Annotated in this window: 46 protein-coding genes (1 of these 46 only partly in view); 16 read left to right on the top strand and 30 right to left on the bottom strand. The window is 63.5% G+C overall.

The features are described from left to right. The 3 genes from Q362_RS0107840 to Q362_RS22165 all read right to left on the bottom strand — a co-directional run. Positions 1-316 carry the beginning of a hypothetical protein gene (locus tag Q362_RS0107840; protein WP_028318233.1) on the bottom strand. Its footprint begins 488 nt before the window's first position, so 316 of the gene's 804 nt are visible here — the first part of the coding sequence; it begins with the start codon at positions 314-316; its stop codon lies off the left edge, out of view. Positions 317-438: 122 nt separating this feature from the next. Beyond that, positions 439-1,344, bottom strand: coding sequence for an alkaline phosphatase family protein (locus Q362_RS0107845; protein ID WP_028318234.1), 906 nt, complete (start codon positions 1,342-1,344; stop codon positions 439-441). Between the two features lie 165 nt (positions 1,345-1,509). Further along, a complete protein-coding gene (locus Q362_RS22165; protein ID WP_051553883.1) occupies positions 1,510-4,032 on the bottom strand; it encodes a hybrid sensor histidine kinase/response regulator in 2,523 nt (840 codons plus the stop codon). A 280-nt stretch (positions 4,033-4,312) separates the two neighbouring features. Between Q362_RS22165 and Q362_RS19725 the strand changes: the two genes are divergently transcribed. Genes Q362_RS19725 through Q362_RS0107865 form a run of 3 tightly spaced genes read left to right on the top strand, consistent with a single transcriptional unit; the run spans position 4,313 to position 7,060 of the window. Beyond that, complete coding sequence (locus Q362_RS19725) at positions 4,313-5,089, top strand: DUF1045 domain-containing protein (RefSeq protein ID WP_051553885.1); 777 nt, start codon at positions 4,313-4,315, stop codon at positions 5,087-5,089. Next, positions 5,031-6,368 carry a PhoH family protein gene (locus Q362_RS0107860; RefSeq protein ID WP_028318235.1) on the top strand — a complete coding sequence of 446 codons (1,338 nt, stop codon included), beginning with the start codon at positions 5,031-5,033 and terminating at the stop codon, positions 6,366-6,368. The genes Q362_RS19725 and Q362_RS0107860 overlap by 59 nt, the downstream gene beginning before the upstream one ends. After that, on the top strand, positions 6,365-7,060 hold the full coding sequence (locus tag Q362_RS0107865; RefSeq protein ID WP_028318236.1) for a hypothetical protein: 696 nt from the start codon (positions 6,365-6,367) through the stop codon (positions 7,058-7,060). Before Q362_RS0107860 ends, Q362_RS0107865 begins: the two co-directional genes overlap by 4 nt. Here Q362_RS0107865 and Q362_RS0107870 read toward each other — a convergent pair. Beyond that, positions 7,050-8,084, bottom strand: coding sequence for a glycosyltransferase family 4 protein (locus tag Q362_RS0107870; RefSeq protein WP_028318237.1), 1,035 nt, complete (start codon positions 8,082-8,084; stop codon positions 7,050-7,052). The two genes, Q362_RS0107865 and Q362_RS0107870, sit on opposite strands and share 11 nt — an antisense overlap. Continuing rightward, positions 8,041-8,856 (bottom strand): UDP-2,3-diacylglucosamine diphosphatase, encoded by an 816-nt coding sequence (locus Q362_RS19730; protein WP_084312441.1) that lies wholly within the window; start codon positions 8,854-8,856, stop codon positions 8,041-8,043. The genes Q362_RS0107870 and Q362_RS19730 overlap by 44 nt, the downstream gene beginning before the upstream one ends. A 451-nt stretch (positions 8,857-9,307) precedes the next feature. On the opposite strand from Q362_RS19730, the gene Q362_RS0107880 reads away from it, so the two are divergent. Both Q362_RS0107880 and Q362_RS0107885 read left to right on the top strand, forming a co-directional pair. Then, positions 9,308-11,386 (top strand): TonB-dependent receptor, encoded by a 2,079-nt coding sequence (locus Q362_RS0107880; RefSeq protein WP_028318238.1) that lies wholly within the window; start codon positions 9,308-9,310, stop codon positions 11,384-11,386. Positions 11,387-11,391: 5 nt separating this feature from the next. After that, entirely contained in the window at positions 11,392-12,417 is a 1,026-nt protein-coding gene (locus Q362_RS0107885; RefSeq protein WP_169737382.1) for an ABC transporter substrate-binding protein, read from the top strand. A gap of 29 nt (positions 12,418-12,446) precedes the next feature. Here the strand turns inward: Q362_RS0107885 and Q362_RS0107890 are convergent, their stop codons facing one another. The 3 genes from Q362_RS0107890 to Q362_RS19740 are packed head-to-tail and all read right to left on the bottom strand — an operon-like array spanning position 12,447 to position 17,000. Further along, positions 12,447-13,499, bottom strand: coding sequence for a prolipoprotein diacylglyceryl transferase family protein (locus tag Q362_RS0107890; RefSeq protein ID WP_028318240.1), 1,053 nt, complete (start codon positions 13,497-13,499; stop codon positions 12,447-12,449). Then, complete coding sequence (locus tag Q362_RS19735) at positions 13,496-14,629, bottom strand: phosphatidylserine decarboxylase (RefSeq protein ID WP_084312443.1); 1,134 nt, start codon at positions 14,627-14,629, stop codon at positions 13,496-13,498. The genes Q362_RS0107890 and Q362_RS19735 overlap by 4 nt, the downstream gene beginning before the upstream one ends. 13 nt (positions 14,630-14,642) lie before the next feature. Further along, positions 14,643-17,000, bottom strand: coding sequence for a hypothetical protein (locus Q362_RS19740; RefSeq protein ID WP_169737383.1), 2,358 nt, complete (start codon positions 16,998-17,000; stop codon positions 14,643-14,645). A 284-nt stretch (positions 17,001-17,284) separates the two neighbouring features. Here Q362_RS19740 and Q362_RS0107905 point away from each other — a divergent pair, with 284 nt between their 5' ends. Next, complete coding sequence (locus tag Q362_RS0107905) at positions 17,285-19,258, top strand: SWIM zinc finger family protein (RefSeq protein ID WP_028318241.1); 1,974 nt, start codon at positions 17,285-17,287, stop codon at positions 19,256-19,258. A 51-nt stretch (positions 19,259-19,309) separates the two neighbouring features. Here Q362_RS0107905 and ilvY read toward each other — a convergent pair whose 3' ends face one another. Beyond that, positions 19,310-20,203, bottom strand: coding sequence for an HTH-type transcriptional activator IlvY (gene ilvY, locus Q362_RS19745; RefSeq protein WP_035216048.1), 894 nt, complete (start codon positions 20,201-20,203; stop codon positions 19,310-19,312). 297 nt (positions 20,204-20,500) lie between these two features. Here ilvY and ilvC point away from each other — a divergent pair, with 297 nt between their 5' ends. Continuing rightward, entirely contained in the window at positions 20,501-21,976 is a 1,476-nt protein-coding gene (gene ilvC / locus Q362_RS0107915) for a ketol-acid reductoisomerase (RefSeq protein ID WP_028318242.1), read from the top strand. Between the two features lie 176 nt (positions 21,977-22,152). Here the strand turns inward: ilvC and bamE are convergent, their stop codons facing one another. The 7 genes from bamE to Q362_RS0107955 form a co-directional block, all read right to left on the bottom strand. Then, entirely contained in the window at positions 22,153-22,485 is a 333-nt protein-coding gene (gene bamE / locus Q362_RS0107920; RefSeq protein ID WP_028318243.1) for an outer membrane protein assembly factor BamE domain-containing protein, read from the bottom strand. A gap of 45 nt (positions 22,486-22,530) precedes the next feature. After that, positions 22,531-22,956 (bottom strand): response regulator, encoded by a 426-nt coding sequence (locus Q362_RS0107925; RefSeq protein ID WP_035216050.1) that lies wholly within the window; start codon positions 22,954-22,956, stop codon positions 22,531-22,533. Further along, the gene (locus tag Q362_RS19750; protein WP_051553888.1) at positions 22,949-25,489 is read right to left on the bottom strand and encodes a PEP/pyruvate-binding domain-containing protein; all 2,541 of its coding nucleotides are present in this window, start codon (positions 25,487-25,489) and stop codon (positions 22,949-22,951) included. Before Q362_RS19750 ends, Q362_RS0107925 begins: the two co-directional genes overlap by 8 nt. Positions 25,490-25,563: 74 nt before the next feature. Further along, entirely contained in the window at positions 25,564-26,265 is a 702-nt protein-coding gene (locus tag Q362_RS0107935; RefSeq protein ID WP_028318245.1) for a hypothetical protein, read from the bottom strand. Between the two features lie 2 nt (positions 26,266-26,267). Beyond that, entirely contained in the window at positions 26,268-27,548 is a 1,281-nt protein-coding gene (locus tag Q362_RS0107940; protein ID WP_028318246.1) for a sulfite exporter TauE/SafE family protein, read from the bottom strand. A 63-nt stretch (positions 27,549-27,611) separates the two neighbouring features. Continuing rightward, positions 27,612-28,040, bottom strand: a complete 429-nt coding sequence (locus Q362_RS0107945; protein WP_028318247.1) for a response regulator — start codon at positions 28,038-28,040, stop codon at positions 27,612-27,614. Between the two features lie 278 nt (positions 28,041-28,318). Next, positions 28,319-28,849: a hypothetical protein gene (locus tag Q362_RS0107955; protein WP_028318248.1), complete on the bottom strand. Its 531-nt coding sequence runs from the start codon at positions 28,847-28,849 to the stop codon at positions 28,319-28,321. Positions 28,850-29,560: 711 nt separating this feature from the next. Here Q362_RS0107955 and Q362_RS0107960 point away from each other — a divergent pair. The 7 genes from Q362_RS0107960 (at position 29,561) to Q362_RS19765 (ending at position 37,086) form a co-directional block, all read left to right on the top strand. Next, positions 29,561-30,151: a TetR/AcrR family transcriptional regulator gene (locus Q362_RS0107960; RefSeq protein WP_028318249.1), complete on the top strand. Its 591-nt coding sequence runs from the start codon at positions 29,561-29,563 to the stop codon at positions 30,149-30,151. A gap of 58 nt (positions 30,152-30,209) precedes the next feature. Further along, complete coding sequence (locus tag Q362_RS0107965; protein ID WP_028318250.1) at positions 30,210-32,348, top strand: SulP family inorganic anion transporter; 2,139 nt, start codon at positions 30,210-30,212, stop codon at positions 32,346-32,348. 12 nt (positions 32,349-32,360) lie between these two features. Next, the gene (locus tag Q362_RS0107970; RefSeq protein ID WP_028318251.1) at positions 32,361-33,584 is read left to right on the top strand and encodes a response regulator; all 1,224 of its coding nucleotides are present in this window, start codon (positions 32,361-32,363) and stop codon (positions 33,582-33,584) included. A 176-nt stretch (positions 33,585-33,760) separates the two neighbouring features. Further along, complete coding sequence (locus tag Q362_RS19755) at positions 33,761-35,554, top strand: sensor histidine kinase (RefSeq protein WP_035216053.1); 1,794 nt, start codon at positions 33,761-33,763, stop codon at positions 35,552-35,554. Continuing rightward, positions 35,535-35,909 carry a response regulator gene (locus tag Q362_RS0107980; protein WP_028318252.1) on the top strand — a complete coding sequence of 125 codons (375 nt, stop codon included), beginning with the start codon at positions 35,535-35,537 and terminating at the stop codon, positions 35,907-35,909. The genes Q362_RS19755 and Q362_RS0107980 overlap by 20 nt, the downstream gene beginning before the upstream one ends. Then, on the top strand, positions 35,906-36,568 hold the full coding sequence (locus Q362_RS19760; RefSeq protein WP_051553893.1) for a sensor histidine kinase: 663 nt from the start codon (positions 35,906-35,908) through the stop codon (positions 36,566-36,568). Before Q362_RS0107980 ends, Q362_RS19760 begins: the two co-directional genes overlap by 4 nt. Before the next feature lie 44 nt (positions 36,569-36,612). Then, positions 36,613-37,086, top strand: coding sequence for a response regulator (locus tag Q362_RS19765; protein WP_084312447.1), 474 nt, complete (start codon positions 36,613-36,615; stop codon positions 37,084-37,086). Positions 37,087-37,148: 62 nt separating this feature from the next. On the opposite strand, the gene Q362_RS19770 is transcribed toward Q362_RS19765, so the two are convergent. From Q362_RS19770 to Q362_RS0108060, 13 genes are all read right to left on the bottom strand, one after another. Beyond that, positions 37,149-38,789: a sensor histidine kinase gene (locus tag Q362_RS19770; RefSeq protein ID WP_051553894.1), complete on the bottom strand. Its 1,641-nt coding sequence runs from the start codon at positions 38,787-38,789 to the stop codon at positions 37,149-37,151. 256 nt (positions 38,790-39,045) lie between these two features. Next, on the bottom strand, positions 39,046-41,661 hold the full coding sequence (locus Q362_RS0108005) for a PEP/pyruvate-binding domain-containing protein (RefSeq protein WP_028318253.1): 2,616 nt from the start codon (positions 41,659-41,661) through the stop codon (positions 39,046-39,048). Between the two features lie 201 nt (positions 41,662-41,862). Further along, on the bottom strand, positions 41,863-42,243 hold the full coding sequence (locus Q362_RS0108010; protein WP_028318254.1) for a hypothetical protein: 381 nt from the start codon (positions 42,241-42,243) through the stop codon (positions 41,863-41,865). Between the two features lie 70 nt (positions 42,244-42,313). Next, a complete protein-coding gene (locus Q362_RS0108015) occupies positions 42,314-44,926 on the bottom strand; it encodes a PEP/pyruvate-binding domain-containing protein (protein WP_028318255.1) in 2,613 nt (870 codons plus the stop codon). A gap of 46 nt (positions 44,927-44,972) precedes the next feature. After that, entirely contained in the window at positions 44,973-45,389 is a 417-nt protein-coding gene (locus Q362_RS0108020; RefSeq protein ID WP_028318256.1) for a response regulator, read from the bottom strand. A 9-nt stretch (positions 45,390-45,398) separates the two neighbouring features. After that, positions 45,399-47,189 carry a sensor histidine kinase gene (locus Q362_RS0108025; protein ID WP_028318257.1) on the bottom strand — a complete coding sequence of 597 codons (1,791 nt, stop codon included), beginning with the start codon at positions 47,187-47,189 and terminating at the stop codon, positions 45,399-45,401. Positions 47,190-47,308: 119 nt separating this feature from the next. Continuing rightward, a complete protein-coding gene (locus tag Q362_RS0108030; protein WP_028318258.1) occupies positions 47,309-47,692 on the bottom strand; it encodes a response regulator in 384 nt (127 codons plus the stop codon). Positions 47,693-47,701: 9 nt separating this feature from the next. Then, positions 47,702-49,393 carry a sensor histidine kinase gene (locus Q362_RS0108035; protein ID WP_028318259.1) on the bottom strand — a complete coding sequence of 564 codons (1,692 nt, stop codon included), beginning with the start codon at positions 49,391-49,393 and terminating at the stop codon, positions 47,702-47,704. 162 nt (positions 49,394-49,555) lie between these two features. Further along, on the bottom strand, positions 49,556-50,377 hold the full coding sequence (locus Q362_RS0108040) for a hypothetical protein (protein WP_028318260.1): 822 nt from the start codon (positions 50,375-50,377) through the stop codon (positions 49,556-49,558). Then, a complete protein-coding gene (locus Q362_RS0108045; protein ID WP_028318261.1) occupies positions 50,374-50,595 on the bottom strand; it encodes a hypothetical protein in 222 nt (73 codons plus the stop codon). Before Q362_RS0108045 ends, Q362_RS0108040 begins: the two co-directional genes overlap by 4 nt. 64 nt (positions 50,596-50,659) lie before the next feature. Further along, positions 50,660-51,277, bottom strand: coding sequence for a DUF4881 domain-containing protein (locus Q362_RS0108050; protein ID WP_028318262.1), 618 nt, complete (start codon positions 51,275-51,277; stop codon positions 50,660-50,662). Between the two features lie 29 nt (positions 51,278-51,306). Beyond that, positions 51,307-52,362 (bottom strand): sulfite exporter TauE/SafE family protein, encoded by a 1,056-nt coding sequence (locus tag Q362_RS0108055; protein ID WP_028318263.1) that lies wholly within the window; start codon positions 52,360-52,362, stop codon positions 51,307-51,309. Between the two features lie 24 nt (positions 52,363-52,386). After that, positions 52,387-52,683: a DVU0150 family protein gene (locus Q362_RS0108060; RefSeq protein WP_028318264.1), complete on the bottom strand. Its 297-nt coding sequence runs from the start codon at positions 52,681-52,683 to the stop codon at positions 52,387-52,389. Between the two features lie 337 nt (positions 52,684-53,020). On the opposite strand from Q362_RS0108060, the gene Q362_RS0108065 reads away from it, so the two are divergent. After that, on the top strand, positions 53,021-55,570 hold the full coding sequence (locus tag Q362_RS0108065) for a sigma 54-interacting transcriptional regulator (RefSeq protein ID WP_028318265.1): 2,550 nt from the start codon (positions 53,021-53,023) through the stop codon (positions 55,568-55,570). Between the two features lie 262 nt (positions 55,571-55,832). On the opposite strand, the gene Q362_RS23500 is transcribed toward Q362_RS0108065, so the two are convergent. After that, positions 55,833-57,158 carry a rhodanese-like domain-containing protein gene (locus tag Q362_RS23500; RefSeq protein ID WP_169737384.1) on the bottom strand — a complete coding sequence of 442 codons (1,326 nt, stop codon included), beginning with the start codon at positions 57,156-57,158 and terminating at the stop codon, positions 55,833-55,835. A gap of 167 nt (positions 57,159-57,325) precedes the next feature. On the opposite strand from Q362_RS23500, the gene Q362_RS24045 reads away from it, so the two are divergent. Beyond that, positions 57,326-57,541 (top strand): hypothetical protein, encoded by a 216-nt coding sequence (locus Q362_RS24045; RefSeq protein ID WP_028318267.1) that lies wholly within the window; start codon positions 57,326-57,328, stop codon positions 57,539-57,541. The last annotated feature ends 130 nt before the right edge of the window (positions 57,542-57,671 follow it).

Here is a 57,671-nt window from a genome sequence, read left to right on the forward strand (position 1 = left end):
CCTCCTCGCCGATGGTGAAACTGCCGCTGTTGAGGACCCACGTCGTGTTGCCGGTGAAAATGGCCAGGCCGCCGGCCGTCTGGCCGGCATCGGGTACGGGGCGCAGTCCGGGCCGGCCGACGGCGAAGCAGCTGCAGGTCAGGCCCAGGGAGGTCGGCAGCCAGCGGCTGCATGCCGCCCGGCCGTCCGGGGCGAGGGGCACGGACTGGCAGCAGAGCAGGTCGATGCCGTCCGCATCGCGGGAGGGGACGAGGGTGGAAAAGGTCTCGGGCAAGGGGCCGAGGTGCGTTGCGTCCAGGGTCATGAGGTTGATCATGGGGAGCGTCTCCGGGAAAGTGATGGCCGACCGGCGGGTGTCGATTCCGTTCGGGAGCCGATAAGGCCGTAAATCGATGCCCTTTTCTAGCAGGGCTGTGTTGGCGTTTGGTCAGCGCGGCATCAGGGTTTGGTCAGGATCGCCCTTCGGCCGTGTTCTCCGGTGCGGCCGTTGCCGGGGATCGCCGTCATCCGTCCGTTTCTCGGGCGGGCGGGCGTCCGCGGTTCCGGCCGGATGGGCAGGAAGGCGTCGGCCGCAACCCGGCCCTGCCAGTCGGGATGGGGCGCCAGGCCGAGGAGGGCGGCCATGGTCGGGGCCAGGTCGAGGAGCGACACCGGGCGGTCGATCCGGTGCCCCTGGCGGAGGCCGGGACCGGAGAGGAGCAGCGGCAGGCCGGCTTCGGCCGTTTCGGCGCTTGGCCGCTCCGGGGCGCCGCATCCCAGCACCAGGAACGCATAGTCCCGGTGCAGGCCGACCACGGCCAGATGTTCCCGGAGCAGGCCCAGGGCGCGGTCGGCCTGTTCGACGCTCTCCAGGCAGGCGTTCGAGCCGGGGCCGAAGTGGGTGGCGGCGATGCCGGTCCCTTCCAGATGGACCAGGCAGAAGTCCGGTTGTTCCCGCTGGAGGTGGATGGCCGCGTGCTCGGCCAGTTCGTGGTCGACGTTGCGGATCGATTGCGAGTTGATCAGCAGTCCGGTCTGGAGGCTGCCGGACGGGAAGAGCAGGCGCAGGCGGTCGTTGGAGTAGAAGGCGGCGCTGGTCTGGTGGCGGTAGCGGAGCAGGCTGATCAGGGAAAGCGCATGGGGCGAAACCGCGGCGGCGCCGGAGTTGGCCAGCACGCCGTGCTCTTCCGGCGGCAGCGAGGTGAGCAGGCTGACCAGGGTGGGCAGGGTCAGGCCGGGGCGCACCGGCCGGAGATGCCGGCACAGCACTCCTTCCCGGGCCAGGGCGTCGAAACAGGGGACATGGGCGCAGGCCAGGGTTTCGGCGCGGAGGCCGTCGACGATCACGCAGAGCAGCTTGGACATGGGCACTCCCTGATGGCGGTGGGGCCGCGCCGGATGTGATCCGGAAATGCGGCCGGGGATGTGCCTGTGTCTCTACCCGCGCGCCGTTATGGCACGGTTAGGGGGCGATGACGATTCGGTCAGGAAAAATGAACATGAGGAAAGAGCGGGGCGGACGGGCGGCGGTCAGGGCGCGGTCGGCTGCCGGCCGGCGTCGAGCACCTGGCGGAGCAGCGCCGAGAGTTCCTTCTGGGGCAGGGGCTTGAGGGCAAAGCCCTTGATCCCCATGGCCATGGCCGTGTCCCTGGACACGAGGCTGCTGTAGCCGGTGCAGAGGATGACGGGCAGCTCCGGCCGGATCGCCAGCATCTGCCGGGCCATTTCCATGCCGGTCAGGCCCGGCATGGTCTGATCGGCGACCACGGCGTCGAACCAGTCGGGGCGGTTGCGGAAGGCGGTCAGGGCCTCGGTGCCGCTCGTGCGCACGGTGACCTCGTAGCCGAGCCGTTCCAGCATGGTCTTGCCCAGTTCGGCCAAAAGCGGTTCGTCGTCGACGAACAGGATGCGCTCCCGGCCGGGCAGCACCTGGCCGGTCGTCCCCTTCGGGCCGGCCCCGGTCTCCCGGTCGAGAGCCGGCAGGGCGACCCGGAAGCGGGTGCCTTCGCCGGGCACGCTGTCGCAGGCGATCAGTCCCCGGTAGGAGGTGACGATGCCGTGGATGATGGCCAGCCCCATGCCGGTGCCCTTGCCCATCTCCTTGGTGGTGAAATAGGGTTCGAAAATCTTGTCCCGGATGTCCGGGGGGATGCCGGTGCCGGTATCGGCGACCGTCAGTTCGACGAAGGGGCCGGGCTGGAGTTCGAAACGGCCGGACACCTCGTCCGGGCCGATGTCCCGGTCGGCCAGGACGATCGACAGGGTGCCGCCGGTCGTTTCCATGGCGTGGAAGGCGTTGGTGCAGAGATTCATCACGATCTGCTGGACCTGGACCGGGTCAGCGTGGATGCTGCGGGTGGTCTCGTCGATCCGGGTCTTGATGGCAATGGTCGCGGGCAGGCTGGGGCGGAGGAGCTTCACCGTCTCCCGGACGATGACCGCCGGGGCGAGCGTCGTCCGCTCGCTGGCGGTCTGGCGGCTGAAGGCGAGAATCTGCCTGACCAGGGCCGTCGCCCGGTCGCTCGCCTTGAGCACGTTGGCCAGGTCGCGGGCGACCACCGAATCCGGCGGGCAGGCATCCAGGGCCATTTCGGTGTAGCCGACGATCGTGCCGAGGATGTTGTTGAAATCATGGGCGATGCCGCCCGCCAGCGTGCCGATGGCCTCCATCTTTTGCGCCTGGACGAGCTGGATGTGCAGCCGCTGCCGGTCCGCCTCGGAACGCCGCAGCTCGGTGATGTCGCGGCCGACGGACTGCACTTCGGCGCAGCGGCCGTCGCCGTCGAAGAGGGGCACGTCCATCCAGTGGATGTGGCGGGTCGAACCGTCCTTGAGGCGGGCAACGCTTTCCCGCGAAAGGGGCGCGGGCGCAGCCGTCAGCCGGGCGTGGGCGGCCAGGATGGCGGGCCGTTCGGTGACCGGAACCAGGTCGATCCAGCGGCGGCCGATCAGGGATTCCTCCCCGTTGGCGGCGCACATGGCCACGTATGTGCTGTTGGTGAAGGTCAGGGTGGTGTCGGGCAGCCAGCGGCAGACGGCGTCGTGCTGGCTCTCGACGATGGCCTGATAGTGCTGCTCGCTGGCGCGCAACCGCTGTTCGCTGGCCCGCAGCCGGTTGAGAAACAGCCCCATCGCCGCCAGGCCCATCCCGGTCAGGGCCGAGGTGAGGGCGGCCATCCGCCACCATGCCGCGAACTGCTCGCCGGTGGCCCGCCCCACCAGTACATAGAAGGGATAGGGCGCGAGGCTGTGGAAGGCGAAGGTGCGGTCGACGCCGTCGGTGGCGCCGACGTAGCGGACCACGCCCCGGCGGATGCCGTCCTCGATCTGCCGCTGGGGCGGGATGTCCCTGGCCGGGTTGTTGAGCATCTTCGCCACCGCGGGCCAGCGTACCACCAGCCGGCTGGTGTCGCTGCGCCGGATGCTGACCATGCCCGCCTTGCCCACATCCATGCGGGCGAACAGATCCTCGAAAAATCCCAGGTCCACGGGGGTGACGACCAGGCCGCGGAAGGTGCCGTCGTCGGCCAGCACCGCCTGCGAGGCGATCATGGTCAGGGGCGCGGTGGGCAGGGTTTCGGAAAACTGCACTTCCTTTTGGGGGGATTGCCTGCTCTGCCGAAAATAGGGCTGATCGGCGATGCTGGCCGCGGCCGCGGCCGGATCGTTGCTGAACACCAGGCGGCCGTCGGCATCGTAATAGTGGTGGCCCCGGATTTCGGGAAACGACCGGCACAGGGCCCGCAAGTGGCCGTGGGCGTGCCGGATGGCCTCTTCGGAGAGCCGCTCGGCCAGCACTTCGGGGAGGAGATTCAGGCGCACCAGATCGGAGGTGGCGCCGATGCGCCGCAGGGCCGCCTCCAGTTGGCTGGCGAGGACGTGCGCCTCGTTGGCCGAACTCATGGCGATGGTGCGTTCCGTCTGGCGGTAGCTGACAACGAGGAAGAAGCCGAGGAGCACAGCGGTCAGGGCGGCCAGGAGCAGGAAGCAGAGGCTGTAGGCGTGCCTGCGGACGGCAATACGGAGCCGGCTGGCAAGCGGATGGGCTGTCATCGGAAAAAGCCCTCGCGGTTTTCGGACGGGGCCGTTCGGCGGGGAGCCGCGGCTGGAGGCTGTCCGATTGTTTTTTTCAAAAAAACACAGGCCAGGGGCAGGGTCAAGGAAAAGCTGCGGCCGGTCCGATCGGACGTCCGTCCGGTTCGTTTGCGGTGTCCTGCCGGGGTTCCTGACCGAATCGTAACCGTTTTGTAACCGGGGACCAACAACTGGGCGGTACGGTGCAGATGCGGTGATGGTCCTGCCATCGGTCACTCCACCAACGCCTTATCGGTTTATGCGCTACGCCATTTGTTTCGCCCCCTCCCCGATCTCCCCCCTCTGGCACCAGGGCTGCCGGTGGCTCGGCCGGGATGCCGGCAGCGGCCACAGTGTGCCGCGCCTCTGTTTTCGCGGCCTCGATCCCGCCTTCCTGGCCGAGTTGACCCGAAAACCCGCCCGCTACGGCTTCCAGGCCACCCTGGTGGCGCCGTTTCGGTTACGGCCGCCCCTGACCGAGGCCGATCTGCTGGCCGCCCTGGCCGATCTCGCCAGCCGCCAGCCGCCCGTTGTCCTGCCGCCCCTGGCCGTCGGCCAACAGGATTTCTGTTTCTGTCTGCGGCCCGTCCGCCACTCGGCGGCCGTGCAGACCCTGGCCGCCCGGTGCACCAGGGCCTTCGACCGGTTCCGCGCCCCCTTGCAGCCGATCGAGTTGGCCCGGAGCAAGGCGGCCCAGCTCAGCGGCCAGGAAAAGCGGAATCTGGAACTGTGGGGCTCGCCCTACGTGTTCGAGCAGTTCCGCTTTCATTTCACCCTCACCGGCCGCATGAGCGAGGGCCGGAACAGGGAGCGGGTGCACGGCGCCCTGGTCGAGATCTTCGACCCGCTCCTCGACGCCCCCCTGTCCGTCGACTCCCTCTGTCTCTTCGTCGAGCCGGCCTTCGGGCAGCCCCTGCGCTGCCTGGGCCGGTTTTCCCTTTCCCCGCCAGCCGCCGACGCTGCGGCACGGATCAGCCATGACCAGCAGCTCCTCCGCCAAGACCTTCATCCTGGATACGAATGTCATTCTGCATGATTCATCCTGCATCACCCATTTCCAGGAGCACGACATCGTCATTCCCATCACCGTTCTCGAGGAACTCGACCAGTTCAAGAAAGGCAACCAGACGCTGAACTACCACGCCCGCGAGTTCGTCCGCGCCCTGGATGCCATGAGCGCGGGCAAGCTGCTCAACGGCGGCGTCCCGATCGGGCCGGACAAGGGCCGGGTGTCGATCAGGCTCGAACAGGCCCTGCACGAGGACCTGCGCCTCCACTTCCCGAACGCGGCCAAGCCGGACCACCAGATCCTCAACATCGGCTACCACCTGGCCAAGGGCGATCCGGCGCGCCGGTACGTCCTGGTGAGCAAGGACGTCAACCTGCGGATGAAGGCCAGGGCGATCGGCCTGCCGGCCGAGGATTACACCACCGACCATGTCAAGGACCTCGGCGGCCTCTACACCGGCTGCCGCCGCCTGGACGGCGCGGACGGCGAGGTGATCGAGCGCCTGCACCGCGGCGACCAGGGCGTGCCGGCGGAAGCGCTGCCGCTCGACCCCGAACCGCTGGCCAACGAATACCTGATCGTCCGCAACGGCCGCCAGTCGGCCCTGGCCGTCTTCCGCGCCGGCGACGGCCACATTGCCAGGGTCCGGCGGGCGACGGTCTGCGGCATCACGCCGCGCAACGCCGAACAGAGCTTCGCCGTGCACGCCCTGTGCAATCCGCAGGTGCCGCTGGTCACCGTCTCCGGCAAGGCGGGCACCGGCAAGACCCTGCTCGCCCTGGCCGCGGCCCTGGAGCAGCGGGCCGGATACCGCCAGATCATGCTGGCCCGGCCGATCGTGCCGCTGTCCAACAAGGACATCGGCTACCTGCCCGGCGACATCCAGTCCAAGATCAGCCCCTACATGCAGCCGCTCTACGACAACCTGGCGGTGATCCGCGGCCAGTTCTCCGAGCAGAGCGAGACGGGCCAGATGCTCTCCCGCCTGCTCGACGACAAGAAGCTGATCATCGAGCCGCTGGCCTACATCCGGGGCCGCAGCCTGGTGCGGATGTACATGATCGTCGACGAGGCCCAGAACCTGACCCCGCACGAGGTCAAGACCATCATCACCCGGGCCGGCGGAGGCACCAAGGTGGTGTTCACCGGCGACATCCACCAGATCGACCACCCCTATCTCGACAGCCAATCCAACGGCCTGAGCACCCTGATCGAAAAGATGCAGGGACAGCCGCTCTACGCCCACGTCAACCTCGAAAAGGGCGAGCGCTCGGAACTCGCCATGCTGGCCAGCGAACTGCTATGAATCCGCCCCGATTGCTTGCCGACCATTCCCCCCTGCGCGCCCTGGCGCCCCTCTGCCTGGCCCTGCTGCTCATGGCCATGGCCGGCCCGGTCCCGCAGGTCCTCCGCTATCACGAACAGACCGGCGACGAGAGCAGCATCTTTTCCTGGCGGGCGGACCGGACGGACAACGGCGCCACCGTCACCGTGACCCAGCACCAGGGTGCCGAGGTGTTCAGCAGCGTCAACACCGGCGAGGGCACGACCCTGTCCTGGCGCTACGTCAGGGAGCCGGACACCGATGTCCGGGTGGAGCGGACCGGCGACCGCCTCCGTTTCAGCGGCCGCTTTGCCGGCCGTCCGGTCGAGCGGACGCAGGCCATCGACGGACGGCCCTGGTATCAGCCCCTGTCCTTCTGTCTCCAGCGGATGGTGGCCCGCGAACAGCCGGACGCCACCTTCTGGACCATCCGGCCCGACACCCTGGAGGCGCTGGCCATGCAGGCGCACCGGGACGGCAGCGACCCGATTCCGGGAGACCGTGGCGGCCCGCAGACCGCCGACCGGGTGGTCATCCGGCTGGACGGCCTGTTGTCGGCCCTGTGGCAGGCCGAATACTGGTTCCGCCAGGGCGATCACCTCTTCCTCCAGTATCGGGGGACGCACGGCCCGCCGGGCACGGCCGAAACCCGGATCTGTCTGATCAGCCCCTGAGCGCGCAGGCGTCCGCGACCGGCTCGTCGGCCTGGTTCAGGGCCAGGTTGCCGAGAAACTGGCGGGTACAGGCGTCCCAGGAATAGCCGACCGCCGTGTCGCGGCAGGCGGCGCGGGACAGGGTGAGCGCCCGCAGGGCGGCGGCCCGCAGGTCGGTATCGAGGCAGCCGTTGATTCCCTCGCGGACCAGGTACTGCGGCCCGGTCACCGGGAAGGCCGCCACCGGCACGCCGCAGGCGTTGGCCTCCAAAAGGACGATGCCGAAGGTGTCGGTCAGGCTGGGAAAGACGAAGACGTCGGCCGCGGCCAGGTGACAGGCCAGGTCGTCGCCCCGCTTGGCGCCGAAGAACCGGACCCGGGGATAGGCGCGCCGCAGGACCGGCAGCGCGGGCCCGTCGCCGATCACCCATTTTTCCCCCGGCAGATCGAGATCGAGGAAGGCGGGCAGGTTCTTCTCCGGCGCCACCCGGCCGACAAAGACAAAGAGCGGCGGGGCCGATTGCGGCGGCGTGTCCGGCCGGGGCCGGAACAGGGCGGTGTCGACGCCGCGCGACCAGGGCACCAGGTTGGCGAATTTCCTGCGGGCCAGTTCGTCGATGATGGTGGGCGCGGCCATGGTGCGGGTGGCGCGGCCGTGGAAGACCTTGAGCAGGGCGTAGGAGAACGCCGGCGGCACCGGGGCGCGCAGGCGCAGGTATTCGGGGAAGCGGGTGTGGTAGGAGGTGGTGAAGGCCAGGCCGAGCCGGCGGCAGGCCGCGCGGGTGGCCCAGCCCAGGGGGCCCTCGGTGGCGATGTGGACCGCGGCCGGCGCACAGTCGGCCAGGAGTTTCCGGATGGCTCCGGGCCGCGCCAGGGCGAGCCGGATCTCCGGATAGGTGGGGCAGGCTATGGTTTTGAACCGGTCCGGGGCCAGGATCATGACCTCGTGGCCCCAGCCGTGCAGGGTTGCGGCGGTGCGGCTTACGGTGGTGACCACCCCGTTAATTTGGGGATGCCAGGCATCGGTCGCGATACAGATCTTCATAGGCTTTGGCGGCGGCGGCCTCTTGCAGGGGTTGGTGGCGGCGCCATTCGATGACGCCCAGGCGGCCGCAGTGATTCTCGGCCAGCGCGGTGCAGCTTTCCACCCAGTCGCCGGAGTTGGTGTAGAGAACCGGGCCGATCTGGCGGATGGAGGCGCGGTGGATATGGCCGCAGATCAGGCCGTCCACCCGGTGCTCGGCGGCCGCCCTGGCCACCACTTCCTCGAAGCGGGCCATGTAGTTGACCGCAATCTTGGCCTGGTGCTTCAGCCAGGAGGAGAGCGAGAAGTACTGCCGGCCGGCGCGGCGGCGGCCGAAATTGAACCAGCGGTTGCAGAGCAGGAGGACGTCGTACAGGGCGGAACCGATGGAGGCCAGCCAGGGGCTGTGCTGGACGACGGGATCGAAGGTGTCGCCGTGCAGGACCAGGTAGCGCCGGCCGTCGGCGGTCTCGTGGACCGCGTTGTTCTGGATGCGGATATTGCTGACGATGCAGCCGTCGAAGGTGCGCAGCATGTGGTCGTGGTTGCCGGGGATGTAGACCACCTTGGTGCCGTTTTCCGCCTTGGCGAGAATGGCCCGGACGATACGGTCGTTGATCGCCGGCCAGTGCCACCGTTTCTGCGCCTGGAGCAGGTCGAAGATGTCGCCCACCAGATAGAGATACTCGGATTCGGTCTGGAGGAGGAAATCGAGCAGGTGCTCGCGTTGCAGACTCCGGGTGCCCAGATGCAGGTCGGAGATCCAGAGGGAGCGGAAGTGGTGGGGCGGCATGGGGCCTCCTTCGTCGTGTCTGGGGTGATCCGGGGGCGACCGCCCTGGGCGCGGCCTCCGGCGCCGGGCGTCATCTCCTTGTTGCCGGAAGACTATCCTCCCTCTGTTACGCTTTGGTCAGTGTCCGTTTTTTTTCGGATTGGGGAAGTGTTCGGATTTGATTGCCGGACCGGTGCCGCCGGCCGGGCGCGGATCGTCCAGTCAGGGAAATGACAAATTTGGGAAATTCCATTCGCTATCTTTTCTGCAACATAACATTTGCGTGCCGATATTTTTTTATTTATATATCCCAGGTCCGGACAACGACGATACAGCGGTCGACCGTGCGCAATCCCCTGCATGCCCGCGGGGTGATGTCGCAGGTGTCGAAGCGCTCACGGGGGGGGTTGTTCGCCGGATGTACAATATCGCGCCAATGTTTATGGAAACACGAAACTGGAGGGAGTGAAGGATGAACAAGGTTGTTTGGACGGGGGCCGTGGTGTGCCTTCTGGGAGCGGGATCGACGACCGCCTGGGCGCAGACCGCGACCCTGGAAACCATAACGGTGGAGGGCAGCCGCCTGGGCGAGGAGTCCCTGGCCGACGACAAGCTGGAGGTGGCGACCGGGGAACAGCCGATCAAGCCGGATTCCTTCAACGATGCCCTCAAGGACGTGTTCTTCGTGGAGTTCCAGAAATCGAGTCGGTACAATTCGGAACCCTACATCCGCGGCCGGGGAACGAAGGGGGTGCCGGTCTACCTGGAAGGGATGCGGCTCAATGCCGGCCACAGCGATTCGACCAACCTGATCAACCTGGTCGACATCGACAAGATGGACGTCTACCGGGGGGCCAACGGCGCCACCCTGGGCATGGGCGCCATGAGCGGCGCCGTGGTCGCCTCCTTCAAGGACCCGGTGTTCAACAGCACCGACGCCTTTGCCGCCTCGGGCTTCGTGAACGGCTCGGTATCGTTTTTGTCCGAGGAGGGCGTGTCCAGCTCGATGGGTGCCAGCGTCTACAACGATCGCCTGAACGTCTCTTTGAGCGGCGGTTTCTCCGATTTCCAGAATTATGAGAGCGGCAGCGGCGACGAGGTGCTCCATTCCGGATACGACACCACCGGCGTCAACGGGTCCGTGGCGGTGAAAACCAGCGACGACAGCTACGTCTACGCCCGCTACCTGCGCAGCGATGTCGATTCCGAAGACCCCTTTTCCCGTTACCGGAACGGCACTATCTGGATGTACACCGACCGCCCCAACGACGAGGGGGAATACTACTTCTTCGGCTACCGGGACGCTTCCCTGGCCGGCCTGAGCGACGTGGACGTGCAGCTCTACGGCAACGAGCTGCACTACGACTTCAACATGAAAAAGGAGGCGACTCCGGCGGAGTTCCGCGAACTGTACCGGGACAGCGACACCTGGGGCGGCAAGGTCTCGGCCAAGAAACGGCTGGACGAGCATCTGCTCTCCTGGACGGCCGAGTACTATAAAATGGAGCTGACCAACGGGCTGCGGACGTACGGCGCCTCGGGATGGGGCCCATGGACGAACGCCTTCGGCATCACCGGCGGCGACATCACCTCCGCCTCCCTGCGCATGGCCGACGACATCACCGTGGGCAAGGCTTTTTTCAGAATCGCCGGCGCCTACGAACATGTCGAACGCTCGGTCAACTCCAACGTCAACACCTCGGCCTTCTCGGCCCTGGTGCCGGCGGCCCTGCTCGACCAGGTGCGGCAGGTCGACACCGACGAGGACGACAACCTCTTTGCCTTCGATCTCACCGCCGGCTACCGGCTCTGCGAGGCCTTCGTCCCCTACGTCAAAGTCTCCAACGCCACCCGCACCCCCTACTTCAACGAGGCCTACGGCAACAATCCCGGCAACGGCTCCCAGATCCCCAATCAGACGCTGGACAACGAAACCGTGTGGGGCGTCGACATCGGCTTCGACGGCAAGCATGGCGCGCTCTACTACAGCACCGCCCTGTACTACCAGAAATACGAGGATTATATCGAACTGGCCGACACCGGCTACCGGACGACCAACAGTGCCGGCCTGCCGATCAAGCAGTTCATCAACCTCGACGACGCCTACATCTACGGCGCGGAGGCCATGGTCGGCTACAAACTGGACGGCGACCGGTTCGTCGAGGCCAGCTATGTCTACACCCGCGGCGAGAACGAGACCTACGACCAGCCCCTGGCCTACATCGCCCCGCAAAAGCTGACGCTTCGCATCGGCCAGCGGCGGGAACTCGGCCTGAGCTGGGCGGTCGAGGAGGTGCTGGTCGACGATCAGGACAGAATCTCCGCGATCAACGGTGAGGTGCCCACCGCCGGCTACGCCCTGACCAACCTCTCCCTTAGCTACGCCTTCGGCCCCTGGAGCTGGACCAGGAAGACCGTGGTGGCCTTTGAACTCAACAACCTCTTCGACCAGGAATACCGCGAGCATTTGGATGCGGTTTCGACCACGGCCTGGTACCTGCCCGACGAACCGGGGATCAACGGCCGGCTCGCCCTGCGCATCGAATTCTGATCGTGATGCCCTGCCTGCGAGCAGCCTTTCTCCTGATGCTGGCGGCGGCCGTGGTGCTGGCCGCCCCGGCGCGGACATCCTCTGAACCGGTCGCAACCGATGCCGCCGCCGTTCAGAGGGTGTTCGGCTCGGCCCCGCCCATGAGCCTGATGGTCCATGTGCTGGACAGCGGCAAGCTGGTGGCGGTGAACATGCCGGCCCGCAACAGCGCCAACAACGGCGAAGCCAGGTTCCTCGGCCAGCGGTTCCTCTCCCTGCCGGTGCTCGGGGGCTGGCATGGCGACCGGCGGCCCAACCTCGAGGAGATCCTCCTCGTGCGTCCCGACCTGATCGTGTTCTGGGACACCGCGCTCATCAACGAGTTCGCCCAGGCGGACCTCAACCGGATCGACCGGCCGGTGGTGCGTCTCAACATCGACCGGACCGATAACTATCCCGAGGCCTTCCGCCGCCTGGGCCGCGCCCTGGGATGCAATGAGCGGGCGGAGCGGCTGGCCGCCTACATCGAGGAGGAACTGCGGCAGTTGCAGGCCTTCCTCGCCACCATCCCTGAAAACAAGCGGGTGCGGGTCTACTATGCCGAGGACAGGGACGGGCTGCGCAGCGATTGCGACCGTTCCTTCCATGCCGAGCCCATCGGTTTCGCCGGCGGCGACAATGTGCTCAAATGCGTGCAGAACACGGTCATGGGGATGCAGAGCGTCAATTTCGAACAGCTGCTCAACCTGGACCCCGAGGTGATCGTCGCCCAGGAGGCCGCCTTTCTGCAGACGATCCAGAATGACGGCAAGTGGCAGCATCTGCGCGCCGTGCGCGACCGCCGGGTCGTGCTCGTACCCAAAACGCCCTGCAACTGGCTCGATCGGCCGCCGTCCTTCATGCGGGTGCTGGGGACCCACTGGCTGGCCCGCACCTTCTATCCGGATCGCTATCCTTACGATCTGCGTCACAAAACCAGGGCATTCTTCGCCCTGTTCTTCGGCGTGGAGTTGACCGACGCCGAACTCACCGCCTTTTTCCCTTTTTTATAGATTCGTCGGGTTTCAGTTTCAGAACACTTCTAAATGCAGTCGCGCCGCACCTCGAAGGAGAGGGTGGCGCCGGTGACCATGCTGCGGCCGAAATGGAGGAAGAGGATGCACCAGCCCGCCTTCAGGCCGAGCAGCAGCATCGGGTCGAGCAGCAGGAGCAGACCGGCGCCGATGTCGGGCACCGGCAGGTGGGGTTGGGGCAGGACCAGGCAGAGCAGGGAGCCGTAGACCACCGCGGCCAGCCCCATCTTCTGGTAGGCGGAGATGGCGGTGAATCCCCGGAAATCGGCGCGCAGCATCTCGGAGAGCACCCGCCAGACCTGGGAGACCAGCAGGCTGAGGAGAAAGGCGCTGCGGTAGCGGCCCTGGAGAAAGAGGGCGCTGGCGAACAGGCCGGTGGCGGTGTAGAGCAGGCAGGTCAGGCCCTGGATCGGCACCAGCTTGACCCCGGCCAGGCCGCCCTCGTAGACGGCCTTCTTGGTCGGCGCGGTGAAGACGATGGCCACCTTGTCGAAGAGCAGGGCAGCGAGACGGCCGCACTGATGCAGGGGCTTGCCGTAGCAGCAGCCGAAGCTGAGGCAGGCCAGCCGCCCCAGGCCCTCGCCGATGATGTAGCCGATCGCCAGCGCCGCCAGCACCACCTGCAGGTTGAGCAGGGGAACCCCGGCCAGCAGGCAGCCGCCGTCGACCAGGAGGATGAGCGCCGGGCTGGCCACCAGGCCGCAGAAAAAAGCGCCGCCGATGGTGAAGGTGTGGCGTTTTTTCTCGACCTTACGCGCTACCCAGCGCGAGGCGGGCACGCACAGACCGACGATCAGCAGCAGCAGGGCCGCCAGCGGAATCAGGCCCTGGCCGGCGGCGCGGGCCAGGATGAGCACGAAGACCATGCCGGTGATCGCGGCGCTGGCCAGCAGCAGGCCGTACCAGGTGAAGTTGATGCCGCGCCAGTGGCCGTGGTCGCAGCGGCGCACCGGCACCGTGGCCAACATCTGGAAGCGCTCGCCGGGAAGATGGCGCCAACCGAGTACGATCACCACGGCGAAGAGGGCGGTGGCGGCGAGAAGAAAAAGAGTGGCGGTCATGGCAGGGCGTGAACCTGCGGAAGGGAGTACAGCGGTCGTGCCTGGCGACAGGCCGCGGGGATGCGGGAGTTTCCAGGGGCCTCTCCCCGGGATCGTTCGCACGGGCCGAATGGGCTGGCCGGGTCGGCGGCGGCCGGCCGTTTCCAGGCGACGGTCGAGCGCACCCGGACATCGGTTTCCACCAGCGGCTGGCCGAGGCCCAGGGAAAAGCGGCTGCGCACGTCGCGGCGGCAGCGGTTGCGGGCCAGGTCGTCGCAGAAGGTGACCGCATCCCGCTGAAAGAGGAGGATGTCGGTGGAACTGCCCGGCCGGTAGAGGCTCTTGGGGCAGCCCTTGTCCAGGCGCATCCCCTTGGTCACCGGTTGCGGCTCGTCGTAGCCGCTGGCCGAGTAGCACTGGACGATGTCGCCGATCATCAGGGCCACCACCTCGATCATCGCCACCAGGCCGATGTTGCTGCCGCCGGGCACGTCGGTGTCGATGACGGTCACCTCCCGCCGGTTCTTGGCGTGCAGCGAGGCCAGGGCGATCTGTGCCCTGGGGTTGCACGAGTGATACCGGCCGTCGAGCTGGTAGAAATCGATCACCTCGCCGCTCACCGGCACATGGTTGTAGTGGTACTTGTCCGGGGTCAGGCGGAAGATGGCGAAATCACCGCCGGCGAAAAACGGATGCCAGGGCAGGTCCTCGCCCAGCAGTTCCGGGACCGAGAAGAATTTTTCCTTGACGAACAGCTCCGGCGATTCCGCCAGCGAGCCGATCAGCACCTTGGCGTCGGCCGGGGCGACCACGGCCTCGGGGTCCGGGTCCATGGGCCGGCAGTCCCAGTAGCGGATCTTGCGCTCGAACACCTGGCGGGGCGTGGCGAAGCCGTGCTGCGGCTCCAGGCACTCCCCTTCGTCCACCCCCATCCGCGAGAGCAGCGCCTGGCCGCGGCGGCTTTCCCCGGGCAGGGTGCAGTCGAAATTGAGAAACCCGAGCAGGCTGGACACCCGTTCCGAGGTCAGGGCGCGGAACAGGGCCGGGGCCTGCTCGCGCAGCCGATTGTAGAGCACGTCGATGAACCGGTCGGCGATGAGGCGTTCGCTGACGATCTCGCCGGTTTCGCGCACGATGTACTGATGCTGCATGCGGAGCCTCCCTTCAGTCGTGGTGGTCGCGCTGCCGTTCCCGGTGGATGATCAGCAGGGTCAGGAGCAGCAGGGCGTGGATTTCCTGGCTGGATGCCTGGTCGGCCAGCAGCCGGTGGCCGGCCTCGTGGACGAACAGGGCCGCCGGACCGTTGCCGAGCACCTGCTCCTTGATCGCGCCGATAACGGGATCGGTGCTGGCGTCGAGGCGCTGGCAATCCTCGATCAGGGTATCCAGGCCGTTGCGGAGATGGAGGCGGCAGAGGTCGCCGCGGTAATAGGCTTCCGCCGCCCGGTTGAATTCGGCGGCGCCGACGCGCATCGGGTCCGCGCCCCAGCCGTGCCCGCCCAGGATGGCCTCGGTGAGCCGGGCCGCCGCTGTGGGGGTGTTGCCGTGGAGCATGGCATCGAGGGGATCGAAGACCGTGGTCACCGCCTCCTTGCCGCCGAAACCGCATTCCCGCCGCAGCAGGTCCAGGCAGGCCTGCTGGTAGGCGGCCACCTCGATGCGCACATAGCCGCGGTAGCGGCGGCTGGGCCGCTGGCGCGCCACCAGGGCGACGATCCGGCGCAGCACCTCGTTTTTGGTGTCGGCGCGGATGAAGACCGTGGGCACGCCGATGGCCGCGGCAAAGAAGATCTGCCGCCGTTCGCTTTCCGTGCAGGGATCGTCGGGGATGTCGGCGTGGCGGATGGTGCCCTCGGCCACCCAGCGGCAGGCCATCTGGGTGACCAGGGTTTGCAGGTCCACGGCCAGGGCGAAGGTGGGGCCGAGATCGGGGAAGAGCGAGTAGTGGCGGCCCTCGAAGCCGGAAAAGCCGTAGGCGGCCCGGGCGCGCATCCGGTAGGGCAGGTAGATGTTCATGCGGCTGTCGAACACGCCCATCTCGGTCAGGTCGCGCTTGAGCCGCTCCTGGTTGCCCTGCGTCCCGTCCAGGGCCGGACTCTGCTCGACGCTGTGCAGGGCCACCAGGTAATCGATCAGGCGCACGTCCGGGAGATAGTCGCCGCGCAGCCGCAGCAGGGTGCTGGTCAGCCGGTCGAGCCACAGGGGGCCCGCCGGGGTGAAACTATGGCCGCAGAAGCGCAGGTCGGCCTTCTTTTTCCATCGTCGCCACAGCATGCGCAGGTGGGTGGAATCGAGTTCGTGCGGCAGATAGCCCATCACCTTTTCCGGGTGGAAATCGCTGAAGTCCAGGCGGTGGGGCGCAGCCGAGCAGGTGGTGACGAACAGCGGCAGGAAGTGCTCGACGATCTTGATGGTCAGGTCGCCGAAGTATTTTTCGCAGGCGCTGCCGGCGGGCTCGCGGAAACAGCGGCTGAGCGTGCGGCTGCCCAGGGTGATGTGGGTGCCGTTGTTGGCCAGCGAGGTGGAACTGGTGTTGGGCAGCACCACCAGGTTGTTGACGATGATGCCCGCCTCCCGCAGCCTGGCGATGGTGTTGAGCTGGCTGCGCGACAGGGTCCGGTGGCACAGGCCCATGTAGTCCTTCTTGTCCTCGCCGCGTTGCCAGCCGGACAGGCAGGGGTTGAGAAAGAGTTCGCGGTAGAACTGGTCGGAGATGAGGTCGTTGAGCCGCTTCTGCCGGGCCGGCGGATTGGGGGCCAGGTACATCCGGCAGGTCTGGCCGTAGCGGGACAGGCGGAATTCGCGGTTGGCGTAGCCGATGAGCAGGTGGAGGAAGAAGAAACGGCGGCTGGTCTCGCGGGCCGTGGCCCGGCCGGGCAGGCTGTCGCCGCCGCCGCTCAGGCTGAAGCTGGTGATTTCGGGCGAGCAGTTGTCGCTGATCAGGTGGGGCATCAGGTCTTCGCCGGTTTGGCGGAGCAGGGGCGGGCACTGGTCCGATCGGCCGATGGCCTCGGCCAGGGCCAGCTTGAGCAGATAGCTGACCGGCACCCGCAGCCAGGGCTCGCCCTGGCGGTGCACGAGAAAGGAATCGCTGTCGCGGCGCGTCGGCCCGGCCGGATCGGCCTTGTCGGCGAGCAGATCGCCGTTGAGGACCTCCGCCGCATAGGCGCCCAGCAGGCGGCGGGGGAAGCGGACCCAGGAATTTTCCCAGATGCGGGCCTGCTGTCCGCCGAGATAGTCGTCGAGTTCGGCGAGCCGGCGGGGGCTGAGGTCGCCGCGCCGGGCCCGCAGGGTCAGGTTCTGGTAGTAGTTCGACTCGACGATGGCGATGGCCAGGTCCACGTCTTCCCGGCGGCCCTCCACCGCCACCTGGAATTCGTTCTCCACGCCGACGGTGACATCGGCGCCGGAGAAAGGCGGCGTTTTTTCCGGCCGGAGGATGGAACGGCGGAATTCCTCGGCCCTCGGGATGAGGACGGTCTGGTCGCGGAAATCGGCAATGGCGGGAAGGGAAGCGGTCATCGTTCGCAGTCCGATGGAAAGAGCCGAAAGGATGCCTTGTTCGATGGCCATCGTACCGGGCGATTGTTCGATCCCGGTTACAAATCGGTCACAACTGCGTCAACGAACCGGCGACGGAAGGAGCGACCGGCCGCCCCCTTGTCAATTTCCCGTTGTCTTTCCGGCGAAAGTCCGTTTCATTCAGAACAGTGCGTCGCCTGTCCGGGCGGTCCGGGCCAGCGGTGCCGATCCCGGGGCGGCGCGGACGCACGGCAATGAGGAGAACGACACCAAGGGGGGAAGCCATGAAGACTCTCAGCGCCCTGTTGAGCGAGTTGACCTATGACGACCTGGACCAGTGGGCCGGCGAGAAGATCCGCGCCAGGGGCAAGGCGTACCTGGGCCGGGTGGATGGGCTCCATCGCACCGCCAAGGACGAATTGGTGGCCTGGGTGTCGGGGACCGAGGATTACGCCACCCTGGTGCATCTCGACGAGGGCGGCGAGCACGATTGGTTCTGCACCTGTCCCTACGACGGCGGGCCGTGCAAGCACGCGGTGGCGGTGATCCTGGCCGCGGTCCGGCAGGTCAGGAACAAGCGGGACATCCCCCTGCTGAGCGAGGACGACGACCTCCATCTGGTGCTGTTCAGCGGCCAGGACGACGAATCCGCGCCGGAGGACGAGGAGCCGGAATACGGGCGGCCGGAGGCCGGGGAAAAGGGGAGCAAGCGGGAACACGCCAAGGTGCGCAAGCTGCTGGCGGACAAGAGCCGCGAGGAGTTGCTGGACATGGTGGTCCGCCTGGCCGCCGATTTTCCGGCGGTGGAGCGCGCCCTCCTGGAAGCCGAGCACCTGAAGAGCGGCCGGATCGAGCCGGTGGTGCGGGCCCTGCGCCGGGAGATCGGGCACCTGACCGACGAGCCCGCCTGGTCGAGCCCCTGGAGCGACGAACGCGACATCCCCGATTTTTCCCATGTCCGCCAGCAGTTCGCCACCCTGCTGGCCGCCGGTCATGCCGATGCCCTGCTGGAACTGGGCGACGAACTGTGGCGGCGGGGCACCGAACAGGTGGAGCAATCGGACGACGAGGGCGAGACCGGCGAGGCCATCGCCGGGTGCATGGACATCGTGCTCCGGGCCCTGCCGTGTTCGTCCCTGCCGCGGGCGACGCAATTGCTGTGGGTGATCGACCGTCTGCTGGAGGACCAGTACGGCCTGCTCCAGTCGGGGGAACAGGTGCTGGCCGACGCGGTCTACGGTCCCGAGGACTGGCGGCAGGTGGCGGCCGCGCTGGAGCGGCGGGTGGATACGGCCAAGAAGGGCCCCCGGCCCGCGACCTTCACCGACTCGTTCCGCGCGGCCGAACTGCAGGACCGCCTGGTTGCCGCCTACCGACGGAGCGGCCAGACGGAGAAAATCGTGCCGCTGATGGAACGGGATGTCGAACGGCTGGGCAATTACGGCCGCCTGGCCGACCTGCTCGTGGAGGCCGGCGATCCGGAGCGGGCCCGGCAGTGGTGCATCCAGGGGTTCGACCGGACCGTTCGGGAAAAGGCCGGAACCGCCGAGGGGTTGCAGGAACGGTTGCGGCGGATCGCCGAGACACGGCAGCAGCACGAGTTGGTTGCCGCCCACCGGGCCGAGGAATTTTTTCATCGCCCCTGGCTGGAGAGTTACAAGGAACTGCGCCGGGCAGCGGAACGGCTGGGCTGCTGGCCGCCGGTCCGCGCCGGGGCGCTCGGCTATCTGGAGAGCGGCCGGCGGCCCGATGCGCCGGCGAAAAAGGGCGAACCGGTTTCCTGGCCGCTGCCCGCACCCGAGGTGCGCTATGCCCAGGAAAAGCCGAGGAGCGGTGGGCGCGACCGCTTTCCCGAGCGGTCCGTGCTGATCGACATCGCCATCTTCGAGAAACGGTTCGACGATGTCGTCGCCCTGTACCAGGCCATGGCGAAGGGATCGTTCGGAACCACGGGCATCGACGAAACCGTGGCCAAGGCCGTGGCCAAGACCCATCCCGAGGTGGCGCTGGCCATCTGGCGACGCCTGGCCGACGGCCTGATCGCCCAGGTCAAGCCCAAGTCCTACGTCGAGGCCGGCGGTTTTCTGCGCCTGATGCACAAGGTGTTCAGGGAACGGCAGCGCCTGGCCGAGTGGGAGGCGCTGCTCGCCGAATTGCGGCGGACCCACAAGGCCAAGCGGCGGCTGCTCGAGGTGCTGGATACCGTGGGCGGTGACGGCAGAAAGATCATCGACGGGATGAAGGGCGGGGAAAGCTGATTTTTTTTCGGCGGGGCGGTCCGGCGCCGGATATCCGGACCGTTTTCCCGGTTATCGCGGCCGTTCCCGCTGCTCCGATGCCATCGTCGTCCACAGGGCCCGGATCACCGGGTTGCGCAGGTGCCTTTCCAGGGTGCAGGCGCCGATGATGAAGGGGGCGAGCCCCGAATCGACCTCGAAAAGACGCACCTGCTCCCGCAGCGGACTCTTCTCCAGCACCAGTTCCGGCACCACGCCGACGCCGCAGCCCAGGCTGACCATGGCCAGCAGCGCCTCGTTGCCCGCCACCTCGGCATAGATGTTGGGCCGGATGTTGTTTGCCCGGAACCAGCGGTCGATCCGTTCCCGGCTCAGGCCGCGCTCGGCCAGGATCACCGGAATGCGCGCCCAGTCGATCCGGTCGGTGCCGCCGGCCGGGAATCCGGCGCCGTCGGCCGGGGCGATGAACACCAGCGGGGTGAGGGCCAGCTCGACGAAAACGACCGCGGGCGGCAGTCGTTCCGGCAGGGCGGCGATGGTCACCTCCGCCTCGCGGTTGTTGAGCCGGTCGAGGGCCTCGGCGGCGTCGCCGGTCTGGAGCTTGATCTGGACGCCGGGATGGGCCTGGCGGAAGGCCCTGAGCATGGGCGGCAGGATGAACATGGCGGCGGTGACCGAGCAGAACAGCGAGATCTCGCCGTTCAGGGTTTCGCTGCCGGCCAATTCCCGTTGCAGGGCCTGCCAGCGTTCCACCGCCTCCTCGGCATACCGCCTGAAAACGGCACCGGCCGGGGTGAGGGCGACGCTGCGGTTGTCGCGCCGGAACAGCGGCGCGCCCACCTCGTCCTCGAGCCGCTGGATGGTGCGGGTCAGGGCCGAGGGCGTGAGGTTGCAGGCGCGGCTGGTGCGGCCGAAATGGAGGGTGCGGGCCAGGTGGCTGAAAATTTTGAGGGCGCGGATATCCATAAAAATGCGGAAAGAAGATGCGGTCCGTGGTATGAGGCGGTGCAGCGCCCATTGTGCGCCTGTGTTGCATTTTCCGCAACAATGAATTGCTGAAAAATCACTTTCCGCAACAAAAATTTCGGCTATGGTGAAGAAAACCTGCGCCGGTATCGAGGTCGTCGGGGCTGCCGGCTGTTCGGGAAACCGGGGAATGACGCGCCGGCCGTCAGGCGGCGGTCTGCCCCGGGACCCTTCATCCCGCCCGGACACCCCGCGGTTTTCACAATTTCCCGTCCAACCAACACAAGAGGAATGATCATGGGACAGAACTATTTCAACACCCTGCCGCTGCGCCTGCAACTGGAGGAGCTCGGCAAATGCCGCTTCATGGACGCGTCTGAATTCGCCGACGGCGTCGACAAGCTCAAGGGCAAGAAGATCGTCATCGTCGGCTGCGGCGCCCAGGGCCTGCACCAGGGGCTCAACCTGCGCGACTCCGGCTTGGATGTCAGCTACGCCCTGCGCGACTCGGCCATCGCCGAGAAGCGCCAGAGCTGGAAAAACGCCACGGACAACGGCTTTGCCGTGGGCAACTACCAGAAGATGATCCCCGGCGCCGACCTGGTGATCAACCTCACCCCGGACAAGCAGCACTCCAAGGTGGTGGCCGCGGTCATGCCGCTGATGAAAAAGGGCGCCTGCCTCTCCTATTCCCACGGCTTCAACATCGTCGAGGAGGGCATGCAGATCCGCGAGGATCTGACCGTCGTCATGGTGGCGCCCAAATCGCCCGGAACCGAGGTGCGCGAGGAGTACAAGCGCGGCTTCGGCGTGCCGACCCTGATCGCGGTCCATCGCGAAAACGACCCCAAGGGCGAGGGCTGGGACATCGCCAAGGCCTATGCCGCCGGCACCGGCGGTCACCGGGCCGGCGTATTGCAGTCGTCCTTTGTCGCCGAGGTCAAGAGCGACCTGATGGGCGAGCAGACCATCCTCTGCGGCATGCTCCAGGCCGGCAGCCTGCTCTGCTTCGACAGGATGGTCAAGAAGGGGATCGATCCCGGCTACGCCACCAGGCTGATCCAGTACGGCTGGGAAACCATTACCGAGGCGCTCAAGCACGGCGGCATCACCAACATGATGGACCGCCTGTCCAACCCGGCCAAGATCCGCGCCTACTACCTCTCCGAGGAGATCAAGGAGATCCTGACCCCGCTGTTCGAGAAGCACATGGACGACATCATGTCCGGCACCTTCTCCAAGACCATGATGAAGGACTGGGCCAACGACGACAAGAAACTGCTCGGCTGGCGGGCCAAGACCGGGGAAACCGCCTTCGAGAAGACGCCGGCCGCCGATGTCGAGATCAGCGAGCAGGAGTATTTCGACAAGGGCATCCTCATGGTGGCCATGATCAAGGCGGGCGTGGAACTGGCCTTCGACACCATGGTCGCCTCGGGCATCAAGGAGGAGTCGGCCTACTACGAGAGCCTGCACGAGGTGCCGCTGATCGCCAACCTGATCGCCCGCAAGAAGCTCTACGAGATGAACGTGGTCATTTCCGACACCGCCGAATACGGCTGCTACCTGTTCGCCCACCAGGCGGTGCCGCTTTTGGCCGATTTCATGAAGTCCGTCGACACCGACGTCATCGGCGAAGGCCTGGACGAGAAGGACACCTCGGTGGACAACATCGAGTTGATCGGCATCAACGCCGCCATCCGCTACACCGTGGTCGAGCAGGTGGGCGAGGAACTCCGCTCCCACATGAGCGCAATGAAGCCGATCATCTGAGCGCTGCCCTCGACACGTTTCCGGTTGCGGCCGGAACAAGAACATCCCTCAGGCCCAGGGGCCTGAGGGATGTTTCTGTTTGGTGCCCCCGGAATGCGGGGATGCCGGATCGTGCCGGCCGAGGTGGCCGTCGGGCAGGGCGGCGGGGAAACGGGCGCGAGGCGGCGCCGGCCGGGTTACAGGCCCTGGTCTTCCGGGTAGCTGGAGGTGAAGGTGTAGGAGGCCACGGTGCCGCTGGCGTCGAACCGGACCGTGAGATCCCGGCTTTGAGTGTCGCCGATGCCGTACTTGTAATAGCCGTAGCTCCAGGTCTGCTTGCCGTCCTCGATGCCGGTCCGCCAGGGCGGGCCGAACATCGCCTCGATCTGGGCACGGGTGGTCTGGTGCAACTGGATCCGGCGCACCATGCCGGTATCAAAGTCCTTGCCGGCGCTGGCGCAACCGGAGAGCAGCAGGCCGCAGCAGCAGAGCGGCAGCAGGAAACGGAGCAATTGCGGGCGTATTTTCATGGTCGTTGTCTGGTGGGTTGAAGGACGGCGCCGGCGCGCCGGAGGTTACGGGATGTCGTCTTCCTGGTTGATCAGGGCCTTTTGCGCGGCCAGTTCGATCTTCTCGATCAGTTCCTGGATGTCGATGGGCTTGAGGCAGTAGTCGAAGGCCCCGCTTTCCATGCCCTCGATCCCTGATTTCACCGAGGCGTGGCCGGTGAGGATGATCACCTCGGTTCGCGGCCAGCGTTCCTTGACCTTGCGCAGACACTGGATGCCGTCCATGCCCGGCATGTTCATGTCCATGATCACCACGTCGATGGGCTGGGCCTCCAGCAGTTCGAGGGCGTCGAGGCAGCACTCGGAAACGCTGAGCCGGATGCCCATCCGCGAGAGATGCCGCTGCATGACCTCCTTGAACTCGGACTCGTCGTCCACCAGCAGCAGGTGAATCTTGAGCACGGCTTCGAGTTGGAGGGTCTGGTCACTCATGGTTCAGCATATCCTCAATCTCTTGAATGAATGTGTCGCGGTACGACCGCTCCGCCCCGGCTTCGGCCATCACCAGGTCCAACTGCCGGGTATGAATGACGAGATACCCCAGCACCTTGAGGCGGTCGAGCAGTACCTGTTCGGACTCCCGTTCCACCCGGGCGGTGAGGGCGTCGCCCAACCGGTCGATCCGGTAGCCGAAGTGGTCCAGGACCGCGGCCAGCAGTTCGATCCGCCGGACCCGCTGGGATTCCCCGGCCGCGCCGCCCTTGAAGCGGAAGGTGATGTAGCGGTCGCCGGGCCGGTCGCCGAGCATGGCCTCGATCATGGCGTAGTGGTAGCCGAGGCGCGCGCTGAGATTACAATACTTTTGCGAAAGAAGGAAATAATTCTTCTCCCGCAGGGCGGAAGTCCGGGCCGGATCGAGCCCGTCCCGCAGGGCGGAGTGGAAGAGGAAGGCGACCATGGTCCGCAGGCCGGCGACGGGCGGCCCTTCCCAGGGGACGCCGTGCATGCCCGCCCAGATGGCCTGCAGGGGGCGGCAGGCGATGTCGGCGATGTCGATGTCCGTGCGGCTGAGATCGTAGTGAGGAACAAAGGCGCCGCCCAGATCGACCACCCACCACTCGATCGGCAGGGTGTCGCGCAGCCGTTTGGCCGTGCCCTTGGCGAACCGGAAGCGGCGGCCGAACTCGAACATCTCGATCACCGATTTTTCATGGCAGAAGCGGGTGATGTCGTGCAGGGTCCGGCACCGGCCTGCCTGGAAGTCCGGGGATGCCGGATCGGTCAGGTTGAGGGGGCTGATCAGCTGGAGCACCTCGATCAGGGTGCGCTGCAGGGGGCTGCCGTCCATGGGATTGGTCCGCTCGACCGGCCGGCGCAGCGCTTCCTCGACGCGGCCCCGGTAGACGGCCCGGTTGGTGGCGTCGACGGTGACCATGTCGCCGTCGGCCAGCAGCTCGGTGGCCCGGTCCAGGGCCAGCAGGGCGGGCAGGCCGAATTCGCGGGAGAGGGTGGCCAGATGGCCGGCCTCGCTGCCGGTTTCGGCCACCAGGGCCGCGGCCCGTTTCAGCAGCGGCGCCCACTCCGGCAGGGGATGCCTGACCACCAGCACGGCCCGCCGGGGAAAGCGGAGCATGTCCTCCGGGCCGTGGACCACGCAGACTGCCCCGCACCCCGCCCCCCCGCAGCCGGTCACCCCGCCGTGGAGCACCAGGCGATCGTCCGCGGGCGGCGGGTGCGCGGCCACGGGGGCGTGCAGGGCGGCGGCGGTGATCGGCCGGCTTTGCAGCACGTACAGGCGGCCATCCCGGTCGATCGACCATTCGATGTCCTGGGGTGCGCCGAAATGGTGCTCCAGCCGCATGCCGGTTTCGGCCAGGGTCGTCGCCTCGGCATCGATCAACCAGGGCGCTATCGCCTCTTCCGCCTCCAGCCGCCGGACAATCCGGTGCGGCGGCGCGCGTTCGAGCAGCAGGTGCCCGGTGGCGCGGGTGCCGTCGACGATGCCCTTGGCGGTGCCGGGGGCGCAGAACAGGTCCAGGGTGTCGTTCCGGCCGCCGATGGAGCGGGTGTAGCAGATGCCGCTCACCGTGGCCTCGACCATGGTCAGCACCCCGATGCACATCTCGATCTCCTCGTGGCGGAAGCCCTTGGCCAGCCGGTAGGAGATGGCCCGCGGAGTGTACTTCGAGGCCAGCACCGCCTTGCAGGCGTCGAGCAGGGTGTCGCGGCCGACATCGAGTTCGGTGTGATAGAGCCCGGCAAAGGAGGCCTGGCCGAGATCCTCGCCCAGGGCGCTGGAGCGGACCGCCACCCGGCAGCCGGGCCGCGCCTCGGCCAGGCGGTCGAAATGGTCGAGGAGCAGCGTTTCCAATTCCGGCGGCATCGGCGCGGCCCGGATCAGTTCCTGGATCGCTCCGCTCTTGCCGTGGAGATCCTCCAGGTCGGCGATATCCATCTGCTGGATGATGTGGTTGATCCGGGGATAGAGTTGATTGCGCTGGAAAAAGAGCCCGGTGGCGGCGGTGGTCAACACGAATCCGGGCGGGACGCGGATGCCCTCGATGGAACCGGCTTCGCCCAGGTTGGCCATCTTTTCCCCGGTCAGGTCGGCCTGGGCCCTGCCGACCTGTCTCAGGTCGAGGATCAATGCGCCCGTGGCCGGTTTCCGCCTGCCGTCCAGGATGGTTTCAATCTGCCGGTGCAGGCGGGAGAAGGCGCGCTCCAGTTCGCTGTAGCGGCCGTCGGCCATCCGGTTGAGATGATGGATGATCTTGAAGACGTTGACCGTCACCAGGGTACAGCGCGCCCGGATGAAGGTCATGGACAGGGTGCGGCCGTCGCGCAGGGCGGTTTCCAGTTCGGCCATGGCCGCCAGGGTGTTGGCATTGGCGGTCAGCAGGTCGCGGAAGCTGCGGGAGCGGGCGATGAACTGGCGGTGCAGTTCCTCGGGACCCGGGGAGGGCGGTGCAGTCGCGGACCGCCGCAGTCGCCGCAGCAGGGTGAGGAGCCGGTCAAGCAATGTCATGGCAAAAAAGAAAGGGGCCGCGATGGAAACGAATTTCCCCGCGGCCCCGAATGTGTGGACTGATTTACGAAGGATCAGTGATCAAGCTTGATGCCCAATCCCTCGAACAGGAACAGCAGGCCATAACCGTACCACATGGTGTAGATGACATAGAAGGCCAGGGCGGCGATCAGCAGAACCATCTCTTCCTTCACCGGCTTGGCCTCGACCTCATAGTAGTTGTACGCCGGCTCGACGGCCTTGGACATGCAGCTCTTGACGAACTTGGCATCCGCGAACTTGCCGGTCTTGGTCATGTCCTTTTCCATGGCGGTGAGCGCCTGGTACCAGGAGTAAATGGCCTGGCGCTCGTCCATCCCGTATTTGGCGTTCAACGCCTTGCCGTCGTTTTTGTACATCAGGTCGGCATCATTGAGCATGGTCGCGATCATGGCGCCGAAATCGCCGTTGACGCTCACCTTGTCACCCTCGGCGGTGGCGCCGATGCCGCTGGTGGCGAACAGCTTGGCGGTCGTCGCGGCCTCGTCGGCGGATTTCATCTTCAGCGAGGCGCTGTACTGCTGTCCGTTGTATTTCTTCGCCTTCTCCAACTGATCGGGAATGTAGTAGGCCGAGCTTTTCGACAGTTGGTTGAAGAAGTTGTCGAGGTAGTCGAGCCCGTTGATTTTCTGGCCGCTGGCGCTCGGAAAAAGCGGCATGAAGATGGCAACGAGGATCGCGAAAAAGGAGACCAGCAGGAACAGTCCCGTGGTTTTGAGTTGTGCCGTGCTTGCCATGATCAATGCACCTCCCCTGATTTCAGGACACTGAGATTAGTGAAAAAGCACCAGAAGACCCACGCCGCGAAGGTGGTGATGATGATGAAGAAGCCCACATTGCCAATCAGATCGACGATCTTGATGAAGTCCTTGGACAGGTCGACATAGCCCATCTTCATCAGTTTTTCCGGCAGGGCGCAGACCCGGTTGAGGAAGCCGGCGGTCACGGTGACCGCATAGAAACCGCGGATGGTGGTGCCGGGAACGACCTTGGTGACGATCGAGCCGATCTGGATGCCGATCAGGGAGCCGAGCAGCATGCCCATGGCCAGGGTGTAGAAGATGAAGCCGTAGATCGCATATTGGCCGATGGCGGCATAGCCGGCGGTGAAGACGATCTGGAAGATGTCGGTGCCGACCGTGGTCATGGAGGACACGCCCAGGCCATAGACAAAGATCGGGAAGGTGAGGAAGCCGCCGCCCACGCCCATGATCGAAGCGGCCATGCCGACGATGAAACCGCTGACCACCAGGAACAGGGAGGAGATCCGACGACCGCCGGGGGTGACGTTTTCGTCGAAGGTCAGCATCGGCGGGATGTTGATGGCCTGCAGCCGCTTGCCCATGGGCGGGATTTCCTCGGCGATCTTGGTGGCGCCTTCCTCGATCACCACTTTCTTGGAGCGGGACCTGAGGTAATCGCTCATCGCATAGTAGGCGAGGAAGCCGAGGATGACGACATAGACACAGGTGATGAACATATCGCTCAGCACCGGGTTGGCGTCATAGATGGCCCGGTTGAGGTACCCGCCCAAGGTGGAGCCGATGATGGCGCCGATCAGGAAGGTGACCGCCAGGGACACCGAGATGTTGCCCATCTTGCGGTGCAGGACCGATCCCATGATCGCCTTGGCGAAAATGTGGAACAGGTCGGTGCCGACCGCGAGGATACCCTTGACGCCGGCACTCATCAGGGCCGGGGCGATGATGAAGCCGCCGCCGGCGCCGATGCAGCCGGTGATCAGGCCGGCGCAGACGCCGACCAGCACCGAGGCGCCGAAAATGAGGTTGGTGTAGTGGGAGGGGCCGTAGGCCGTCTTGCCGCCGATGAAGGAGGGCAGAGCCTGGCCGACGGCATCGGCGAAGGCGTAGCCGCCCAGGAAAACGGGGATGCAGAGCAGCCCCAGGACCAGGAGCCGTGTGCGGCTCTTCAGAATGTTGTTGGACATTTCCAATTCCCATCGGGCATGGGCCTTGGCCCCGGCCATCATGAATTGGTTCAGATCTCGAAAAAACTTCATTTTGCTCTCCTTTAGGTTGTCGATGAAAACGGTTTTTCGGGTTTATACAAAGGCCGCCGCCGGTCAGGACGGACGGGCCATGTTTTTCTTGATCTGGGCCATTTTTATCTTTTCCTGCTGGGTCCGCTTGCGCTCGTAGGCCGCGTTGAGCTTTTCGAACAGCGGGTCCAGTTCCATGGGTTTCATCAGGTAATCGAAGGCACCGTATCTGATGCCGTTGATCCCGGATTCCACCGAGGCGTGGCCGGTCAGCATCACCACCTCGGTCATGGGCGCGATGCGCTTGATCTCCCTGAGGGTCTCGATGCCGTCGCGGCCGGGCATCTTGACGTCCAGAAGAACGACGTCATAGCTCTTCTCGGCGATCATGCCCAGGGCGGTGTCGCCGTCGGGGGCACACTCGCATTGGAGATCGCGCTTGCTCAGCCGCTTGGCGGTCATGTCCCGGAATTCCTCTTCGTCGTCAACAATGAGTACGCTGTACAATGACATGGTCTCTCTCTCCTGGTGAGGGCTGGTGCTTCTTGAAAACGATATGTGCCGGCAGCGGCGAATCTGGGCATCGCCCAAACCGGTCGAACCGGATGGCGCCGGGAAGGGGGAGTCCCCGGCGGCCATGACCGGATTCGACACAACCGCCGACACCTAGCGTCGGCAGTACGGAAAAAAGCGGGAACCGGGCATCGACGCGCGCTGTCATCGGCCCTGCCGGAACAATCGCCATCGTCGGAGCGTGCGTCCTGGTCGTCGACGGTTGCATGCTGTCCTGTTCACCCGCTGAGAAATTGTTTGAGTTCGGCGACCCGGTCGGCGGCAAAGGTGCAGATGGGGGTGGAGCCGTTGGTTAATTTCTGGAGCAGCCGTTTCGGTTCCTGGTCGTTGGCGTCCTCCTGCAACAAAACGATTTTGTCCGGGTGGAAGGTGATGATTTTGAGTTCGATGTTGGTGTCGAGCCGGACGAAGTCGAAGATGTAGGCCGTTTGCTTGCGCAATGCGTACAGGGCCCAGATAACCTCGATGGTGATTGTGTGCGGTATGGATTCGTCGGTGAGGACGAAGAGGATTTTTCTGCTGTTGCCCTGGAGCAGCTGGTCGGGAATGGGGATGTTGTGACGGACGAGGTGTTGGACCAGGTCATGAAAATGGATCAGTTGCCTGCCCTTGATTTCAACGACCGGGACGGCCCCTTTGGCGATCCATTTGCCGAACCGCTCCTCGGAAACGGAACAGATCGTCGCCGCCTGTTTCAGGTCGAGGTATTCGTGATCCGTGGATGGATGGTGCTGGTGTCCGTTCGTCATGGCTTCTTCCTGCCGTACCCGGCATGCTGCTTTGATGCCCTTGTTTGTGCAGAACCGGGGCCAGTTGGACGATTGCGCGGCAATAAAATATTTTTATTTTACATATCAAATTGTTAGATAATTATTTTGCTGAATGCCGCGGAGAAGATTTCGAGGACGGAACGGTCGCACTGTGTAGTAACGGTTACGCCTGGCGGCGATCTGTTTGCAACTTATTGAAATAAATGAAATAGTTCTGTGTGTATAATTGGTGACAGGGTGGATGGTCGCAGCCGGTTTGTGCAACGAAAGAAACAGACGCAAGTGGCCGAGATCGGGCAGGGAGGGAGGCGTCTCGGTTGCAACCGGTTTCCCCGCAGGCCGGACAAGGAGAACGGCAAAACGCCTTGCCGGTGCATGATATGCCTTGTCCGATGCGGCGGGCGTACCGGAAAAATCCGATTCGTCCCGGTTCCATGGCAAACCGGCGCAGGCATCGTTTTTTCGTTTTCCCCGATCGGCCCGCCCGCCCCGTTTCACGGCACAGAAGGCGGCCGCAGGAGGTGGCGGTGAATGACCGCTCATTTTTTGTGTTCTGAAAACCTTTTTATTTTAACAGGTTCGTGTAATCGATCCGCATCTTTCCTTTTTGTTCTTGACGAGGAAGAAGATTTTCCTTATAAAACTGACTGAGCGCTCAGTCTAGTTTTCCCTCGTCACAGGAACCACGGCATGAAAAAGAAAGAAGTCATCCTCCAGGCTGCGACCCATCTGTTCTCCCGCAAGGGCTACAAGGATACGGCCATGGGGGAGCTGACGAAAATGACCGGGGCCGCCGAGGGGACCATTTTCTACCATTACAAAAGCAAGCAGGGACTCTTCCTGGCGATCCTGAGCAACTTGAAGGAGGGCATCCTGCCGGAATTCGAGCGGTATCGGAACGCGGAGTCGGAAAAGACCGGCCTGGACATGGTGGAGGAATCGATTTCCTTTTACCTCTACATGGCCCAAAGCAGGGAAGATCTGTTCGCCATTCTCCATCAGCGTTATCCCTACGAGCTGGCGGAAAGCAATCCCGAGTGCCGGGATCATCTCGAGGCCGTCTACAATTGCTTTGTCGATATTTTCGAGAATGCCATTGTCACCGGCCAGCGCGACGGTTCCATCGCTCCGGACATCGCCGCCCGCAAATCGGCCCTGATCGTTTTCTCCATGGTGGACAGCATGGTTCGTTTCCGGATGAACAATCTCTACGATGTCGGGGCGCTCTATAAGGATCTGATCGAATCCTGCCGGCGGATGCTGGAAAACAGGACGCGATGAGGCAATGAAAGAGGCAGTCAACCCTTAACTTTGGACGATCTGAGGTGAAACGAGCGGCATGATCAAACGTATTTTCCCCTTCCTCGACTGGTTCTCCGGTTACAATCTCGCCCTGTTCAAGGCGGATGCCATTGCCGGATTGACGGTGGCCCTGGTGCTGATTCCCCAGTCCATGGCCTATGCGCAACTGGCGGGCATGCCCGCCTACTACGGCCTTTATGCCGCCTTTCTGCCGCCGATGGTCGCCGCCCTTTTCGGTTCGAGCCGGCAGCTGGCCACCGGCCCGGTGGCCGTGGTTTCCCTGATGACCGCCGCCTCGCTGGAACCCCTGGCCACCGCCGGCAGCGAGAGCTTCATCGCCTACGCCATTCTCCTTTCGCTTCTGGTCGGTCTGTTCCAGCTCGCTCTCGGCGTCCTGCGCCTGGGCCTGGTGGTCAATTTCCTTTCCCACCCGGTGGTCAACGGCTTCACCAACGCCGCCGCCATCATCATCGCCACCTCGCAGTTGTCGAAAATGTTCGGCGTCAACGTCGACAACGCCGAACACCACTACGAAACCATCATCCGCGTGGTGCAGTCCGCGATCCACTACACCCACTGGCCGACCTTCCTCATCGGCGCTCTGGCCCTGGCGATCATGATCACCCTGAAGCGCATCGCCCCCAGGGTGCCCAACGTGCTGGTGGCGGTGATCGTCACCACCGTGCTCTCCTGGATGATCGGCTTCGAGCACAACGCCGCCGTGGACAGCGCCGCCATCCGGTCGCCCAGGGCCCTGGAGCTGATCACGGCCTTCAACGAGGCCACCAACGGCATCCCGCCCCTGGCCGAAGAGCGGACCAAAACCAGCAAGCGGCTCGAGGAGGCGAAACAGGGGCACGATGCCATTGCCCGGCTTGATGCCGAGCATGACGACCGGGTGATCCAGTCGAAGATCGAGGAGCTCAAGGACAAGGCCCATCTCTACCGGGAGGCGCTTCGCCTGCTCCAATTCAAGGCGGCCATCCAGCCCGACGACAGCGTGCTCTACTATCCGGCCGCCGAACTGCCGGACGGTGTGAAGACCGACGGCCGCATCTGGCGCATCCGGGTGGGCAACAAGGCGCTTAAGTCCGACAAGGTGCCGCTGACCGGCGGCGGCGAGGTCATCGGCGTGGTGCCCAAGGGCCTGCCGGCCCTGAGCGTGCCCAAGGTCGACCTGAGCGTCATGCTCCATCTCTTTCCCTATGCGGCCATCATCTCGCTGCTCGGCTTCATGGAGGCCATCTCCATCGCCAAGGCCATCGCCAGCAAGACCGGCCAGCGCATCGATCCCAACCAGGAGCTGATCGGCCAGGGTCTGGCCAACATCGTCGGCGCCATCGGCAAGAGCTATCCGGCCTCCGGTTCCTTCTCCCGGTCGGCGGTCAATCTCCAGGCCGGGGCCGCGACCGGCTTGGCGAGCGTCTTCACCGGGCTGACGGTGGTCATCGCCCTCATGTTCTTCACGCCGCTCCTCTACCATCTGCCGCAGTCGGTGCTGGCGGCGATCATCATGATGGCGGTCATGGGCCTGATCAACGTCTCCGGTTTCCTCCACGCCTGGAAGGCGCAGTGGTACGACGGCCTCATCTCGATCCTCGCCTTCATCTGCACCCTGTGGTTCGCGCCCCACCTCGACAAGGGCATCATGCTGGGCGTGGTCCTCTGCCTCCTGGTGTTCCTCTACAAGAACATGCGGCCGGTGGTCACCTCGCTGACCAGGGACCGCAGCCGGGTGCTGGTCTGCGCGGTCAGCACCGGGCTCGAGGAGTGCAGGTACCTGTCGATCATCCGCTTCGAGGGGCCGCTCTTCTTCGCCAATGCCAGCTATCTCGAAGACAAGATCTCCGACCTGATGCTGTGCAAGACCACCTTGCGCCACATCCTGATCGTCGCCAACGGCATCAATGATATTGACGCCTCCGGCGAGGAAACATTATCCTTGCTGGTCGGCCGGTTGCGCAGTGCGAATATCGATGTCTCCTTCAGCGGCATCAACGAGACGGTGATGAAGGTGCTGGTCAGGACCCATCTGTACAACAAGATCGGCGCCGACCATGTCTATCCGACCATGGAAGCGGCCCTCCAGGTCATTCACCCAGCCGTGCACACCGAGGAAGAAATGCGGCGCTGCCCCCTGGGCACCCATCCCCAACCCGAGATCATCCATCCATAGGAGAGGAATCCCATGTCCGTGATTACCGTTTTCAACGCACTGCATTGCAACGAAGAGCAGATCGTGCCGCGACTGGTCGACACGACCGGATACCGGTTGGTCGGTGACGGCGAAATCGCCGCCCTGGCCGGCAAGATGTCGGGGATTCCGGCGGAGCGGGTCAGCAGGGCCTTTGCCGCCAAGACCTCGCTGTTCAATCCGTTCACGCATGAAAAGGAGCGCTCCGTCGCCTATATGCGGCAGGCGGTCGCCGAGATGCTCGTCGAGGGGAACCTGGTGGTGGTCGGTTTTTGCTGCCATCTCGTTCCGGCCTCGATTTCCCATGTCCTGCGTATCTGCCTGGTCGCGGACATGGCCTATCGGGTCCGGCAGGCGCAATCCCTGCCGGTGCCGGAGAAGGACCCGCTCAAGACGATCCACAAAAGCGACGAGGACAAGGCGGCCTGGGTGCTGCAGATGACCGGCAAGGCGGACCCCTGGGACCCGGCCCTGTACGATATCGTCATCCCCACCGACAAGATCAGGGCGGAGGAATCCATGCACCTCATCGTCCGCAATCTCCATGCCGAGGTGGTGGCCCCGACCGAGGCCTCGCTGGCCGCCCTGGCCGATTTCCGCCTGCAGGCCCGGGTCCAGGTCGCCCTGACCCTGGAGGGGCACGAGGTGACCGTGGCCGCCAAGGACGGCGCGGTCACCCTGACCATCGAAAAGAACGTGCTCATGCTGAGCCGGCTCGAACAGGAACTGAAGGAGATCGTGCAGAAGGTCGAAGGGGTCCGGTCCGTGGCCACCGAGGTCGGCAAGAATTTCCACCAGGCGGACATCTACCGCAAACTCGATTTCCAGGCGCCGGCCCGGGTCCTTCTGGTGGATGACGAGCGCGAATTCGTCCAGACCCTTTCGGAGCGCCTGCTGCTCCGCGACATGGGGTCGGCGGTCGCCTACGACGGCGAATCGGCCCTGGAGATGCTGCGCGAGGACGAGCCCGACGTGATGATCCTGGATCTGAAGATGCCCGGCATCGACGGCATGGAGGTGTTGCGGCGGGTCAAGGCCACCCAGCCGGAGATCGAGGTGATCATCCTCACCGGCCACGGCAACGAGACCGACCGGGAAACCTGCATGCAGCTGGGGGCCTTCGCCTATCTGCAGAAACCGGTGGATATCGATGTCCTGAGCGAGACCATGAAACAGGCCAACGAGAAAATCATGCAGCGCCGTCAGCAGGGCTCCTGATCGCCCGGCTGGCCAGCAGGTTGGCGCGGCGAACCGGAAACACGGTTCGCCGCGCCGGCACAGGGGTACGAAAGAGTGGTGCGGCAGCGGGGACGAATTTTGTCCCGCTTTCCGCCTTGGTCCTCACCAGGACGGCCGCTGGCCCGGCCGATCGTATGCGCATGTGAGAAACTGCCATGCAGGATGGATGGAAACGCTACAAGCCCAGATTCCTTGAGCATTCCGATCAGGCGTCGGGCATGTACAAATCGCTGTTCAATTTCAGGCGGCTGTGGAAGCAATCCATCGTCACCACGCTCGCCGTGGTCCTGTTGCCGTTGTTCACCCTGGCGGTGGTCGATTACAGCATCAGCAGAAAAGCCCTGGAATCCGAGCTGCTGCTGCGCACCACCCGTCTGGTCTCCAACTTGCGCCGCACCCTGACCTCCTATCTGGACGAGCGCGTCTTCGCCCTCAATTTCCTGATTCTCGACAACAGTTTCGAGCAGTTGGCCGATGAGAACCGGCTGAAGCAGCTCTTCGAAAATCTGAAGAGCGGCCTGGGGGAATGGTACGATCTCGGCCTGATCGACCATACCGGGACGCAGGTCAATTATACCGGCCCCTATAAGATCCGGGGCATGAATTACAGCGGCCAGGACTGGTACAAGAAGCTGCATTACAAGGAACAGGAGACCTATCACGACTCCATCGCCATGCGGTCCGATGTCAGCGATGTGTTCCTCGGGTTCAGGATGACCCCCCACCTGGTCATTTCCGTGCTCCACAACGACCCCCAGGGACGGCATTACATCCTCCGGGCCAGTCTCGACATCGAACAGCTGAGCGCCATCCTTTCCCATTTCGAGCTCAGCAACAACGGCGACGCCTTCCTCATCAACCATGAGGGGATCATCCAGACGCCGTCCCGCTATTACGGCACCATCATGAAGCAGTTTCCCCTCCCGGTGCCGCCGTTCTCGCCACGGACCGAGGTTTCCGAGGGCGAGGACCACCTGGGGCGGGAGATTGTCACCGGCTATGCCTATATCACCGGCACGCCGTTCATCCTCATCGTGATCAAGCAGAAGGACACCCTGATGGAAACCTGGGAGGCCGCCGGCGGCAAGCTGCTGGTCTTCCTCGTCGGTTCGGTAGTCGCCATCGTGGCGGTGGTCTTCGGCATCTGCACCTACCTGGTCAACAGCATCCACCAGGCCGACCAGAAGCGGCTGGCCTCGCTGCATCAGGTGGAATACGCCAACAAGATGGCCTCGATCGGCCGCCTGTCCGCGGGCGTGGCCCACGAGATCAACAACCCGTTGGCCATCATCAACGAAAAGGCCGGGCTCATCCGGGACCTGTTCACGTTCCGCAAGGAATACGCCGGCGACCAGCGGCTGCTCGGCCTGGTCGACTCGATCATCAATTCAGTCGAGCGCTGCGCCACCATTACCCGGCAACTGCTCAATTTCGCCCGCAATATCCAGGTGAGCGTCCAGAAGGTCAACCTGAGGCAGGTGGTGAACGACGTGCTGGAATTCCAGATCAAGGAGGCCGGCTACCGCAATATCGCCGTCGAAGTCGACATTCCGGCGGAACTTCCTGAATTTTTCAGCGATCGTGGTAAATTGCAGCAGGTGTTCATCAATCTGGTCAACAACGCCTTCGCCGCGATGAAAGAGGGGGGGCGGCTCGAGATCAGAAGCCGGCTGAACGACGACGGCACCGGCATCGTCACCACGGTGCGCGATAGCGGTTGCGGCATTCCGCCGGAAAATATAGAGAGAATTTTCGAGCCCTTTTTCACCACCAAGAGCGGCAGCGGCGGCACCGGCCTGGGGTTGTCGATCACCTACGGCTTGGTCACGGAGATTGGCGGCTCGATCGCCATCGAAAGCACCGTCGGCGCGGGGACGACCTTCATCATCACCCTGCCGCTCGAATACCATGCGGACAAAGGAGAAGCTCATGCGGGTACTGTTGGTTGACGACGAAGAGGAATTGGTGGCGACCCTGGCGGAGCGGCTGGACATGCGGGGCATCGAGGCCGCCTGGGCGACCGATTATCGGACGGCGCTGGCCATGGTTGAGGAAAAGGAGTTCGATATCGCCCTGCTGGATGTCCGGTTGCCGGAGATGAACGGTCTCGACCTGAAGCGGCTGATCGAGGCCCGGCGGCCGGGGATGAAATTCATCTTCCTCACCGGCCATGGATCGGAGGAGGATTTCGAGGCCTGCTCGGCCGAAAGCGGCAGGGAATACTACCTGATCAAGCCGGTCCAGATCGAGGTGCTCGTCGCCAAACTCAACGAAATCTGTCAGGGACAAGGAGGGCGGGGATGAGCAGCTATCACGGCAAGGTGGACAGCCTGGGCCTGAGTTTTTTCGGCAGCATGACCGCCTCCATTTCGCACGAGATCAAGAACGCCCTGGCGATTATCAATGAAAATGCCGGGTTGCTCGGCGATCTCGTCGCCCTGTCGGAAAAAGGGCGTCCGCTGGACCCGGAGCGGCTGCAAACGATTTCGGACAGCATCCGGCGGCGGGTGCAAGGCGCCGACGACATCGTGCGCCGGCTCAACCGATTTGCCCACAGCGCCAACCAGCCCGTCGTCACCACCGGCATCCGCGACATCCTCGCCTGCACGGTCGCCCTGTCCGAACGGCTGGCCACCATGAAGGGGGTGCGCCTCTCGATCGCTGCCGGGGAAGAGATCGAGGTGCAGACGCTGCCGTTCGTGCTCGAGAACCTGTTGTGGATCTGTTTGAAAAACATCTTCCTCCTGGCCGGGGAGGGGCAGCAGGTCGTTTTGGGTGCCGTGCGCGAAGAGAGCGATGTCGTCGTGACCTTGCACTGCACCCCCGAGATACCCGTGGAACAACTGGAGACAACGGTGGCGACCGAGGGGCAGCCCCTGATTTTTTTCCTGCGGATGCAGGTGCGGGCCGATCCGCACAACGGCCGGCTCTGCCTGCACATGCCCCTCCGGTTCATCGAGTGAACGCGAGTGAACGCTGCTGATCACCTGGAGATGCGGGGGAAGGTATGGCCGTAACAGTGCTGCTGATCGACGATGACCGGGAATTCCTCGATATCCTGGCGGAACGGCTGACCATTCGGGGAATGGAGGTGACGAGCGCCGCATCGGGCCGGGCCGCTCTCGATCTCGTCCGCGACGCGCGGTTCAACGTGATCGTGCTCGACCTGCAGATGCCCGAGATGGACGGCTTGCAGGTGCTGGAGCGGCTTGTCGCGCTCGATCCCGCCCAGCGGATCATCCTGTTGACCGGGCATGCCACGGTATCCAGGGGGGTGCATGCCATGAAGTTGGGCGCGGCCGACGTGCTTGAAAAACCGGTGGACATCAGGGAACTGGTGGAGCGAATCAAGACGGTGGCGTCCGCTCCCAGGGGCGTCGGGGCAAACGGCCAGGCCGGTCAGCCCTCCGGCCCTCTGCAAAAAGGCCGCGGCCAAGGCCTGCTCCAGGCCCTGCGCGGTCTGTTCAAAAGCGGCAGGTAAGACTCCGCAACCCTGCCGTCCCCCCTTCTCCCGGCATCCTGGCCGGATTTTCGGGGTGCACGTTATCGCAGCGGCAGTTTGAGGGTGAACGCCGCCCCGCCCTGCGGCCTGTTTTCCACGGTAATGGTCCCGCCGAGCCGGTGGGCGATGTCGCTGCAGATGGAAAGCCCCAGGCCGGTGCCCTTGCCGGCCTCCTTGGTCGTGAAAAAGGGTTCCCAGATCTTCTCCATGACATCCCTGTCGATCCCCGGCCCGTTGTCGGCGATCTGCACGCTGATCTCCTTGGCGCTCCTGGAGGTGACAATGTCGATCACGCCCTCCGGCCCCACGGCGTCGAGCGCGTTTTCGATCAGGTTCAGCAGGGCCTGCTGCACCTGGGCGCCGTCGGTGCGCAGCATGGGCAGCTCCTCGTCGAACTGCAGATTGAGGGTGATGTTGTTCTTGTGGGCCTCGCTTTCGAGGAAGGAGATGGTCTCCCGGATCAGTTCGTTGATCTGGACGTCGTATTCGGCGCTGATCTTCCGGGAGAACCCGAGCAGGCGGTGGGTGATGGTGCCGGCCCGGTTGACGTGCTGCCTGATCTTCCCCACCGATTTCCGGTATTCCTCCAGGTTGGCGACCTGTCCCGGATTCTCTTCCTGCAGCAATTCGTCGATCCAGCCGGCCTGCATCTGGATCAGTTGCAGGGGGTTGTTGATCTCATGGGCGATGCCGGCGGCCAGCCGGCCGATATTCGCCATCTTTTCGATGTGGGCCATCTGCTGGTCCAGGGCGGTCTGCTCCCGGTCTGCCTGCCGGATCCGTTCGACGATGAACCGGCTGATACCGGAGCTGATCACCAGGAACAGGGCGGCGGTCGCCAGCACGCTGAAGGTGATGCGGTCCCGGTATTTGAAGTAGTTGGTCAGGGAATCGGTGATTTTCGTCTTGACCACCAACAGCCACATGTTGCCGTTGAGCCATTTGCTCACATAGAGGTACTCGTCGTCGTCGGCGAGCTCGGTGCCGGCATGGTGGCGCAGCATCCCGATCTCCACCTCGTTCAGCCGGGTGGTCTTTTGCAGGCTCGGCGTCTGGAACTCCCCGTTGGAGTTGAGAATGAAGGCGTCGCCGCCGGCCCCGATCTGGGCGCTGTGCAGCAGCGAATTGAAGATGCCTGAATTGATGGTCGCCCGCAGGACAAAGGTCTTGCGGGGATCGGTCAGGGCGATGACGAAGTGGGGGTAGTCGCGAAAGCCGCTGAACACGTCGCTGACATAGGTGCCGCGGGCCAGCACTTCCTTGAACCAGGGCGAATCCTGGTAATCCTTGCCCGCTATCTTGTCCTGATACGGGCCGACGTAGGCCATCTGCCTGCCGCTGGTGCCGATGAGTTGCAGATCGACGATGTCCCCTGCCTTGTCGCCCCGGTTGACCGCCAGAAAGAGTTTTTCGAGATTTTCCTTCTGTTGCAGCTGATCGAGCTGATAGAGGTTGATCAGGGTCGTGAGGAAGTTGACCTGGCTCTGGAGAAAGGTGTTGATGGCGTCGTTGCGGTGTTCCGCCACCTGCCGGGCGGTCACCTCGATGTTGTTGATCGAGAGCTGCTTGAAGTTGTAGATCGAGCCCAGGGCGATGATGATGATGGGGATGATGCCGCTGACGAAAAAACCCGTGGAGAGCAGCCGTCGCAGGCGGATGTAGTCTTTATATTTTTCTCGCATGTCGTTCGTTGTGGCGGTGCGGTTCTGGAACCCTGTCCGGCAGGGCCCGCCTCGCTTGCGCGACAGAGGCGGGCGCCGGCGCCCTTGCTGGTCGGAGCGGCATTATTTTTTTCTGTTGCGCATCTTGATGCCGATGACCATGCCGATGACGAGGGAGCCGACGATGATGATCAGGAGGATGAGGTTTTGCATGGTGTGCCTCTCTGGGTTGCGGGTGCCGAGGGGTGCCCGGGGGGAGTGAAGAGCGGTCGCCGCGTCACGCCTCGACAGGGGGAGCGGTGAGCTTGTAGTTGCCGGCCACGAAATTTTCCGCCACCCATTCCACGCTCTGTTCCGTGGTCATCAGCATGTCGAGCTGGCGGGTGAAGATCAGCAGCCGGCCCAGGATGTCCATCCGGCTTTCGATATAGGATTTGGGATATTTCTGCAAGCGGGCGTCCACCTTGTCGGCCTTGACGTCGACCTTGAAGCCTTCCCGGTCGAGGATGCGGGAAATGGCCCGGACCCGCCTGTTCTTGCGGATGTCGTCGGCCGCGCCGCCCTTGAAGGTGAAGGTGATGTAGTTCTTGTTGACCGTGTCGCCACAGTAGGCATCGATGACGCTGTAATGGTACCCCACCCGCGAGCTGAAGTTGAGGTATTTGTCGGCGATGATGGCATAGCTGCGGTCGCCGAACCGTTCGCCCACATGGCCCGGCGCCATGGTCTGTTCCCGGAACACCGACAGCAGGCCGGCAAAGTTGACCGGCCGGGGCTCCAGCCCGTGGACCTCCCTGTTGAGCATGCCCCGCAGCAGGGCCAGGAAAGGGGCGGAGACGATCTCGTCGACCTGGACCGCGTTCCACTTCACCATTGCCCCCTCCCTGAGGCCGTTGCCCAGGTCGATCAGGTGGATGTCCATGGGCAGGGGGGCGTCCAGCTTGAGCGACCAGCCGTGGAATTTGGAGGCCAGGTCGCTGATCTGGAACATCTCCTTGTAGGAGTATTCGTGGCAGTAGCGGGCGAGATCGTGCAGGGTGGCGCAGCCCGCCGGGGTGAACTCCGGGGCGTCGGGGTTGACCAGATTGAGCGGGATGACGTTCTTGGCGATCCGTTGCAACTGTTCGTAGACCGGCGTGCCCTTCATGTGGGCCTCTTCTTTCTTCACCGCGGCCAGCAGCTCGGTGACCGTGCCTTCGTAGACCCGGCCGGTATAGGCGTCCACCGTCACCTCCATACCCGGCGGGATCAGTTCCATCACCGGCTGGGCGCAGATGAGCGTCGGTACGTTGAACTCGCGGGCCAGGGCGGCCATGTGGCCGCTGACGCTGCCCGCCTCGACGATGATGGCGCCGCAATGGCGCATGACGATCACGTATTCCGGCGAGGAATGGCGGGCGATCAGCACGCCGCCCTCCGGGAAATCGGCCAGGTCCTCCATGGACCGGACATGGACGGCACTACCCCTGCCCACTCCCTGGGAGGCGATCTCGCCGCTGTCGACGATCAGTCGGTAGCCTTCGAGGGGGGCGGTCTTGAGCAGGCAGAAATTCTTGGGCGACTGGATTTTCAGCGGCCGCGACTGGAGCAGCAGCAGGCGGTCGTCCTGGTCCAGGGCCCATTCCACGTCCTGCGGGCATTTGTAGTGCGCCTCCAGGGCGGCGCCGTACCCGGCCAGGGTCCGGATCTGGTCGTCGGTGAGGCAGGGCGCGCCCTGCAGCGCGGCGTCCACCGGCCGTTCCTCGACGCCGCCCTGCCTGTTCAGCACGAGTTGCACCGGCTTGGTGGCCACGGTTTTGTCCAGCAGGACCAGGTCCGCATCCTTGGTCACCGTGTAGGCATCCGGGGTGACCACCCCGTCCACGGCATAGGGTCCCAGGCCCCAGACGGCGTTGATCAGGATGTGCTCGTCGGTGATGTCGTAGGGATGGCGGGTGTAGAGCACGCCGCTGGCCCTGGAGTCGACCATCTTGAGGCAGGCCACGGCCATGGCCAGGTCCTCGTCGTACACGCCCTTGGAACTGCGGTAGGAGATGGAGCGGGCCGAATACAGGCTGGCGATGATCGATTTGTAGGCCTCGCAGATCTCGGCCCGGGTCACGCCGAGCAGGGTGAGGTACTGGCCGGCATAGGAGATGTCGCCGTCCTCGCCCACCGCGCTGCTGCGCATGGCCAGCAGCACCGATTGGTCATCGCCCCAGAGCTGCTCGCAGGCGGCCAGGATTTCCCGCTCCAGCTCGGGCGGCATCGGCTTGGACCGGACCAGCTCCAGGGTCTCGGCGCTCAGGTTGCTCAGCAGGTCGAATTCGTTGATATAGATCAGGTTTTTCTGCTTGATGATTTCTTCCTTGAGGTCGTTGTAGGCGAAGAAATCGTGGAAGCCCTTGGTGGTGATGGCAAACCCCTCGGGAACCGGGATGTCGAGGCGGTTTTTGATTTCGCCGAGATTGGCGTTCTTGCCGCCGGCCCAGTCGGCATCCGCAAGCAGGATCTGCTCGTAGGGCACGGCCGCCCGCGGCGCGTGCTCGGCCCTGCGCTCCGCCATGATCGCCTTGATCCGGTCGTTGATCCGCTCCAGGGCCGCATACAGTTCCCGATGCTTGCCGCCGGACATGACGTTGAGGCTTTTGACCATCTGGAAGGCGTGGCGGAGGGATTTGTTGACCTGGTTGGTGATGTACGACAGGCCGAAGACCGTCTCGCCCTTGAGTTTTTCGTCCATGTCGGACAGGACGGTGAGCAGTTCGGAATTGGCCACCAGCAGTTCCTTGAACAGGGTGTAGCGGAACCGGAACAGGGCGTTCATCTCCGTGGGATTGCCCGGCTGGTCCGCTCTGTTCCGGCCGCAGATATCCCTGAACAGCTGTCTGAGATTACCGAGAATGGTCGACATGGCCCCTTCCTGCGACGAGTGTCATGCTCTGCGATGGGTCGTGACGGCGCATCCGTCGGAGGAAGCGCTGCCTCCGCCCTGGGGCGCCCTGTTTTTTTTCAACCGATGGCGGCAGCCTGTGCCTGCTGTGGATACACGCCATGCGCTGCCTCCGCCTTCCCCCGTTGTCGTCCGTGGCCGCCATCGGAGCGCCTGCGGAAATCATTGCCCACTGCCGATGGTCAGGCCGGTCCGGGTCTTCCGCACGTAGGTTTCCTTTTCCGCTCCCTTCCAGTAATAGGTCACCCAGGTGCCGTCCAACGTCGCCTTGTGCAGGGCCGCATAGACCGGGGCCGCCTTCTCCTGGAGATATTCCCCGGCCAGATAGGGGTGGACCAGCAATCTGCCGCTCGGCTCCATGATGAAGACGTACGGCGTATAGGCACCGGCGGCGAAATCGGTGGCGGCCTTGCCGCTGTTGATCGCCGCCACCATGTCGTCCACGTTTCGCCTGATCCCGGCCTTGTCCGCCACGGCCGGGCCGGGGGCGGCCAGCAGGATACAACAGGAAACGACGGCCAGCACGTGGACAATCTGTCTCATTGTTCTTTCCCCAATGCAATGCCTCGTTGCCGGCCGGGAACAAGCGGCCTGGCCCTTTTGTTCGAACCGGTCACGGCAGCAGCGAATCGATGTCCCTGGTGAGCTTGTTCATGTAATAGCCGACCAGGGCGCTGTTGCCCATGATCATGTCGAGCTGCCGGGTATGGAGCGTCAGGTAGCCCAGGATCTTGAGGCGGCCGATCATGTATGCCATGTCATGGCCCTCGATGCGGGCGTTCAGGTTGTCGCCGTTGATCGTGGCCCGGAAGCCGTAGCGCTCCAGGATCTCGCGGATGAAATGGATCCGGCCCAGGCACCGTTCGAAATCGGCCGCCCCGCCCTTGAACTTGAAGCCGAGATAGTTCTCGCCGGACCGCTCGCTGACCATGGCCTCCATGGTGGAGAAGTGATAGCCGAGCCGCGAGCTCAGGGTGCAGTAATTCCTGGAGATCATGAAATAGTTGCGGTCGGCGTACTTGGATTTGACCCCGGCCACCAGGGCGGTGTTCATGGTCGAGCGGAACATGATCGAAGTCATGCCCTTGCCGTCCAGGGCCGGCGGCCCGTCCCAGGGGATGGCGGCGAACCCCTCCCAGAAGGCCAGCATCGGGATCGAGGCGATCTCGTCCAGCTTGACGTATTTGCCGTGGATTTCGTGGGTGAAGCCGTCGTCGAGGTTGAGGATCCACCAGTTCATCGGCACCCGGTAATGGAGCTGCTTGCTGGAGCGCTCGGAAAAGCTGTGGTCCTTGCCGAAGTTGAACATCTCGACCACGGATTTTTCGTGGATGAACCGGGTGATGTCGTGGAAGGTCCGGCAGTTCTGCGGCTGGAAATCCCGCGCTTCGGGATCGAGCAGGTGCAGCGGAATGATGTGGCGGCTGACCTCCGCAAGCGATTCGTACACCGGGCTGCCCAGCATCAGCTTGGGCTCGGGACGGGTCCATTCGAGCAGGGGACCGATGTTGCCCAGGTAGACCCGGCCGAGGTCGGCCGCCACGGTGACCGCGTCGCCGTTGTGCATCCGGGCCATGGCGCCCTTGACGCCGAAGATGGCGGGAATGCCGAATTCCCGGGCCACGTTGGCCAGGTGGCCGGCAAAGCCGCCCTGTTCGGACACCACCGCCGCCGCCCTGGCCACCAGCGGCGCCCAGGTGGGCAGGGCCTGGTCCACCACCAGCACGGCCCCTTCGGGAAACTGGAGGATGTCGACCTTCTTGGCCACCTTGAACACCTTGCCGCAGGCCACGCCGGGGCTGGCATTGATGCCGCCCTCGACGATCAGGGAGGCCTCGAACCGTTTGAGATCCAGCTCCGGTCCGGGGAGCACGGCCTCCATCTGCTGCAGGGGGCGCGACTGGAGGATGAAGACATTCCCTTCGACATCGATGGCCCATTCGATATCCTGGGAGGTTTCGTAGTACTGTTCGATGCGGATGGCGTGGTCGGCCAGCTCCCGGATCTGCCGGTCGGTGAGGGAAGGTTTGACGGCGAGATCGTCGTCGGTTTCGGTGCGGATGCAGCCCTCGCCCTCCAGACAGACCACCTGAAACCCTTTTCGCTGCACCTCCCGCCTGAGGATGGTCAGGTCGTCGTCGCGGCAGACCACGAACAGGTCGCAGAGATCGTTGCCGTCGACCACCGCCTTGGGCAGGCCCCAGGTCGAATTGATGTAGATGGCCTCGTCCTTCGAATCAAGCGGGTTGCGGGTGTAGATCACTCCGCCGGCGATGGCGTCGATCATGGCAAGGCAGCCCACGCACATGGCGATATCCTCGTCGCGGAAGCCGCGGCTGAGCTTGTAGGCGATGGCCTGGACGCTGTACTTGGAGGCCATGACCTGTTTGTAATAGTAGAAGAACTGCGAGAAACCGACATTCAACTCGCTTCGGTACTGGCCGGCGAACGAGCTGTTGGCCGCATCCTCGCCAAAGGCGCTGCTCCGCACCGCCATCCTGATTTCCTGGTCCTGGTTGGCCGCCTTCATGGCGGAATAGGCGTCGACCACCGCCAGGTAGATGGCCTCGGGAACCTCGGCGGCCATGATCAGCTGGCGGATCTGGGAGCTGACCAGGTCGAGATTGCGGTCCTCGTCCGAGCCGGCCACCTGGAAGAGCCGGTCGATCTCCCGCTGGAGGCCGTCGGCCTGCATGAACAGTTCGTGGGCGGCGGCGGTGATCGCAAAGCCGGGGGGCACGTTCATCTGCAACCTGTTCTTGATGTCGCCCAGGTTGGCCATCTTGCCGCCGACCAGATCGGTCATGTCGCTGTTGAGCGCCTCCAGGGGGATGACCAGCCGGCGGTCGACGATTTTCTTCCGGGCGCCGAGCAGGGCGTCGATCCGCTTCTGGATGGCGACGAAGCTGTCTTTGAGGGCGGTGTATTTCCCCGGCGCGATGTTCTCCATGTCGTTGATCATCCGGAACACGTTGACCGAGATCGCGGTGCAGTGCGTCTGCACGAACGACATGGAAAACGATTCGTTGCCCTGGAGCGCCCGCTCGATATCGGCCATGCCCTCCAGAATCCTGGTGTTGGCGGCCAGCAGCAGCTTGAAGCTGTGGTAGCGGGACTTGAAGGTGAGCCGCAGGGCGTCCACCTCTTCGGCCTCCAGGCCCGGATCGTGTTCTTCCTGGTTGAGGAAGAAGAACTTTTTGGAGAATGCGGCCAGTTTTTTCAGCATGAATCGCCTGTATCGGCAGCGGCGGCGAATCGCCCGGAGCGGGGGGTCACTGTCCCGCCTCCCGTTGCTGCTTCTCGTTGAGTTTCTTCCGGGTGTAGGCGTCCTCGATCTTGTAGAGGAGTTCGTCGATGTTGATCGGTTTCATCAGATAGTCGAAGGTGCCCATCTGCATCAGCTCGATGGCGTTGTCGACGCTGGTGTTGCCGGTGAGCATGATCACCTCGATCAGCGGATCGAGCTTCTTGATTTCGATGAAGGTGTCCGAGCCGTGCATCCCCGGCATCTGCTGGTCGAGCACCACCACCTCCGGCGGATCGTTCCTGACCAGCTCGACGGCGGCCTCGCCGCTGGCGGCGGTGAGCACGATAAAGCCCCGCACCGAGAGCTGGCGGGCCGTGGCCTCGCGGAACACATCCTCGTCGTCAACCAGCAATACCTTGAATTCGCGCTGCTTCTTGTCCATATGCTGCGTTCAGTTGTCGTGTTGTTTGATCGTTGTCTTCGCCTGTTCGTTGATGGGGAGCAGGATGGTGAACGAACTGCCCGTCCCCGGAATGCTGTTCACCTTGATGGTGCCGCCCAGGTACTTGACGATGCTCGCCGCGATGCTCAAGCCCAGGCCGGTGCCCCGGCCGCCGCCCTTGGTGGTGAAGAACGGGTTGAAGATCCGTTGCAGGTTCTCGGGCGGAATGCCCTTGCCGGTGTCGGCGATGGTCACCCAGACCGTGTCCTCCCTGAATTCGGAGGTGATGGTGATGGTCCCCTTGTCGGCGATGGCGTCGGAGGCGTTGATCAGGATATTGGCGAACACCTGGCGGAGCGGTTCGGGCTCGGCCAGGATGGGCGGCAGGTCGGCGGCCGGATGGCTGATCACCTCGATATGCTTGGGCTTGAATTCCACCTTCTTCAGCCGGCTCACCACTTCGTCGAGCAGGACGTTGACATCGCATGCCACCACGCTGGGCACGCGGCTCTTGCCCATATCCTGCAATTTGCGGGTGATGCCCTTGGCCCGGTTGGCGGCGGTGTCGATCACCGACAGTTCCTTGTAGATGGCCTCCGGGCTGTGGTCGAGTTCGAATTCCGGGTTGAGCATGTCGCGGATGACGCCGCTGGTGGCCATGATGATCGCCAGGGGATTGTTGATTTCGTGGGCCACGCCGGCGGCCAGCTCGCCGATGGAGGCCAGCTTGGAGGCGTGGGCCAGCATCTCCTGCAACTGCTGCCCCTTTTCGGCCATGCGCCGGGCCCGGTCCACCAGTTTCTTGATGGTGAAATAGATCATGGCCGAGATCAATAAACTGATGACGATCAGGCTGACGGTCAGCACCAGCCTGGCCTTGATCATGCCGGCCTGGGCCACGGCCACCGGCTGCACGGCCAGCAGTGCCCAGGGGGTCTCCTTGAGCCAGGCATAGGCCACCAGCATTTTCTGGTCGTCGCGCTCGAATTCCTCGACGCCGGAGGCGGAGGTCGCCGGGGGGATGTAGTCGCCGGTGCCGGGGAGCTGGCTGCGGCCGGGATCGACCACCTGATACAGGCCCTGGTGGTTGATCAGGGTCGAATCCACCTCCTTGCCCTGGCTGATGGCCCGCAGGAAGATGTAGAACTTGTCCGGGTCGAGGGTGGCGCGCATCACGTAAGTACGGTTGTCGAACACCTGCTTGGTGGCGATGGTGAAATGGGGGATCTTGCGGAATCCCATGTAGATGTCGCTGATCAGGTAGCTCTTGTTCTCCGTGAGCAGGTTCCGGTACCAGGATTCCCCGCTGTAATCCGCGCTCCGCAGCGAGGGAAAGGGGCCGGCATAGCCGATCTGGACGCCCCGGGTATCGAAAAAGCCGACGTCGACGAAACCGTCGTTGAAGTGTTTCAGGCTGGCCAGCAGGGTGTCCATCTGCTCCTGGGTGGGATTGAGGGAGAATTCCTTGCTGTGGAACAGGTTGTAGAGGTTGACCACCCGCTCCTGGAGATACAGGTCGATGGTGTTTTTCTGGCTTTCCGCCACCGCCGCCAGGTTGAGCTTGGCGCTTTCCTTGAGGGTATGGGTGAACTGGAAGTGAAAATAGGCGGAGAGCAGGGCGTTGGGCAGGAGGAAGCCCAGCACCAGGCCCAGAATCAGCCGGGTCTGGAGCTGCTTGAAGTGGAGCCTGATCTGCTGCAGGTTGGCCTGGCTGTCGGCGGGGTCGTAGACATGTTCGGCGGTGGCCCGTTTATGAGGCGGTATATCGTCGAGCAGATGACTGGTATCCCAGACTCTCATAGCGTGTTCTCTGCCTTGCGGTCACAAAGCGATGCCGTCCGTTGCGCGCCGGACCGCGGTCATTCGCCGCGCGATTCCGGCCTCTTCGGGGATTTGACGCCGTCGCGCACGCACGGGTGTCAGTGGATCAGGCCGCGCTTCTTGTTGTAGGCTTGGCCGATGGTGTCGAGCAGCTCGTTGAGCGGCGCCGGTTTCATGACGTAGTCGAAGGCGCCGAGCTGCATCCCCTTGAGGCCGAATTCCACCGAGGCGTGGCCGGTCAGCATGATGACCTCGATTTCCGGCTTGAGTTTCTTGATGTGCCGCAGGGTCTCAATGCCGTCCATGTCCGGCATCTTGACGTCCAGGACAATGACGTCGAAATCCTTGTCCTTGAGGATTTCCAGGGCCCTGACGCCGCTGGCGGCGCCTTCCGCCTGGATTTTCCTCGCATTCAGCCGCTTGACGATGGTTTCCCGGAAATCGTCCTCGTCGTCAACAATCAACACCCGCAATGTATCCATCGTGTTCCTTCAGTGTTTGGGCAGGAGAATGGTGAACACCGTTCCCGTGCCTACCTTGCTTTGGACTTTCAGTTTGCCGCCCAGTTTTTCGATGATGCTGTACGATATCGACAGGCCGAGGCCGGTTCCCTTGCCGACCTCCTTGGTGGTGAAGAACGGATCGAAAATCTTGTCCAGATCGTTTTCGGCAATGCCCTTGCCGGTGTCGGCGACGTCGATTTCCACCTCGTCGGTCTTGTCGTGGTAGCGGGTGGACACCGTGACCGTGCCGTCGTGGCCGATGGCGTCGATGGCGTTGTTGAGCAGGTTGAGCACCACCTGCTGGATCTGGGAGAGGTCGCTGGTGATCACCGGCACGTTGTCGGCATACTCCTTGACGATGCGGATGTTGACGTAGCGGGCCTCGTTTTCGAGAAAGCCGGTGGTTTCGTCGAGCAGGGTGTTGACGTCGATCTTTTCCTTGGCCGGTTCCATCCGGCGGGCGAAGCCGAGCAGGTTGTGGATGATCTTCCGCGCCCGTCCGACATGCTGCTCGATCTTGTCGACCGATTCGTCGAACTCGGCGAAATTCTTGCTGCCGGCGATGTCCTCCTCGGCCAGGAGATCCTTGAGCCAGCCGGCCTTTTCGGCGATGGCGGCCAGCGGATTGTTGACCTCGTGGGCGATGCCGGCCGCCATTTTGGAGAGGGCGATCATCTTGTTGGCCTGGAGGAGCATGTCTGAATTGGCGGCGTTCTCCCGGTCGGTCTCCTTGATCCTGTTGATCAGGGTATTGGTGAACAGGGCCGCTCCGGTGGCGATGATCGCCAGGCCGGCCGCCGTGAAGAGCAGCATCCAGTGCTGGCCTTGCACCAGCGGCGAGAGGATTTCATCCGGATTCTCCTTGATGACCAGAATCCACTTGGTGTTGTGGATGGGAACGGCAGCGAAGAAGGCGTCCATGCCGCTGTAGGTCACCCGCTCCAGTTTGCTGGCCACGATCGAACTGTAATCGGGATAGGGATGGGACTTGAGCGAATCAGACGTATATTCCGGAAACGCCGGCACCTCAAGGAAATTGCCGCCGAACCGGGGCCGGGTCTGCAGGACGTTTTTCCGGTTGACGATGAAGGCGTCGCTCAGGGTGCCGGTCCAGGCTTTCTGGATGATATCGTCGATATTCTTCAGATTGATGGTCACCCTGAGAATCCAGGAGGCGCTTCTCTCGCGGACCATGATCGCAATGATGAAGTGCGGCGCCTTGCGGAAGCCCATGAAGATATCGCTGATATAGATCCCGTTGGCCTTGACCTCGTTGAACCAGAATTCGTTCTTGTAGTTGACCTGCTTGAGCAGTTCGTAATAGGGCCCGACATAGGAGAGATGATGGCCCTCGCTGTCGATGATGCCGATGTCCATGTAGGAATCGGACTTGGCATGCATGATCTCGAATATCTTGTTGAGATAGTCCTCGTCGGTCAACTGCTGAAAGGTGTTGGTGTTGGCGATGGTGAAGAGTTGGGCGATGCGCTCGCTGAAAAAGAGGTCGATGGCATCCCGCCGGTTCTCGGCCGAGTTGCGCAGGTTTTCCATGACCTTTTCGGTATAGATCCTGTCGAACAGCTTGTAGAGGGAGAAGTTGACGAACAGCAGCGGGATAACGGAAAAGCCGATGATGGCCAGGCAGTGCTGCCACCAGAGCTTGCGATAATTTCGTTCCATGGCTGTACTATTGTATCGGCTGTCCGCCCGGGAGGCGGGAAAGGGGAGCGGCACCCGTGGCGTCCGTTCATGTCCCTTTCGATGGCATCATTTGTTATCCGCCTGTAATCACTACAAAGCATGCCGGAGGTTGTCAACGACTTTTCCAGGGAGGCAACGGGCTCACGTTGGCGGGTTCTCCGTTGTTTCGGGGAAGGCGCAGGCCACGTCGCCCAGGCGGACAAGCTCGGAGGGGGCGACCATCATGAGAACCTCGCCGTTGTCGCAGCGCGCGATCCGCGCCGTGCAGAGGGGTTCGCCGGTGGAGCGGTACACGGCACCTTCCATGCCGGGGCGCAGGAGGTCGCCGCAGGGGAGTTCGCAGGTGATTTCCGTGCCCTGGTCCGTCCGCCGCAGTTTATAGATCTCGCCGCAGTGATGGGACTTGAGGTGCCATGCCCACAACCTGCCGAAGAGAAAATTCGCGGCACCGGCAAGCAGGCCGCCGACCGCCAGGCTCACGGCGAACAGGTACGGACTGCGTCCGGTCTTCCGGGTGAGGAAGGAGGCGGAATGGGCATGCAAGGTGGCCTCATCGGGCCAGATCCGCACGGTGAAGACCAGGCTCGGATTCTGTTTCTCGCCGAACCGGTCCTTGACGGCGATGACGAAATCGCCCTGCCGGGCGTCGGGAGCCACCACGATGAGGCCGCGCCACATGCTGCCGCCGAGCCAGTATCCTGAAAACACGATTTCGGGCAGAAGCCGGACCGAACCGTCCTTGGGTTCGCCGTCGATGACAAAGTCCTTGATCGCCTCGGTCCGCGGCGGCATGGGGCCGCTGATCTGGTATCGGCTGTCCGGAAGCAGTTCGATGACCCCCCGCGAGCCGCCGAAGCCGCCGACCAGGGCGTCGGCCAGGGACAGCAGCGCCCCGACCAGGCACACCATGGCCAGGATGCCGGTGCGTTTTTGCCAGAGAACGTACCGGGCGCCGGCGATCATATCAGGGCGGGGCGGCGTTTGCCGAGCACGCGTTTGCCGATGAAGCCGAGGAGCAGGGTGGGAATGAGCAGGGCGAAGAGGGTCTTGAAAAAGGTGGGAGTGAAATCGTCGGGGTAGAGCGAAGCCCGATACATGGCGACGGCCAGGGCGGCGAGCACCAGGATATTGACGCCGAGCACCAGCAGCTTGTGCAGCAGAAAGAATCTGTATTCCGACATGGCCTGCCTCTTGTGGGATACCGCGGGCGGAACGCGCTCCGCCCGCGGATAGTGGTGAACGGTGTTATCTCTTGTAGATATCGGTCTTGGAGATGTTCATGAAGCGCAGGGCCTGACCGGGCGTTCTGTAGGTCAGCCGCACCTCGTCGCCGGCATCCCACGTGCTTTCCGGATAGCTGAGATATTCGTCCGGAATCGAGAAGGTGCACAGCATTCTCTGGCGGTTGGAATAGATGGTCACCGCCTTCTTCTCCCGATCGATGACCGGGAATTTCTTGGCCTTCTTGGCCTCGCTGTCATAGACCAGCGGGTGTTCTCGGTTGATGGACTGCTGCAGATCGAGGATGGTGATCGGTATATCCACCATTTTCTGGGTCTTGGTGTCGAAGATGACGATGATCTTCTTCTCGGTGTCCAGTTTCATCCGCTGACCCGGTTTCGGCTCGGGCCCGGTTTCCGCCGGGTCGGTCGGCAGCTTGAAGGCCGACGGCGGCAGGACGTCGTACACCGGTTTCTGGGGATCCATGGCGCTGTCATGGATCAGGGTCACTTCCCTGGTGTCCTTGTTGAAGGCGATGGTCCGTCCCTGTTCGACCTTCGGGTAATCTTCCTTGTTGCATCCCGCGAGGGGGAAGATCAAAGAGGCGGCGGCAAGCGACAGCAATATGTGTGTCCATTTCATAAGTAGGTTCTCCTTGTCCAATCGTGCGGTTAAGCGCTCAGCTGCTTGCGGCGCAATTCTTCCTTCACCCCCGCAACCATCCGGACGAAGATGTACAGCGACATCAGGCTGACCAGGCTGAGAACCAGCACGGTGGAGGCGTTGTCAAGAAGCTTGCCGTAACTGGGCAGCCAGGGCTTGACCAGTTTGAGCAGGATGGAGAGCGCGCAGCCGATGACCGCGAGGCCGAAGGCGATGCGGATGCCGTAGCCCTTGATGTACTTGGTGGCCACTGCGCCCACCTGGGCGCCCATGGCGGCGCCGATCAGCATGATCATGGCGGCGACCAGCTCGGTACGGCCCTTGTAGGTGTAGGTGAGGGCACCGTACAGACCGGAGATGGCAACCTCGAACAGGTCGGTGCCGACGGCGACGTGGGTCGGGCAGCCGACCATGTAGATCAGGGCGGGCATGCGGATCAGGCCGCCGCCGATGCCGAGGATACCGGCCAGCCAGCCGGTCAGGAAGCTGACGAAAATGGGCAGCCAGGCTGAGCAGTAAATGCCCGCTTCCTTGAAATGGATCATCGGCGGGATCTTGATTTTATGCAGGGTCTTGTGCCACTCGACGCCGGTGGCGCCGGCTTCCAGCTTTTCGCCCTTGGCGGCGGCGGCCCGTTCCTTGGCCCGTCGCTTGGCGACATCGTGGAAGACCATCCAGGCGATCATGGCGAGCAGGGCGATGTACAGCCAGCGGACAACCTTCTCCACCGAGCCGATCCGCTCAAGCCACATGACCATCTGGGCACCGACCTCGAACCCGATGACCGTGCCCGCCAGCATGATGAGGCCGAGTTTGTAGTCGACATTGCCGAATTTACCGTGCCGCATGGTGGAAATCAAGGATTTGCCGGCCATGTGGGCGATGTCCGTGCCGATGGCGAAGGCCATGGGGAAGCCGAGGATGTTCAGGCCGGGGGTGACCATCCAGGCACCGCCCATGCCGAAGAAACCACCGATGATGCCGACGCCGACGCCGAGAATGATCAGGCCGGGCCAGAAAATTTTAACGCCCGCAATGGGCATGAGGATATAAAGCCAGTCCATGAGTCGCTCCCTTTCTGTGATGGATTAATGTTCCGCCAGTTCGCGGGATTTCAGATCGATGCCGATCCATCCCATGACAATGTCCGCCAGGATGCCGAAGAGAACACCGGTGACCGGAATGATGATAATGGTCAGGATGGCGAACTGCATGTGGCTTTCATTGTACATGTTGGCCCACCATGCCATGACGCCGTCCAGCTTGCGGGTATCCGCCACAATGACGATGGGCGCACCGCCGCCACCCGCCGCCAGGGACAGGCTTGGCGCGAACAGGATCAGGCCCAGGACCGTCCACCATAACCGCTGCAAACGTTGTTTCATTGTCTTCCTCCTTGTTGTTCATTGTAGGGGTGCGTGGATGCTTCGCTACATGCTTCCGGTTGTATTTGAACCGGGTGACTCTGGAATGAGATCTGAGCGCAACAGAGGGGGAGTCTGGGCGCTCAGATCGGCCGGCTACACACAACGGGGGAGAGCAGCTCCCGGAGAGTGCACAAGCTGTCAGGCATTAACCAAAAGGCATGCCATTTATAGCGCATAAAATTAATCTTTTTGATTCGGCATGTTGTGGTGATGCGTTGCGCATTTGCGCTTTTTGTGCTAAAAAAGGAACAGCGTTGCGTTGTTGAGCGCAAAGATATCGCAAGGAGAAAAGCGTATGCGCTATTCCCATCCGCCCCTGCTGGAGCCCATCATTCAGGTCGAGGGATCGATTCTTGCCTGGAGCGTCGGCAAGTTTCTGGTCTTGATCGGCACGTTGTTGATGAGCGTGATCCTGACGGCCATAGTGGTGCTCACCTATCAGATTGTTGCCGAGTATCTGGATCAGGCCTATTCCCGGAACGCGCAGATCCGCGCGTTGGCCCAGGCCCATGAAATGAATCAGTTATTGATAGCCGCCAGCTACGAGCTGGATTTCCTGACGAGGATGCCGCTCACTCCGGAGGCGATGATACATCACTGGGAAGACACGGCTCCGCAGGAACGAAACCGTTATCGGGAAATCGCTTTTCAGGGTTTGGCAGCGGACGAGCGTTTCGTGTTGCTGAATACCGGAGCGGAGGTCGTCAATGTACCCATCGATCAGGCCATGGGCGGCCGGTTCGGTATTTTTTCCAGCCAGGACCAAATGATGGGAAAACCGCCGGGACACATGCAGATCGGCGATCCCATCGAAGTGGTCTATCCCTCGGTTCTCGCCCGGGGGGCCATGAACGCGCTCAATATTTACGTCATCCGGCTGACCGCGCCCGTGTACGGCGACAACAATCAGTATAAAGGGCAATTGACCCTCTCAGTCGATCTCATGAGTTTGCGCGATATCGTTTCCCTCCATACGTCCAAGCATTCCCCACTTTTTCTGCATCCCCAGGAAAGCGAACAGAAAAAGACCTTTTTCTTCGACGCGTCCGGTTGGCTGCTGTTTCAGTCCGAATCGCCCGATCATTCCCGGGGAGAACTTTCCGTCGATCAATTGCGCATGGGCCTGCCCGGTGATGTCGGTCGGCCCGGATTCACCACCGCCTTCCGTCCCGGCTCGGTCCATGACCGGTATTGGGCCATGGTGGCCGACATTCAGGCCGGAAAATCAGGGCAGTTGCTTGTTTCCAGACCGTTTTTGACCCCCTCTTCGAATGACCGGACCCTGTATCTCAGCTATGTTCCGGTCGTGTTTTCCGAGAGTCCGGATTCCCAGCGCATTATCGGTGGCATCGGCTGTGTCGATGCCAGCTTTGTCTTCATGGCCTCGACATACAGAATTGCCGGCACCTTGGCAGTCTGCCTGCTTGTCGCCGTGATCCTCGTCTTCATCGCCATGTACTTCATCGGTCACTGCTTCCACCGCCAGTTGGAACGATTGCGCGAGGCGGTCGAACTGCGGGTGGGCAGTGACGAGGCCCCGCCTTTGGCCCTGGAACCGCTTTTTGTCGAAATCAACCTGTTCCAGCGATCGATCAATATCCTGCTGACCCAATTGCGCATTGCGCGAAGCGATTCGCTGTTGCACGAAGGGTTCATGGAAGGGGATCGGGCGCGCCAACCCGTGGATTTGGACAAGGAGATCCGCATGAATCCCCTGCTCGATTCCCGGTTGCTGGCCTTGCCGTTGTACGGGATCATCGGCGGCAGCAGGGCGGTCAACAATTTACGGCAGCAGATCCACAAGGCCTCGCGGGTGCTGGCCGATGTGCTGATTGTCGGCGAGACCGGCACGGGCAAGGAGCTGGCGGCCGAGGCCATCCACGGGGTCAGCCACCGGTCGCAGGGGCCTTTCATTTCCATCAACTGCGGCGCGCTGGACGAGAACCTGCTGATGGATGCGCTCTTCGGCCACGTCAAGGGTGCGTTTTCCGAGGCGCATTCGGACCGCAAGGGGGCCTTTGTGGCGGCATCGGGCGGAACCCTGCACCTTGACGAGATCGGCAACGCCTCGCCCAGGGTGCAGCAGGTGCTGTTGCGCGCCTTGTCCGTCCGGCGTACCCGCCCGCTCGGTTCCGACCAGGACGTGGCCTTCGATGTCCGCATCGTCGCCGCCACGAATGTCGATCTCATGCAACTCGCCGCTTCCGGTTCGTTTCGGGAGGATCTCTATTATCGACTGGCGGTCATCACGATCAACACCCCGCCCCTGCGCGAACGGCGGGAGGATATTCCGGTTCTGGTCAAGGCCTTCCTGGAGGAAAACGCGATGGTGTCCGGTTTGCCGCCCCAGCAGATCAGCCGCGGCGCCCTGGAAAAGCTGATGCAGTATGACTGGCCCGGCAATATCAGGGAATTGCGCAACTGCATCACCCGTTCCCTGGCCTTTGCCGAGGGCAACCTGCTGCTTGCCGATCATATCCTTTTCGACGAACGAAGTGCTGATGGCGCCGGCGAAACGAATGCTCCCTTGGAAGCTGAACCGGTGCTTCCCGCCTTGCCGCAGCCCATCTCGCCGATCACTCCGCCCGGGGCGCCACCGGAGGGATACCTGGCCGATTTCCGGGATTCGGATGGCCTGAGCATGATGCTCAATCCCCGCCAGCGCAGGGCGTGGACTACGATCACCCGAAACGGCGTGGTCACCCGCAGCGAATATCAGGCAGCGGTGGGCGAGATGATTTCGGTGCGCACCGCTCAATACGATTTGCGCGATCTGGTCGCCAAGGGCTTGCTGAAAAAATCCGGCAGAGGTCCTTCGTCGCGGTATATGGTCGTCTCGTCGTGAGCGTGCAAGAGCGGGAGGCTCTGCCCCGATGTCTGAAGAAGAGGCAGAAGTGGGAATGGTCGTCGGGCGTTTCTCCTGAACCACCAGCTCGACCGATGTCGTGCGGGTGCCGCTGTCCGACATGGTCGGACTGATCGGGTTGCTCGGCCCGCTGGAGCTACCCTGCTTTCGTTCCCGGAAAAACGAAAGGGGACCGTCCGTTTCGGACCAGTCCCCTCGCGACCGGGCATGGCTCCTGCCGCTGGTCAGGCGACAGCTTTCGTCACGGCCTGATGATCTCGCAGTCGCATTCGGCGTCCTGGATGTTGAGCAATAGAAATTTTGCGTTATACCCGGCGTTTATCAGCTCGTTGTACGCCATGTCGGCACGGGCGCCGGTGGAGCAGTGGACGTAGATTTTCTTGTCCTTGGGCAGTTCGTTCATCCGGGCCGGGATTTCGTCCAAGGGGATGTTGACGGTGTTCCTGAAGATGCCGAGTTCCGCCACTTCCTCCTTGGTGCGGGCATCGATGACGACCACATCCTTATCCTCGCCGGAAACCGCCTTGCGGAAGTCGGCCACCGACACCTCGCCCTTGCCGAGTTTTCGCACCCATTTGATCTCGGTGGCAAAAATCGGCCCCTTCTCGATTGCGCCTCCGGATTTGACCCAGCCCTCGTAGCCGCCTTCGACCAGGGTGACCGAACTGAAGCCGTCTCCGCGGAGTTCCTTCACCACCTCGAACACTTCCCGGTCGCCGTAGAGGACCAGAGGGGCATTGCGGGCCACGTCGCCCAGCTTGTCCTCGAGCGATTCGTAGGGCACGCTGTAGGCCCCCTTGATCCGGCCGGCAAGCGCCTTCTGGCTCGGACGGAGGTCGATCACCACCACGTTGCCGTTGAGGATGAAGTCCTTGGTGGAATAGGTGGGCAAGAGGGCCGTGGTCCATTCCGGCTCGCCTTCGTTGTACACCCGGATATTGGTGTAGCCCAGTTTTTTGGCGATGGCCGCCGACGCCGGCGACAAGGGGCAGGTGATGCCGCCGCAATAGAAAACCAGCGGTGTGTTTTTGTCTTTGGGAAGAGCCGCCGCCTGCCGCTCCTCGAGCTTGGGCAAGGGCAGGGAGATGGCGCCGGGCAGATGTGCCTGGTCGTAGCGGGCCTTGGGCCTGGAATCGTACACCATCAAGGCGGCATTATCCTTGATGAGTTGCGCCAGCTCCGCCGTCCTGATCTCGGTGATTCCCTCGGGCAGCTTGGCCAGCTTGAGCTGAACCTCGGTGGCGTAGGCGTCCTTGTCACCGCGCATCTCATAGAAGACCTTGGCCGCGCGCCCCTTGGCGACACTGCTCATGCCTTTGGTCTTGCCATCGAACTTGACCATCATCACCTTGGCGGCATCGCCCTTGCCGACAACGATTGATATGGATTTGGCCCGTTCCGAGACGGAGGTGATTTCGCCTTCATACACAAGCTGCCCGGATTCCTGCACCGATTCCCTGGCCGGTAGACCCTGGGCTTCCTCAGCTTTTTTGGTTGCAGCGCAACCGCCGACCAAGAGTGCCGACATCAGGCAGAGCGGCAGCAGATGGAAAAAAGTTCTGTTCACGGCTGTCCTCCTTGAACGTGGAATTGCAGGGGCAGAGCCTGCCCTTGGATGAAATGGGAATGATTCTTCCCGGTAGAAGGCAATCAATACCAAACGGTTGTGCGGCAGACAATAATAATTGACCCTTATAGGGAAAAAAGAAATGACGAAAAACAGCCAAGCATGGCATGAACCCTGACGAATTCGAAAATGGCAGCAAGCCTCTGCTCGATGACGACGAGGACGTCGATTTCCTGCTCGTCCAGAGCATGGCCAAGAAGAACGGGCGTCGGCCGTGGGCAGGATGCCTTGGCGTGTCGATGCTTGCAGGCCAGTCCATTCTTGGCCACAACCCACTGTCAACAAGCGGAAAGGGCCACTCCCCATTGCTGACTCTCGGGTAACCGGGACGGCAAAAAACCGACAGGCCTTCGGGTAACGCTCCGTGCGCAAGGATTGGTTATACCCTCTATCTCAACTCCCTCGTGATAATCTCAGTGAATCCACCATGTTGTCCCTGGAACTGCTCATCGT

The organism is Desulfobulbus elongatus DSM 2908 (genome assembly GCF_000621145.1).
Lineage (GTDB): Bacteria > Desulfobacterota > Desulfobulbia > Desulfobulbales > Desulfobulbaceae > Desulfobulbus > Desulfobulbus elongatus.

Coding starts and splice junctions, on each gene's coding strand:
- Q362_RS0107935 (WP_028318245.1), bottom strand. CDS start 26,265: ATGGCAAGCACGGCACAACTCAAAACCACGGGACTGTTCCTGCTGGTC.
- Q362_RS19750 (WP_051553888.1), bottom strand. CDS start 25,489: ATGACATTGCTTGACCGGCTCCTCACCCTGCTGCGGCGACTGCGGCGG.
- Q362_RS0107960 (WP_028318249.1), top strand. CDS start 29,561: ATGAAAAAGAAAGAAGTCATCCTCCAGGCTGCGACCCATCTGTTCTCC.
- Q362_RS0108015 (WP_028318255.1), bottom strand. CDS start 44,926: ATGCTGAAAAAACTGGCCGCATTCTCCAAAAAGTTCTTCTTCCTCAAC.
- Q362_RS0108055 (WP_028318263.1), bottom strand. CDS start 52,362: ATGGACTGGCTTTATATCCTCATGCCCATTGCGGGCGTTAAAATTTTC.
- Q362_RS0107885 (WP_169737382.1), top strand. CDS start 11,392: ATGCCCTGCCTGCGAGCAGCCTTTCTCCTGATGCTGGCGGCGGCCGTG.
- Q362_RS0108010 (WP_028318254.1), bottom strand. CDS start 42,243: ATGAGACAGATTGTCCACGTGCTGGCCGTCGTTTCCTGTTGTATCCTG.
- Q362_RS0108045 (WP_028318261.1), bottom strand. CDS start 50,595: ATGTCGGAATACAGATTCTTTCTGCTGCACAAGCTGCTGGTGCTCGGC.
- ilvY (WP_035216048.1), bottom strand. CDS start 20,203: ATGGATATCCGCGCCCTCAAAATTTTCAGCCACCTGGCCCGCACCCTC.
- Q362_RS0107890 (WP_028318240.1), bottom strand. CDS start 13,499: ATGACCGCCACTCTTTTTCTTCTCGCCGCCACCGCCCTCTTCGCCGTG.
- Q362_RS19735 (WP_084312443.1), bottom strand. CDS start 14,629: ATGCAGCATCAGTACATCGTGCGCGAAACCGGCGAGATCGTCAGCGAA.
- Q362_RS0108060 (WP_028318264.1), bottom strand. CDS start 52,683: ATGAAACAACGTTTGCAGCGGTTATGGTGGACGGTCCTGGGCCTGATC.
- Q362_RS0108065 (WP_028318265.1), top strand. CDS start 53,021: ATGCGCTATTCCCATCCGCCCCTGCTGGAGCCCATCATTCAGGTCGAG.
- Q362_RS0107880 (WP_028318238.1), top strand. CDS start 9,308: ATGAACAAGGTTGTTTGGACGGGGGCCGTGGTGTGCCTTCTGGGAGCG.
- Q362_RS0107965 (WP_028318250.1), top strand. CDS start 30,210: ATGATCAAACGTATTTTCCCCTTCCTCGACTGGTTCTCCGGTTACAAT.
- Q362_RS0107925 (WP_035216050.1), bottom strand. CDS start 22,956: ATGAGTGACCAGACCCTCCAACTCGAAGCCGTGCTCAAGATTCACCTG.
- Q362_RS0107845 (WP_028318234.1), bottom strand. CDS start 1,344: ATGTCCAAGCTGCTCTGCGTGATCGTCGACGGCCTCCGCGCCGAAACC.
- bamE (WP_028318243.1), bottom strand. CDS start 22,485: ATGAAAATACGCCCGCAATTGCTCCGTTTCCTGCTGCCGCTCTGCTGC.
- Q362_RS19755 (WP_035216053.1), top strand. CDS start 33,761: ATGCAGGATGGATGGAAACGCTACAAGCCCAGATTCCTTGAGCATTCC.
- Q362_RS19770 (WP_051553894.1), bottom strand. CDS start 38,789: ATGCGAGAAAAATATAAAGACTACATCCGCCTGCGACGGCTGCTCTCC.
- Q362_RS24045 (WP_028318267.1), top strand. CDS start 57,326: ATGAACCCTGACGAATTCGAAAATGGCAGCAAGCCTCTGCTCGATGAC.
- Q362_RS19725 (WP_051553885.1), top strand. CDS start 4,313: ATGCGCTACGCCATTTGTTTCGCCCCCTCCCCGATCTCCCCCCTCTGG.
- Q362_RS22165 (WP_051553883.1), bottom strand. CDS start 4,032: ATGACAGCCCATCCGCTTGCCAGCCGGCTCCGTATTGCCGTCCGCAGG.
- Q362_RS0107945 (WP_028318247.1), bottom strand. CDS start 28,040: ATGTCATTGTACAGCGTACTCATTGTTGACGACGAAGAGGAATTCCGG.
- Q362_RS0108050 (WP_028318262.1), bottom strand. CDS start 51,277: ATGAAATGGACACACATATTGCTGTCGCTTGCCGCCGCCTCTTTGATC.
- ilvC (WP_028318242.1), top strand. CDS start 20,501: ATGGGACAGAACTATTTCAACACCCTGCCGCTGCGCCTGCAACTGGAG.
- Q362_RS19730 (WP_084312441.1), bottom strand. CDS start 8,856: ATGCCGCCCCACCACTTCCGCTCCCTCTGGATCTCCGACCTGCATCTG.
- Q362_RS0107905 (WP_028318241.1), top strand. CDS start 17,285: ATGAAGACTCTCAGCGCCCTGTTGAGCGAGTTGACCTATGACGACCTG.
- Q362_RS0107870 (WP_028318237.1), bottom strand. CDS start 8,084: ATGAAGATCTGTATCGCGACCGATGCCTGGCATCCCCAAATTAACGGG.
- Q362_RS19740 (WP_169737383.1), bottom strand. CDS start 17,000: ATGACCGCTTCCCTTCCCGCCATTGCCGATTTCCGCGACCAGACCGTC.
- Q362_RS0107970 (WP_028318251.1), top strand. CDS start 32,361: ATGTCCGTGATTACCGTTTTCAACGCACTGCATTGCAACGAAGAGCAG.
- Q362_RS0107865 (WP_028318236.1), top strand. CDS start 6,365: ATGAATCCGCCCCGATTGCTTGCCGACCATTCCCCCCTGCGCGCCCTG.
- Q362_RS0108030 (WP_028318258.1), bottom strand. CDS start 47,692: ATGGATACATTGCGGGTGTTGATTGTTGACGACGAGGACGATTTCCGG.
- Q362_RS0107955 (WP_028318248.1), bottom strand. CDS start 28,849: ATGACGAACGGACACCAGCACCATCCATCCACGGATCACGAATACCTC.
- Q362_RS0107940 (WP_028318246.1), bottom strand. CDS start 27,548: ATGAAGTTTTTTCGAGATCTGAACCAATTCATGATGGCCGGGGCCAAG.
- Q362_RS0108040 (WP_028318260.1), bottom strand. CDS start 50,377: ATGATCGCCGGCGCCCGGTACGTTCTCTGGCAAAAACGCACCGGCATC.
- Q362_RS0108020 (WP_028318256.1), bottom strand. CDS start 45,389: ATGGACAAGAAGCAGCGCGAATTCAAGGTATTGCTGGTTGACGACGAG.
- Q362_RS0107980 (WP_028318252.1), top strand. CDS start 35,535: ATGCGGGTACTGTTGGTTGACGACGAAGAGGAATTGGTGGCGACCCTG.
- Q362_RS0108035 (WP_028318259.1), bottom strand. CDS start 49,393: ATGGAACGAAATTATCGCAAGCTCTGGTGGCAGCACTGCCTGGCCATC.
- Q362_RS19765 (WP_084312447.1), top strand. CDS start 36,613: ATGGCCGTAACAGTGCTGCTGATCGACGATGACCGGGAATTCCTCGAT.
- Q362_RS0108025 (WP_028318257.1), bottom strand. CDS start 47,189: ATGAGAGTCTGGGATACCAGTCATCTGCTCGACGATATACCGCCTCAT.
- Q362_RS0108005 (WP_028318253.1), bottom strand. CDS start 41,661: ATGTCGACCATTCTCGGTAATCTCAGACAGCTGTTCAGGGATATCTGC.
- Q362_RS0107860 (WP_028318235.1), top strand. CDS start 5,031: ATGACCAGCAGCTCCTCCGCCAAGACCTTCATCCTGGATACGAATGTC.
- Q362_RS19760 (WP_051553893.1), top strand. CDS start 35,906: ATGAGCAGCTATCACGGCAAGGTGGACAGCCTGGGCCTGAGTTTTTTC.